Below are 45214 nucleotides of genomic sequence, written 5' to 3' on the forward strand. Positions count from 1 at the left end.
GAATAGCGTTAAGAAGGTGCCCTTCCTTACAGGGAAGGCACTACCCGGTATGTCGTGCGCGCCCGGTAGCCTGGTCGGGTGCCAGTAACCTCCCCGTCACCCCACGAATCGTCCGGGTCGCCGCGCCGGGTCGCGCTGCTGACGCTGGGCTGTGCCCGCAACGAGGTCGACTCGGAGGAGCTGGCCGCGCGCCTGGCGGCCGACGGCTGGCAGGTCAGCACCGACGGCGAGGGCGCCGACGTGGTCCTCGTGAACACCTGCGGGTTCGTCGAGAAGGCCAAGCAGGACTCCATCGAGACGCTGCTGGCCGCCGCCGACACCGGTGCGAAGGTGGTCGCGGCGGGCTGCATGGCCGAGCGGTACGGCAAGGAGCTGGCCGAGAGCCTGCCCGAGGCCGCCGCCGTGCTCGGCTTCGACGACTACCCGTCGATCTCCGCCGCGCTCAACGGCGTGATGCGGGGCGACAAGCACGACGCGCACACCCCGCGTGACCGGCGTGAGCTGCTGCCGATGGCCCCGGCCAAGCGGCGCGACACGGGCGTGATCGTGCCGGGGCACGCGGCGTTCACCAACGACGAGCACACCCCGGCGCACCTGCGGCCCGTGCTGCGGCACCGGCTCGACAGCAGCCCGGTGGCCTCGCTGAAACTGGCCAGCGGCTGCGACCGGCGCTGCTCGTTCTGCGCGATCCCGGCGTTCCGCGGCTCGTTCGTCAGCCGTACGCCGGACGAGCTGCTCGCCGAGGCGGAGTGGCTGGCCGGCACGGGCGTACGCGAGCTGGTCCTGGTCAGCGAGAACTCGACGTCGTACGGCAAGGACCTGGGCGACCCGCGGGCGCTGGAGAAGCTGCTGCCGCAGCTCGCCGCGATCCGGGGCCTGGTCCGGGTGCGGGTGAGCTACCTGCAGCCCGCCGAGACCCGGCCGGGCCTGGTCGAGGCGATCGCCACCACGCCGGGCGTCGCGCCGTACTTCGACCTGTCGTTCCAGCACTCGGCCGAGCCGGTGCTGCGCCGGATGCGCCGTTTCGGCTCCACCGAGCGCTTCCTGGAGCTGCTGGACAGCGCCCGGAAGCTGGCCCCGGAGGCGGGCGCGCGCAGCAACTTCATCGTCGGCTTCCCGGGCGAGACCCGCGCCGACTACGAGGAGCTGGTGCGCTTCGTCAGCGAGGCGCGGCTGGACGCGATCGGCGTGTTCGACTACTCCGACGAGGACGGCACCGAGGCCGCGACCATGGACGGCAAGATCGGCGCGGCGACGGTCCGGCGCCGCTACGACCGGATGCTGTCGCTGGTCGAGGAGCTGTGCGCGCAGCGCGCCGAGGAGCGCCTGGGCAGCCTGGTGGAAGTGCTCGTGGACACCGTCGATGAAAACGGGGTCGAGGGGCGCGCGGCGCACCAGGCGCCGGAGGTGGACGGCTCGACGACGCTGGTGAGCGGGGACGGCGGGGTGGACCTGACCGCGCTGCACCCGGGCGACCTGGTCCGCGCGAGGGTGACCGGCACCGAGGGGGTCGACCTGGTCGCGGTGCCGGTGGAAATGATCGACGCGGCTCCGGCCGGTCGGCCCGCACTGGCCGTGGTGGCTGGTTAGCGTGTCCGCCGTGCAGGAACGTTCACGCCGAGTGCCACCGCTGCTCAACGCCGCCAACGTCCTGACGGTGGTGCGCATCGTGCTGGTGCCCGTCTTCGTGGCACTGGTGATCGTTTCTGGGATGACCGACGAGCGCTGGCGGATCGCGGCCGCGATCACGTTCGGCGTGGCGTCGTTCACCGACTACGTCGACGGCTGGATCGCCCGCCGCTTCGAGCTGGTGACCTCGTTCGGCAAGGTGGCCGACCCGATCGCGGACAAGGCCCTGACCGGCTCCGCGCTGGTGCTGCTGAGCTGGTACGACGCGCTCCCGTGGTGGGTCACCGTGGTGATCCTGGTGCGCGAGTGGGGCATCACGCTGCTGCGCTTCTGGGTCATCCGGTACGGCGTCATCGCGGCCAGCCGCGGCGGCAAGCTGAAGACCGTGCTCCAGATCGCCGCCATCGCGTGGTACCTGTGGCCGTTCGGGCAGCCGTGGGCGGCCGTCGGGCCGTGGCTGATGGGTGCGGCGCTGCTGGTCACCGTGGTCACCGGGATCGACTACGTGATCGCCGCGATCCGCCTGCGCCGCGGCGCGACCGAGCCCGCCTCGTGATCGAGGAGTACCTGCGCCGCCTCGGCCTGCCCAGGCGCGCGCCTTCGGCGGAGTACCTGCACGAGCTGCACCGGGCGCACGTGGCCCGGATCCCGTACACGAACCTGGAGATCCTGCTGGGCCGGCCGGGCACGGTCGCGCCGGAGCACGCGCTGCGCCAGATCACGACCGGCCGGGGCGGCTACTGCTTCCAGCTCAACGGCGCGTTCAGCGAGCTGCTGCGGGAGCTGGGCTTCACGGTCACCCTGCACCGCGGGTACGTGGTGAGCGACCCGGCGGTCGCCGACGCCGACCTGAACCACCTGGCCCTGCTGGTGCACGGCCTGCCCGACCCGGCCCACCCGGACGGCACGTGGCTGGCCGACGCGGGGCTCGGCGACGCGCTGCACGACCCGCTGCCGCTGCGCGCCGGTGAGCACCCGCAGGGGCCGTTCTCGTACGCCCTTGGCGAGACGCTGCGGGCGGAGCCGGGCTGGCGGCTGCGGCACGACCCGTCCGGCTCCTTCGCGGCCTGCGACATCGCTGCCGCACCGGCCACGCTGGGCGACTTCGCGGGCGCGCACGAGCACCTGTCCACCTCGCCGCGCTCGCCGTTCACCGGGCTGTTCTCGGCCCAGCGCCGTACGGCCGCCGGGGTGCAGATCCTGCGCAGCTGCGTGCTGACCACCCATGACGCGGCCGGCCGCCGCGAGGAGCACCTCGTGACCCGCGCCGCGTGGCGAGAGGCACTGGCCGACGTGTTCGGCCTGGCCGACGACGAGCTGGACCGGCTCTGGCCGTCCGTCGCGGCCGCCTATGACGAGTGGGCCGCGCAGCGCGCCACCAAGGGTGCCGAAAGCGGCGACGCCGCCTCCAGCGCTCCCGGCGGCGGTGTGCCGGAGGCTCCCAGGGGTGGTGTGCCCGGAGCCCTCGGCGGCGCTGAGGAGGAGCCCCAGGCCGTGGCTGGGCGCCGCCCTGGGCCGGGGGCGGCTGCCGTGCCCGCGCCGCGTGCGGGGGACGTCTCCGTGGCGGAGGCGGCGTGACCGGGCTCGCTGCGCTGGTGGAACAGCTGGCCGCGCGCGGTGAGACGGTCGCCGCGGCCGAGTCGCTGACCGGCGGCCTGCTCACCGCGACCCTGGTGACCGTGCCGGGGGTGAGCAGGGTGCTGCGCGGCGGGCTGGTGGTGTATGCCACAGACCTCAAGCACAGCCTCGCCGGGGTGGACGCGGACCTGCTCGCCGCGCGCGGGCCGGTCGACCCGGACGTGGCGCTGGCGCTGGCCAGGGGCGCGCGCGAGCGCTGCGGTGCCGACTGGGGCCTGGCCACGACCGGAGTGGCCGGTCCCGGTCCGCAGGACGGCGTGCCCGCCGGGACCGTGTACGTGGCGCTGGCCGGGCCGGGTGGCCTCGGCCGGGTACGCGCCCTCGACATCGATGGTGACCGTTCTCACGTTCGGCTCGCGGCTGTGGAAAGCGCCCTTGACCTGCTGCGCGAGGCTGTCGCCGTACCGTGATCTGATTATTGGCCGGGCGAGGTTTGGGGTCACTGCCGTAGTGTGTATTCCTATGGCGCCGGCCGCCGAGCAAGTTCCGCACCGCCCCGGCGGGGCGGGGTGTCGAAATGGCATTAAGAGAGTACGGTTCTTCTCAGCCGTCGGTGACAACCGGCGGCTGACGGCATATCAGCCGACAGTAGTTACGGGGCACAGTACAGGGGGTGCGACATGGTGCTTCTGCGTCGAGTGATCGGTGATGCCCTCCGTGCCCGCCGCCAGGGCCAGCACCGCACCCTGCGCGAGGTCTCCACGGCCGCGAACGTCAGTCTCGGATACCTGTCCGAGATCGAGCGAGGGCAGAAGGAGGCGTCCAGCGAGCTGCTGACCTCGATCTGCGACGCGCTCGGCGCTCGGCTGTCCGAGGTGCTGCGCGAGGTCAGTGACACGATGGCGGTCGCCGAGCAGGTCGAGGGTGTGCTGACGCCCCCGGCGCCGCGCGGCGTCGACCAGGCGGCCGAGGCGATGGTGCCGCTGCCGCACCGCCCGCGCACCGAGGTGGCCACCGACGGCCAGGTCTCGGTCACGGTCCGGCGCGAGAACCCGCTGCGCACCACGCTGCGGACGACCCGCAACATCCGCCCCGGCAACACGGGCAACACCCGCGGCCGCGAGGTCGTCAGCGTCTGACCCGAAAGGAAGGGCACCTTCTTAACGGTTTCCGTAGAGGAAGGGCACCTTCTTAACGCAGGGGGCGACGGTTTGCCTTTCGGCGTGTTCGCGTGTCTCGGGACGAACGCCCGATGGAGCGCGATCAAGCAGCGGGCCTGATGCCCGTCATCCTGGCGAACAGCCGCCCGCTGTGGCGTGATCAAGCGCGGGGCTTGATGCCGAGCGTGCTCTGCGCCGGCAGGATGCCCGAACGGACCACGCCCAGCATCGCGGGCATGACCAGCTGCGCCAGCCGCCCGGTGGCAGCCTGGCCGAGCGCCTGCCACGGTCCTGTGGCCAGCTCGTCGGTGCGCGCCTCGACGGCGTCGCGGCCCTCGCGCCCGAGCGGCGTCGCCAGCCCGTCCGGGCCGATCCAGCCGCGTTCGGCGAGCCGCTCGCGGGCGGCCGACCACTCCTCGGCGGTCCAGCCACGCGAGGCGAACACCTCCACCGGCGCCGCGCCGACCGCCGCGAACGACACCAGCGCCTCGACCGGGTCCAGCCCGGCGGCCAGCAGTGCCGCCACGTGGCCGTCGCCACGGTGCTCGCGCAGCACCGTTGCGGCGTGCCAGAGCGCCAGGTGGGGCTCGTCCGGACAGGGCAGGTCGGCGTTGGCGGCGGCCAGCGGCCGTCCCGCGGTGACCGCGGCCTCGGCGGCGCGGCGGGCCAGCGCGGCGGCTTCGGCCAGCTCCGGGCTGCCGATCAGGTCGCCCAGCCGGGCGCGCAGGGTGGCATCCACGGCGCGCTGCCGGGCGGCCAGGACGTCGCCGGGCGTGGCGGTGTCCCAGATCGACGGCACGTGTTGGCCGATCATGGCGGGGCTGAAGCTGAAGTACGTTGCGGCGACCAGCTCGGGTCCGGCTGCGCCGAGCGGCGCCGAGCGCCAGGCGAAGTAGCTCGGCCAGCGGGTGTTCACGTCGAAGCCGAGCGCGGCGGCTTCCGCGTGGGCCTCGGGGGCGTAGTACAGGCTCGCGTGGACCGGCTCCAGCAGGTGCCAGATCTGGCGGACCAGGGCGGGGTTCATCTCGGCTCCCATCACTATCTTGTCAGTGCCAAGATAGGTGGGCGCGGCGAAACTTGTCAATGACAAGATTTGGCGTACCGTGGAGGGGTGACCGATACCGCGCGCGCTTACCACCACGGCGACCTGCGCCGGGCCATCCTCGACGCCGCGCTGGAGGTGCTCGCCGAGGACGGGCCGGGCGCGCTCAGCCTGCGGGAACTGGCCAGGCGGGCGGGCGTCTCGCACGCCGCTCCCGCGCACCACTTCCGGGACAAGGCCGGGCTGCTCACCGCCGTCGCCGTGGACGGTTACCGCCTGCTCGCCGAGGCGCTGGCCGAAGCGCCCGACATGCGCGAGCGCGGCGTGGCGTATGTGCGCTTCGCGCTGGCGTACCCCGCCCACTTCGGGGTGATGTTCCGGCCAGACCTGTACCACGCCGACGCGCCGGAGCTGATCGCGGCGCGCGAGGAGAGTGGTCGCCTGCTGCACGGCGGCCTGGCGGCGATGCCCGCGACCCGGACCGGCGACGACCCGGTCGCCGCCGCGACGGCCGCCTGGTCCCTGGCCCACGGCTTCGCCACCCTCTGGCAGTCCGGGGGCCTGCGCAACCTCGCCGGCGACACCGACCCCCTGACCGCCTTCCGCGCCGCCGCCACCCTCCTCTTCCCCGCCCGCCCCTGACCTCCCCACCCGACCTCGCCCCGCGCCCACGGCCCGCCCGCGCCCACAGCCCGCCCCGCGCCCACAGCCCGCCCCGCGTACTCGCCCGGACCCACTCGGCCTGGCTCGCTCTTCTCCCGCCCTCTGCTCCTGCGCTCGGGCGTCTCTCGAACTCGGGCCGCTCGCGCGCTCCCGCTGCTCCTGCGCTTCGGCCGCTCTCGCGTTCCGGCCGTTCCTGCGCGCGGGTGGCTCGCGCGCTCGCGCCGCCTTTCGTCCACGCGACGGCCCCAAGATCGTCCGTCTTGCCAGGCACATGGGCGTATCTTGACCGCCCATTCGCCCATGTGCCTGGCAACTTCGACGATCTTGGCGCGCGACGGTGGCCCGGCGGCGGCCGCGCGCGTCGATCTTGCGCGAGGTGTTGCCCTTTTGCCCGGAAAGGGCGTGTCGCACCCACAGTTCGCGCAAGATCGGCGCGGCAGAGGTGGTGGCGGCTGAGGGTGGCGCGGGAGAGGGTGGCGCGGGAGGGGGGCGCGGGAGAGGGGGTGGGAAGGGTGGGGTTAGGAGATGCGGATTATGTCGCCGGGGGTTACGGCGAGCATTACGGCGGCGCGGCCGCCGTTGACGGCGATGGCTACGCGGTCGGCGGAGTCGGCGTAGACGACCAGGCCGCCGGAGGGTGCGTCGGCGAAGGTGGAGCCGCGTACGGCGCGGCAGCCGCCGACGGTGAGGCGGTCGGGGAGCTGCTCCAGGGCGGCCCCGGCGGCGGCGAGCTGTACGTTGCCGAAGCGGTCGACGGTGAGCACCTCGGCCTCCAGCCAGCCGTCGCCGAGGGCCACCACCGGGTCGGGGAGCTGGACGAGCTCGTCGAGGGCGAGCGCGGGGCCGGCGTCGGCGGGGTCGGCGCCGCGGGCCAGCCGGGCGGCGACCGGGGCGAACACGTCGCGGCCGTGGAAGGTGCGGGACACGTCGGGGGCGAACCAGTCGGCGCTGGCCAGCTCGTACGCCGCGGTGATGCCGCCGAGCGCCTGGGCGGCCCATACCAGCAGGCCGTTGTCGGGGCCGACGAGGAGGCCGCGCGGGGTCCGCAGCAGCACGGGACGGCGGACCGTGCCGACGCCGGGGTCGACGACGGCCAGGTGTACGGCGTCGGGCAGGTACGGCACGGTCTGGGCGAGCACGGCCGCGCCGCGGGTGATGTCGCCGGGCGCGATCAGGTGGGTGACGTCGATGATCCGGGTTTCGGGTGCGCCGCGGGCGATCATCCCGTGGCAGGCCGCGACGAACCCGTCCGACAGTCCGTAGTCGGTCGTGAACGAGATGTAGTCGTATCCGGGCATGCCTACGAAGGTAGACCGATCCGGGCCGTTGTCCACTATGGCCGGCGCGGCGCGCTCGCCTCCTCGGCCGAGGTGTCCTCGACCGCCGGCTCGCGCGGGGCGGGCACCGCCGCGGGCTGCGTACCCGCCGCCTTCTCCGCCTCGGCGGCGCGCCGGGCGGCGGCCGCCGCCGTGCCGCGGCGGTGCAGGTTGCGGAACAGCAGCAGCACCGGGATCGTGCAGATCAGCGGGCCGATGATGGCCAGCGGCCGGGTCAGCCACCAGCCCAGGTCCACGTCGGCGGGCTTGTCCATGTCGTAGCGCAGCCACAGCCAGGTCAGGAACAGGAAGATGGCCATACCGGTGGTGTGCACCAGGTAGAGCGGCAGCGAGAACTCGTTGATCAGCTCGTTGGCCCGCTTCCAGCGGGGGCGCTCCAGCAGCACCTGCATGCGCGGGCGGAGCAGCTCGGCGAATCCGATCTGGAACGCCAGCAGCGCCACGATGACGAAGGTGGGCGGGGCCATGTTGGAGAAGCGCTCGCCGGGTACGCCGACCATGGAGCCCGGATACAGGCCGGAGCCGACGAGGCCGACCAGCCCGAACAGGCCGGTCCAGAGCAGGGCCCAGTCGTTGCGCCGGGGTGAGTCGACCACGTTCTGGTAGAAGAAGCCGGCCTGGTGGGCCAAGCCCCACACCAGCACCATGTTCAGCCAGCCGATGTCCTCCAGGTCGCTGCCGAAGCGCAGCACGTCGACCATCATCGACGCGCCCGCCAGCCAGACCAGGGCCAGCACCCCGGCCTTGCGGTGCAGCCACAGGCTGACCGGCAGCAGCGCGATCAGCATCAGGTACACCCCGAGGAACCACAGCGGGCTGACCACCAGCTTCACCGCGCGGCCCACGCCGGTGAGGTTGAAGTAGGCCCCGATGAGGGAGCCGAGGCCGATCCACAGCAGCAGGACGATCCCGGCCGGGATGAGCAGCTGGCCCATGCGCCGCCCGATGAACGCGCCCATGGTCACCCCGCGTGAGCGGGCCTTCTCCCAGGTGCGCAGGTGCACGAAGCCGCCGATGAAGAAGAACAGCGGCATGACCTGCAGCAGCCAGGTGGCCAGCCACAGCCCCCGGGTGAAGCCGAGCGGGCTGGTGGCGTGCGGGCCGTCGTCGCGCCAGTCGAGGATGGTGAACGCCCAGTGCCACAGCACCACCACGATCAGGCTCAGCGCCCGGAGGAAATCCACATAGGAGTCACGGCGCGTGGGGGCGGCGGCGACGGTCATGACCCGCAGCATGCCACCGCTCAGACGCGGCTCGCCAGCCCGTATCCGGCATCCGGCTCCCTGGTCTTTCCCTGACCTTCATCTCCGGGCACCGTGGCGCGGCTGAGGCCGTCCCGGCGGGATGATCGCGATCTCATGTCCGAACCTGCGGTCGGGCCGCACATCTGGACACGAACCCGCGATCATCGCGGGGCGGTCAGCCGCGGATGCGCAGGCCTCGGGGGGTGATGCGGAAGCCGGCCGCTTCCAGGGCCGCGCCCAGGGCGCTGCCGGTGACGGCCTCGCCGTCGGCGCGCTCCACGGTCAGCGCGCCGAGCGCCCCGCTGGACACGGCCCCGGTCAGGGCCGCGGCCGCGGCGGCGAGCGCGGTCTCGTCGTCGGTGAAGGAGAGGAGGGTACGCCCACCGCGCTCGACGTACAGCGTCAGCGCTCCGCCGACGAGCACCACCAGCGCGCCCGCCTTGCGGCCGGGCCGGTGACCCTCGGTGGTGTGCGGCCACGGCAGCGCCGCGCCGTAGGGGTTGGCCGGGTCGGTGGCCGCCAGCACCAGCGCTTTGGCGGCCCCGTCGCGCTCGGAGTAGGAGCGCAGCCGGTCCACCGCCCCGGGCAGTGCGAACTGGGCCGCGCCCAGCCCCTCGACGAAGTAGCCGCGCCGGGCCGCGCCGCGCTCCTCCAGCGCGGACAGCACCGGGTACACGGCGGCGAACCCGCCGGGCTGGTTCTCGGCGGCGACCGCGCCGCGGGTGACCACGCCGTGCCGTTCCAGCAGGGCGTCGGCGAGCGCGGCGGCGCGGGCGGTGGGGTCGGTGTCCCGCGCGCCTAGCACGTGCCAGCGGCCCGCCGAGCTGGGCAGATGCGCCATGCCGCCGAGCGCGGAGGAGAGGGAGCGCCCGCCGGTCAGGCCCGGCCGCCGGTAGCGGGCGCGGCCCGGGGTCGGTTTGGCCCGGTGGGCGCCCCCGCCGCCGGACAGCAGCGCCCGCACCGGGGCGAGGGTGTCGTTGCTGACCAGCCCGGCCCAGACCAGGTCCCACACGGCGGCCAGCAGGTCGGCGTGCTCGGCCTCGGCCCGCTCGGCGAGCTGCCGGAAGAACAGCGCCCCGCCGCCCAGCCCGTCGAGCACGGCCTCGTGCACCGGGGTCAGGGCCAGCTCGGACGGGGGCGGGAGCAGCAGGGGAGCCACGTCGGCGAAAGCGAGCACCACCCAGCCGTCGCTGCCGCCGATCGCGCCCGCGCCGGCCCACACCACCTCACCGGTGGCGCACAGCTCGTCCAGGTAGGACGGCGTGTAGTCGCCCACGCGCGCGGGCAGCACCAGGCGCTCCAGCGCCGAGGCGGGCACCGGCACGCCCTGGATCTGGTCGACGACGGCGGCGACCGCGTCGACGCCCTCGCTGCGCCGCCCCACGTGCTGCCAGGCCGGGAGGAAGCGTCCCAGCACGTCCGGCGGGACCGGCTCGATCTCCTTACGCAGCGCGGCCAGGCTGCGGCGGCGCAGCGTACGCAGCACCTCCGCGTCACACCACTCGACGAAACCGCCGTCGGAGTGCGCGGTGAACTCGCCCGAGACGAGGCGCCCGGAGGCGGCCAGCCGGTGCAGCGTGTGCTCGACCACGGCCACGCCCAGCCCGAACCGGCGGGCGCAGTCGTCGGCCCGGAACGGGCCGTTGGTGCGTGCGTACCGCCCGATCAGGTCGAGCAGCGGGTCGGCGACCGGCGCGGCGTACGCGGCGGGCAGGCCGGGCGGCAGGGCCACACCGAGCGCGTCCCGATAGCGGCCCGCGTCCTCGGCGACGATCCAGCGCTCCTCGCCCGCCACCCGGATGGACAGCACCCGCCCCGCGCGGGCCAGCTCCACGACCCAGTCCGGCTCGGCGCCCCGCTCGGTCATCTCGTCGTGGGTCAGGTCACCGAGTCGGCGCAGCATCTCCACGGTGTCCTCGGCGTCGCGGACCCGCCGGTCGGCCCAGCGCAGCCGCAGCGCCGTCTCCGCGATCACCGCCGGATCGAGCAGCTCGCGCAGCTCCACCCGGCCCAGCAGCTCGGCCAGCAGCGTCGGGTCCAGCGCCAGCGCGGCGGCCCGGCGCTCGGCCAGCGGGACGTCCTCGCCGTACAGGAACGCGCCGACGTAGCCGAACAGCAGCGAGCGGGCGAACGGCGACGGCTGCGGGGTCGACACCTCCACCATGCGGATCTTCCGGGCGGCGATGTCGCGCATCATCGAGGCCAGCGACGGCAGGTCGAACACGTCGCGCAGGCACTCCCGCGCCGCCTCCAGCGTCACCGGGAAGTCGGGGTAGTCGCGGGCCACGTCGAGCAGCTGGGCGGCGCGCTGGCGCTGCTGCCACAGCGGCTGCCGCCGGCCCGGATCGCGGCGGGGCAGCAGCAGCGAGCGCGCCGCGCACTCCCGGAACCGCGACGCGAACAGCGCCGACGTGCCGACCGTCTCGGCCACCAGCGACTCGATCTCGTCGGCGTCGAAGGCGAACACGTCCGCCGCGGGCGGCTCGTCGGCGGTCTCCGGCAGCCGCACCACGATGCCGTCGTCGGCGGCGTGCACCTGCGCGTCGACGCCGTACCGCTCGCGCAGCCGCTGCCCGATGGCCAGGCCCCAGGGCGCGTTGACGGGCGCGCCGAGCACGTTGTGCAGCACGATGCGCCAGTCGCCCAGCTCGTCGCGGAAGCGCTCGACCAGCACCGTCCGGTCGTCGGGCAGGTGCCGGGTGGCGGCCCGCTGCTCCTCCAGGTATGCCGTCAGGTTGCTCTTCGCGGCCTCGTCGAGACTGTCCAGGCTGGACGGGTTGCGCAGGAACGCTCCCAGCGCCTTGCCCAGCGCCACCGGGCGTCCCGCCTGGTCGCCCTTCCAGAACGGCAGCCGGGCGGGCTGGCCGGGGGCGGGGGAGACCAGCACCCGGTCCGGCGTGATGTCCTCGATGCGCCACGAGCTGGTGCCCAGCGCGAACACGTCGCCGACACGGGACTCGTACACCATCTCCTCGTCCAGCTCGCCGACCCGGGACGCCTTCTCCGAACCGGCGAGGAAGACGCCGAACAGGCCCCGGTCGGGGATGGTGCCGCCGGAGGTGACCGCCAGGCGCTGGTTGCCGGGGCGGCCGGTGAGCAGGTCGGCCGCGCGGTCCCAGACGATGCGCGGGCGCAGCTCGGCGAACGCGGTCGACGGGTAGCGCCCGGCCAGCATGTCCAGCACCGCGTGCAGCGCCGACTCGGGCAGCGCGGCGAACGGCGCGGCCCGGCGCACCAGCGCGGCCAGGTCGGCGACGGTCCACTCGTCCATCGCGGTCATCGCCACGATGTGCTGCGCCAGCACGTCCAGCGGGCTGTGCGGGAAGTCGAGCGGCTCCAGCCGCCCGGCCGTCATGCGCAGCGACACCACCGCGCAGGACAGCAGGTCGCCGCGGTGCACCGGGAACACCACGCCGCGCGAGACCGCGCCCACCTGGTGCCCGGCCCGGCCGACGCGCTGCAGCCCGGCCGCCACGCTCGGCGGCGCGCCGACCTGCACCACCAGGTCCACGGCGCCCATGTCGATGCCGAGCTCGAGGCTGGAGGTGGCGACGACGGCGGGCAGCCGCCCCGACTTCAGCTCCTCCTCGATCTGCTTGCGCTCCTCCTTGGACACCGAACCGTGGTGTGCCCTGGCGAGCTGCGGCGGTGCGCCGTACCCGGTGCCGGACTGAGCCATGATCTGGGCGGGGGGCGGCACGGGCTGCACCGTCCGCTCGGCGGCCAGCTCGTTGAGGCGCGCGCAGAGGCGCTCGGCGCCGCGGCGGGAGTTGGCGAAGACGATCGTCGAGCGGTGCGCTTTGATCAGCTCGTAGACCCGCTCCTCGACGGCGGGCCAGATCGAGGCGCGGCGCGGGCCCTCGTCCTCGGCGTGGCCCTCGTCCAGCGCGGTCATGTCCTCGACCGGGACCTCGACGCTGACCTCGATGGTCTTGGCGGTCTTCGGCTGCACGACGGTGACCGGGGCCGCCCCGCCCAGGAAGCGGGCCGCGGTCTCCACCGGCTCGATCGTGGCGGACAGGCCGATGCGCTGCGCGGGCCGCTCCAGCAGCGCCTCCAGCCGCTCCAGGGACAGCGCCAGGTGCGCGCCGCGCTTGGTCGCGCTCACCGCGTGCACCTCGTCGACGATCACCGTCTCCACGCCCCGCAGCGACTCCCGTGCCTGCGAGGTGAGCAGCAGGAACAGCGACTCCGGGGTGGTGATCAGGATGTCCGGCGGGCGGCGCTGGAACGAGCGCCGCTCCTCGGCGGGGGTGTCGCCGGTGCGCATCCCGACCGAGATGTCCGGCTCCGGCAGGCCCAGCCGGGCCGCGGCGTGCCGGATGCCGGTCAGCGGGGTGCGCAGGTTGCGCTCGACGTCCACGGCCAGCGCCTTCAGCGGGCTGACGTAGAGGACGCGGCAGCGGCGGGTCGGGTCCTCCGGCAGCGGCTCGTGGGCCAGCCGGTCCAGCGCCCACAGGAACGCCGCCAGCGTCTTGCCCGAGCCCGTCGGGGCCACGACCAGTGCGTTCGCGCCCGCGCTCACGGCCTGCCAGGCGCCTGCCTGGGCGGCGGTGGGCGCGGCGAAGGCGGCGTCGAACCACGCCCGGGTGGCGGGCCCGAACTGTGCGGCGGCGAGCGCGGGAGCATTCATCACCGACCATCCTGCCCGCCCCCACCGACATTCGCCCGGTGGGAACAGCAGGCCCCGCCGAGAGCGTTTTACCTGGCACCGACGGGTGACTCCGCCGGCTGTGGCGTTTGCCACGCAGGCGCGGGGGTAGGCCCAGAGGATGAGACGGATCGGATGTGAGGGTTGCCCGGATGCGCCCGAATCACGTACCGTCTTGCTCACGATGAGTAACACATCGAACACGGTGTGCGGAGGGTGAAATGACCGAACGACAGACCGCACCGGCAGTCGACAGGAAGAACAGCCGCCACGAGTCCGACGTGCTGCTGCGCCAGCTCGACGGGCACCTCGCCCGCCTGCAGGCAGACCAGCCCGGCCACTCCGGCCACGAGTTCGCGCTCGCCGAGCGCATCGCTCACCACCTGCGCGCGCTGATCCGCGAGACGGTGCGCGCCAGCGCCGTCGACCGGGCGCGGGTCCGGGCGGCCGTGCACTACTTCGTGGTCCGCAACCGCGACGCCCGGCACCCGCACAGCCACGCGCGCCCGGCGCACGTGGACATCTGGGTGGTCAACGACATCATCCGCGACCTGGGGCGCCACGACCTGCTCATCCCTGAGCCGTCCATCGCCTGACCCTGCCTGCCTCCAGCGTTTTCGGCCGGCTTCGACGCCGACCGTTTTTGCTGCCCGGGGGTGGGGGCGGGGCTGGGTTTGCGGCTCCCGAGCTTTATTGACGTTGGCCTATCACGTCGACTTCGGTCTCGGCCGGATCGATGTGGTGGGCCGACGTCTATGTGTGGCGGTCTGGTGGGGGTGCCTTTAGAACCGGCGCCGAGGATGGAGATCGGTGCCTCGTGTCGTTAGGTGCGGTCATGCCACAGGTTTCGACACGAACCGGCGATCATCTGCCGCGCGGCTGGGGTGCGGGTGTCGCTGCGGCGTTGGCCTGGTCGTGAAGATCGGTGTTTCGTGTCGGGAAGTGGGGCTGGGCCTCAGGTTTGGACACGAACCCGCGATCTTGCGCCGCGCGGCGGGCTTGGCGGCCTTGCTGCGGCGTTGGCCCGGTCGTGAAGATCAGTGTTTCGTGTCGGGAAGTGGGGCTGGGCCCCAGGTTTGGACACGAGATCGCGATCTTCGCGGGATGAGGGCCGCTGCGGGGGCGCGTCGGGGTGGATAAGTCGGGTGCGGTCGAGGACTCGCGGGTGCTCAGGGTTCCGGTTATAGGGACGACGTGGCGAGTTTGACGCCGAAGCCGACGAACAGGGCGCCGATGGCGCTGGTGCCGGCGGCGGCCAGGCGGCGCCTGCTGCGGAAGGTGGCGGCGAGCCGGTTGCCGCTGAAGATGAGCAGGCTGAGGTAGAGCGCGCTGCAGAGCTGCACGATGATCGCCAGTAGTACGAACGACGCGGCGGGGTAGGCGTACCCGGGGTCGACGAACTGGATGAAGAACGAGACGAAGAACAGGATCGCCTTCGGGTTCATCAGGCTGATGGTGAAGGCGCGGCGGAACGCGTTCTCGGCCTTGGGCTCCGGCTGGGCGGCGGCCGCGTCGGGGCGGCCCGCGGCCAGGTCGCGCCAGCCGCGTACGGCGCTGACGACCATGCGGACGCCGACGTAGCCGAGGTATGCGGCGCCGGCGTACTTGACGACCATGAACAGGGCGGGCACGGCGCGCAGCAGCGAGGCCATGCCGGCCGCGGAGACGAGCATCAGCACGCCGTCGCCGCAGAACACGCCGAGCGCGCCGCGGTAGCCCTGGCGTACGCCGCGGCGGGCCGCGACGGCGAGCACGTACATCGAGTTCGGTCCGGGCAGCAGCACGATGGCGATGGTGCCGAGCACGAAGGTCCACAGGTCGGTGACGCCGAGCATGTGGCCATCCTCTCTCGTAAGGAGCGAAATGCGTGTCGGCCGTTAGGTCGAGATGCCCGTGTGCTGCGTCACCTGGGAGGCGTTAAGAAGGGCACCTTCTACTACGCATAGCGTTAAGAAGGTGCCCTTCCTTTATTGAAGGCGGGCGCGGGCGGTGGGCCAGTCGGCGGCGAGCATGCTGAAGGTGACGGTGTCGCGCCAGGTGCCGTCGGGGCGCAGGCGGTGGTGGCGGTGTACGCCCTCGCGGGTCGCGCCGAGGCGGGCGATGGCGGCCTGCGAGCGCTCGTTGCGGTGGTCGGTGTGCCATTCGACGCGCTCGCAGCCGAGGACGTCGAAGGCGCGTTCGAGCAGGAGCAGCTTGGACTCGGTGTTGACGCCGGTGCGCCAGGCCTTGCGGGCCAGGAAGGTGTGGCCGATGCCGAGCTGGCGGTGCTTCGGGTCGATCGCGTAGTACGACGTGGTGCCGAGGATCTCGCCGGTGGCGGTGGCGCGCTGCACCCAGGGGACGCGCTCGCCGCGGTGCTGCATGTCCAGCGCGATCTCGACGAACGGGGCCAGCTCGGCGGGGGTGTGGGGGGTGCTGCGGCTTAGCCAGCGCCACACCTCGTCGTCGCCGCCGGCAGCGGCGAACAGGCCGTCCACGTGGGACAGGTCCAGCGGTTCCAGGGTCACCCGCTCGCCGCGCAGGACCACCGGCTCGAACCACGGGCCGCGCTCCAAGCCCAGGTAGTCGGGGACGGGCACGGTGACGCCGGGGGCTGGCTCGGCGCGGCCGGGCTCCACGCGCAGGGGGAGCACGCCCGCCCAGTACGGCAGGTCGAGGTCCTCCTCGTCGTCGCCGGCGGTGCCGGTGCGGGCGCGCACCGAGACCTCGTCCAGCGGCAGTGCCAGCAGGGCGGTCTGGGCCAGCTCCTTCGCCGACGGGGGCCGGGTGCGTGCGGCGTGGCCGGGGCCGATCTTCTCGGCGAGCGCGGTGAACACGCGCAGCTTCTCGGCCTCGTCGGTGACCAGCTCGGCGGTGCCGTGGGCGATCACAGAGCGGTAGTTGGCGCTGTGGTGGAACTGCGAGCGGGCCAGCACCAGCCCGTCCAGGTGGGTCACGCAGGCGGCGACGCGCAGCCCGCCGCGGGCGCCCAGGCCCATCCGGCCGCCGCTGGAGCCGTGCAGGTAGAGCGTGTCGCCGACGCGCACGTGCAGGGTGGGCAGGACTCGGGGCTCATCGTCGAGCACGAAGGAGAGGGTGCAGTGCCACGCCTCGTCGAGGATCGCGTGCGCGGCGGCGCGGTCGTAGGACATGCGCTCGCGCATCCGCAGGGCGGTGGTGCGCGGGGTCCGGGGGTACGCGGACGGCTCGGTGCCGGCCATGTCCGCCTCCTTGACTCGTAGTTCTGTACTAGTACATACTTGGCTTTGTGACAGTACGATATCCGATCACCGGTGGCTCGGCAACGGCGATAGCCGCGTCCGTGGAGGAGGGGGTGCGCGGCGGCGGCCTGGCCCCCGGCGACGCGCTGCCCAGCGTGCGGTCGCTGGCCACCGAGCTGTCGGTCAGCCCGGCCACCGTCGCGGCGGCCTACCAGCGGCTGCGCGACCGGGGCATCGTGGTCACCGCCGGCCGCAACGGCACCCGGGTCCGCCCGGTCACGCCGATCGCCACGGGCCGCGCGCGCCGGGCCGTGCCGCTGCCCGCCGGGGTGCGCGACCTGTCCGACGGCGAGCCCGATCCCGCGCTGCTGCCCGGTCTCGCGCCGGTGCTGCACGCCGTCGCCGCCGAGCTGGCCGCGGGCGAGGCCGCCCCGCTGCGGTACGCCGACGGCGGGCCGCTGCCCGAACTGCTCACGCACGCCCGCACCCGGCTCCCGGAGCTGCCCGGCGATGCGGCGTACAGCCTGGTCAGCGGGGCATTGGACGGGCTGGACCGGCTGCTGGAGGCGCGGCTGCGGCCCGGCGACCGGGTCGCCGTCGAGGACCCCGGCTGGGCCGCGCTGCTCGACCTGGTCGCCGCGCGCGGGCTGGTGCCGGTGTCCATGCCGGTCGACGACGAAGGGCCCACCGAACAGGGGGTGCGCGCCGCGCTGGCCGCCGGGGCGCGCGCCGCCATCGTCACGGTGCGCGCGCAGAACCCGACCGGCGCCTCGGTGAGCGCCGCCCGGGCCGCCGCGCTGCGGCCGCTGCTGCGCGACGTGTTCGTGATCCAGGACGACCACGCCGGGGAGCTGGCCGCGGTGCCGCTGCATCCGGTCGCGGCCGGGCCGGCCTGGGCGTTCCTGCGCAGCGCCAGCAAACCCTACGGGCCCGACCTGCGCTGCGCGGTGCTCGCCGGGGACGCCGAGACCGTCTCCCGGGTCGAGGGGCGGCTGCGGCTCGGCGCGGGCTGGGTCTCCGGGCTGCTGCAGCGCACCCTGCTCGGGCTGTGGACCTCACCCGCGGTGGCCGCGGAGATCGCCGCCGCCGGCCGGGCGTACGACGAACGCCGCGGCGCCCTGCTCGCAGCCCTGCACGCGCGGGGGGTGGCGGCGACCGGGCGCACCGGCATCAACGTGTGGGTGCCGGTGCCGGACGAGACCGGCGCGGTCGCGTCGCTGCGCGACGCCGGGTACGCCGTCACTCCCGGCCACGTCTTCCGCACCGCGACCGGCCCCGCCGTCCGCGTCACCATCGCCACCCTGCTCCCGCACGAGGCGGAGCCCCTCGCGGACGCCGTCGCGGCCGCCGCCCACCCGCACTCCGCCGCCCGCCCCGCCTTGCGATAGACGGGGTGGGCCGGGCGGTCAGCCGAAGAGGTCCTCGAGGAAGGACTCCTGGCGCTTGTGGTGGCCGTGCCCGTGCTTCTGGTGCTTGTCGTAGCGGGGGTACTCGCCCGAGTCGTGGTCGCGGTAGCCGTGCTGCTGCTGGGGGTAGTGCTGCTGCTGCGGGGGCGGCGGGGCGGCGTGCTGCTGGTGGGCGCCGTGCCAGGCGTTCTCGGCCTGGGTGAGGCGCTCCAGCTCGCCGCGGTCGAGGAAGATGCCGCGGCACTCGGTGCACTGGTCGACGGTCACGCCGTTGCGCTCGTACTGCCGCATCTGGCCATGGCATTTCGGGCATGTCATCTGCATACGGCCGAGCCTAGCGAGCGCTGTCCAGAGTCGATCATGGGTAATCCGGCGGCCGGGACCCGGGCCGGGCCGTACCGTGGCGGCATGACGACGTTGCACGGCGAGCGGGTGGCGCTGCGTCCCGCCGAGCCCGCGGACGTGGACCGGCTCGCCGAGATCCGCGCCGCTCCGGAGGTGCGCGTGCGCTGGCAGGGCGACGACCTCGCCGCGGAGATCGCCGCCGACCTCGACGACCCCGATCTGGAGCTGCTGGTGGTCGAGCACGACGGGCAGGTGGTCGGCGCGATCCAGTGGACCGAGGAGAGCGACGCCATGTACCGGCACGCGGGCATGGACCTCTACCTCGACCCGGCCGTGCACGGGCGGGGCCTGGGCTCCGACGCGGTACGCACGCTGGCCCGGCACCTGATCGGCGAGCTGGGGCACCACCGGCTGGTCATCGACCCGGCGGCGGACAACACCGCCGCGATCGCCTGCTACGCCAAGGTGGGCTTCCAGCCCGTGGGCGTCATGCGCCGCTACGAGCTGGGCCCGGACGGCACCTGGCACGACGGCCTGCTCATGGACCTGCTCCCGGAGGACCTGCGCTGACGCGTACCGGCGGAAATGAAGATCGCCGTCTCGAGCCCGCACCTGCGGACCCGAGACGGCGATCGACGTCTGACGGCTAGCGGCGCAGCCAGGGGAACGACGAGTCGAGCAGACCGCGCTCCTTGAGGTCGGTGTAGAGCGGGACCTCGTCGGGGAAGTAGCCCCACGCGTGGTCGCCGCCGTCGACCGGGTCGTCGATCCGGCCCTCGAGCGCGCCGACCAGCTGGCGCTGGACCGGGTTCAGCCGCGCCACGTGCTCCGGCGCCGGGCGCTCGTCGCGGGTGGCGATCCAGCGGAACGTGTAGCCGAAGAAGACCGCCTTGCGGGTGATCTCCGAGTAGTTGTTCGAGCGCGCGTGCCAGATGCGGCGGTCGAAGAAGACCGCGTCACCGGGGTGCACGCAGACCTCGATGGCGCCGGCCGGGTCGGGCCACTCGATGTCGCGGCTCGGCGGGCCGTCGATCCGGTTCATCTTGTGGCTGCCGGGCACGACCTTGAAGTTGCCGCGGCCGGGCTCGGACACGTCGGACAGCCAGAAGGCCAGCTTGACCGACAGGCGGGGGCGCGGGTCGGTCTCCAGCTCGCCGTTCTGGCGGCCGCCGTCCTGGTGCCACTCGAAGCGGTAGGGCTTCGTCTGCTTGATCGGCGGGTGCACGTCGAGGTGCGAGTGGTACACGTGCACGTTCCAGCCGATCATCGACCAGACGAGCGGGAACACCGCGGGGTGGTCGACGAGGCCGTTCAGCTCGGGGCAGCTGGCGACCGCGCTGAGCTTGTGCAGCGAGGCGTCCGCCCCCAGCTTGCCGACGGCCTCGTGCTCGGCGTACACACGGTCGACGGCGGCCGCATAGTGGGCGACCTCGTCGGGCGACAGCACGTTGCGGACGATCAGGTAGCCGTCGCGCTCGAACTGCTCACGCTGCTCGGCGGTCATCGCCTGAGGCGTGACGGGGGTGATGGTCACGGGATGGTCCTCCCCGATCGGCTGGACGGCGCGGCGACGCGTCGCCCAGTGGCTCTTTCCGAAGGGGGCAGCGGCGCTGCCTCCTTCACAGGACGTTCCAGCGGGGCCGGGAGTTGCCAAACGTGCCGCGGTCTGACCGGACGGTTGAGGCCTGGTCGGGGGTCCCGGCGGACGTGGCCCGTACTGGGGGTTTTTGTTCGGGGACGACGATACCCGAGTCCTTCTCATCCGGCCGGGCCGGTGCGAGCGACGTCGATCAGGCAAGGTAGGTGTTGCGTCCCCGCCCCTTACCCCCCCGGGAGCCCCCTCATGGCGCCGAACGTCGCCGCGTACGCCGCGGTGCAGGCCAGAACCATCCGGCTGCTCATGATCGTCGAAGTCGTCAGCGGCCTCGGCGTGGCCATGGGCATCTCGGTGGGCGCCCTGCTCACCCGCGAGATGGCGGGCACCGCGCTGTCCGGCGTCGCGCAGAGCGCCGCAGTGGTGGGCGGCGGCGTCCTCGCGCTGCCTGCCACCGCCCTGATGAGCCGGTACGGCAGGCGCCCCGGCCTGGCCCTGTGCTACCTCACCGGCGCGGTGGGCGGGCTCGGCGTGCTCGGGGCGGCGCTGCTGGACTCGATCCCGCTGCTGTTCGTGGGCTTCTTCCTGTTCGGCGCGGGCAGCACGGCCAAGCTGCAGTCCCGCTACGCCGCCACCGACCTCGGCGAGCCGCAGCGCCGCGGCCGCCAGCTCTCGCTGGTCGTCTGGGCCACCACGCTCGGCGCGGTGGTCGGGCCGAACCTGGCCGCCCCGCTCGGCGGCGCGCTCGCCGGGACCGGCATCCCCGTGCTGGCCGGGCCGTTCGCCTTCGCCGCCGCGTCCTTCGCGGTCAGCGCGCTCCTGCTGACCCTGTTCCTGCGCCCGGACCCGCTGCTGCTGGCCCAGGCGGCGGCGTTGGCACCCGCTGCCCGCGCCGCCGCGCCAGGGACGGCCGCGGTGCCCGAGCAGGCGGCCGGGCCGGAGGTGGCGGCAGGGCCCCGGACCGGGGCCGCCGGGCCTGCGGCGGCACGGGCGCCCGGCGGGTCGCGACCAGGGGAGGTGACGGTTGTCACCGCCGTGGCCGCCCCGGCGCCGGCGGAGGCGCGGACCGGTGCGGACGGCGCCCGGCACGGGCAGACGCTGGGCGCGGCGGCGCGGGCGGTGCTGGCGTCGCCGCCGGCCCGGCTCGGCATGACCGCGGTGGCGCTCGGGCACCTGGTGATGGTCGCGGTCATGGCGATGACGCCGGTGCACATCGGCGAGAGCCACAACGCGCCGGACACCCTGCGCATCGTCGGCTTCGTGCTCAGCCTGCACGTGGCCGGCATGTACGGCCTGTCCCCGGTGGTGGGCTGGCTGGCCGACCGGGCCGGGCGGGTGCCGGTGATCCTGGGCGGGGTGGCGCTGCTCGTCGCCGCCTGCGCGGTGGCGGGCACCGCCGGGCACGACACCGCCCGGCTCACCGTGGCGCTGGTCATGCTCGGGCTGGGCTGGTCGGGCACCATGGTCGGCGGCTCGACGCTGTTCACCGAGTCGGTGCCGATGGCCGTCAAGGCCCGCGCGCAGGGCCTGTCCGACCTGGTCACCGGCCTGGCCGGGGCGGGCGCGGGGGTGCTGTCCGGGGTGGTGGTGGAGCTGTCCGGGTACGCCGTGCTGACGCTGCTCGCCGGGCTGAGCACGATCCCGCTGATCGCGCTGGCGCTGCGGCCGAACACGCTGTCCGCCGTGACCGACCTGAAGGTGGCAGACTAGCCCGATGCGACGGACCGACTTCTGGGAACGGCTGCGCGAGGTGTTCGGGCCCGCGTACGCGTCCAGCGTCGCCGCCGACCAGGTGCTGCCGCAGCTGGGCGGGCGGACGATCGACAGCGCCCTGGCCGACGGCGAGGAGGTGCACCTGATCTGGCGCGCCGTGTGCGACCACTACTCCGAACGGGTGCCCGCACGCCTGCGGTAAGCCTGCGGACACGCCTACGGCGTGGCAGGATGGCGCTCGTACACATGTTCGGCTATCGTCCTGACCAGTGCTCCGGATAACGCGTCCTTGTCCACAGCCTGGCGTGCCCGCATCGCCTTTGTCGGACCCAGCGCCTAGCGTGTCCGCGTGACGAAGAAGGCTGCGAAGTCGGCGACTGACAGTGCCCTAAAAGAGGTGGCGACGAAGATGGCGACCAACCCCGATAAGACCAAGGCCCTAGATCTGGCGCTCGCCCAGATCGACAAGCAGTTCGGCAAGGGCTCGGTGATGCGCCTCGGCGAGCGCCCGGTGCAGCAGATGGCGATCATCCCGACCGGCTCCATCGCGCTCGACGTGGCGCTGGGCATCGGCGGCCTGCCGCGCGGCCGCATCGTCGAGATCTACGGCCCCGAGTCCAGCGGTAAGACCTCGCTGGCCCTGCACGCGATCGCGAACGTGCAGCGCAACGGCGGCATCGCCGCGATCGTCGACGCCGAGCACGCCCTCGATCCGGAGTACGCGCGGGCTCTCGGCGTGGACACCGACGCCCTGCTGGTCTCCCAGCCGGACACCGGTGAGCAGGCGCTGGAGATCGCCGACATGCTGGTGCGCTCCGGCGCGCTGGACCTCATCGTGATCGACTCGGTGGCGGCGCTGGTGCCCCGTGCCGAGATCGAGGGTGAGATGGGCGACAGCCACGTCGGTCTGCAGGCCCGCCTCATGAGCCAGGCGCTGCGCAAGATGACCGGTGGCCTGAGCAGCTCCAACACCACCGCGATCTTCATCAACCAGCTGCGCGAGAAGATCGGTGTGATGTTCGGCAGCCCCGAGACCACCACCGGTGGCAAGGCGCTGAAGTTCTACGCCTCGGTGCGCCTGGACATCCGCCGCATCGAGAGCCTCAAGGACGGCACCGAGGTCGTCGGCAACCGGACCCGCGTCAAGGTGGTCAAGAACAAGGTCGCCTCGCCGTTCAAGCAGGCCGAGTTCGACATCATGTACGGCAAGGGCATCTCGCGCGAGGGTTCGCTGATCGACGTCGGCGTCGAGCAGAACATCATCCGCAAGGCCGGCGCCTGGTACACGTACGAGGGCGACCAGCTCGGCCAGGGCAAGGAGAAGGCGCGCGAGTTCCTCAAGGAGAACCCGGACGTCGCCGCCGAGATCGAGAAGAAGATCCTGGAGAAGCTCGGCGTGGGCCAGTCGACGGCCGGCGACGCGGCCGGCGGCCCGGCGCTGCCCCCGGTGGACTTCTGATCGGCCTGCCCGAGAGCTGACCGATGGCGGGACGAAGGCGCGGTGCGCGCACCGGCCGGGGATGGGACGCGAAGCCGCCCGCCCCGGCCCGGTCCGCGCGCCCCGGCCACGACCCGGATGCCCACCTCGGCCAGCCGGGGGACGAGATCGACCGGCACGGCCGCGACGGCGGGCGGGACACCGAGCCGCGCTCGCGGCGGGCCGAGCGGGAGCAGGCCGCGAAGGATCCTTACGAGCTGGCGCGGGAGATCTGCCTGCGCCAGCTCGCCGTGCGCCCGCGGACCCGGGCGGAGCTGGCGGCGGCGCTGGCCAAGCGGGACGTGGCCGCCGACGTCGCCGAGACGGTGCTGGACCGGTATGACGAGGTCGGCATCATCGACGACGCGGCCTTCGCGCGGGCCTGGGTGTCCAGCCGCCATCACGGCCGGGGGCTGGCCTCGCGGGCGCTGAGCCAGGAGCTGCGCCGCAAGGGCGTCGACCAGGAGGTCGTCACCGAGGCGCTGGCCGAGCTGGATGACGAGACCCAGGAGCAGACCGCGTACGAGCTGGCCGTGCGCAAGCTGCGGACCACGCGCGGGGAGCCGGACGCGGTGTTCCGGCGGGTGGTGGGGGCGCTGGCACGCAAGGGCTATCCGGGCGGCGTGGCGGTGCGTGCGGTCAAGGCCGCGCTGGCGGCCCGCAGCGCCGAGGACGCGGAGCTGGCCGAGCTGATCGACCCGGACACGTTCGACCTCCCGGACCAGTGAAGTTCGACACCCGCGCCGGAGGGGCGCGGGTGGGCTTCCGGTGGGTTGCCGCGGTCCCGGTGGAGTGGTCGCCGCGATGATCGCGATCTCGTGTCGACTTGTGCGGTCTGGCCAGGTATTTCGACACGAACTCGCGATCTTCCCCTGTGCGGCCTCGGCTGGGGGTGGGGCGTCTCGTGCAAGATCGCCGTCTCGTGTCGGAATGCAGCGTCAGAGCGCAGATTTCGACACGAGACCGCGATCTTGGCCTGGCCCAGCCCGGCCCGGGAGTCGGGTTGGCGACACGCCGGGGGCGGGGGAGTGTCTTCGGGTGTGTCACGGTTCGGCAACGGTGGTACGCCGGACAACCGGACACAATGGGCGATGCGTCCTTCTTGGTGTCCGATCATGAGTTCTTGACCGGACCGCCATCGGGCACCTAGCCTCGCAGGAGAGGTATCACCGACCAGTACGTGTTAAACCACACAACATAGAACGTGTAACAGTACGACAACAGTTTTGCCTGGTGAGGACACGCGCAGCCGCCGTACCCCTGCGGCTGCTTACATGTAGTCGCAGCTCAGAGCCGTTGTAGCGGTTCGAGGGTGATGGTGCGCAGGCGCACCCGGCCGATTCCGGCAGGGTGGGCCGATCCGTGCCGTGCGCGTCGTGTGCGGGTCCACGCACCTGGTCGGTCTGCCTCCGCGCCGGCACCACCGTGTCGGCGGATCGGAAGCGTCAGGAGGCAGGCCATGAGCGAGTACGACGGGCGAACGGCATGACCCCGATGGAAGGGGCGCTGCTCGCGGCGATCATCGTCCTCGCCCTCCTGGTCGCGGGGACGCTGGCGCTGGGCGTACGGCTGATGCGCCGCCTGAGCGCCCCCACCGCACCGACCGGCCTGCCGCTGAGCGTGATCGTCGACGACCCGGAGGCGGTGGCCGAGCGCGAGCGCCAGCGCCAGACCCTCACCGAGCTGCAGAACTCCGTCGCCGACGCGCAGGCCGCGCTGGAGAACGAGCGCCGTTCCGTGGCCTCCGCCCGCGCCGAGGCGACCGCCGTACGGGCCGAGAACGCCGCGGCCAAGGCCGAGGTCACCACCGCCCGCGCCGAGGCGCAGCGGGTGCTGGACGGGGCGCACGCCGAGGCCGACACCGTGCTGCAGCGGGCGCACCGCCAGGCCGAGGAGGACGCCGAGCAGGTCCGGGCCACCGCCCGGCGCACCGGCGAGCGCGAGATCGCGATGCTCACCTCCACCGCCAAGGAGCAGGCCGCCGAGGCCGAGCGTCGGCTGCAGCGGCTGGACGAGCGGGAGCGGCTGCACACGGCCGAGGCCGAGCGGCTGGCCGAGCGCGAGCGCCAGCACGTCGAGGAGGCCGAGCGGCTGGCCGAGCGGGACCGGCGCATCGCCGCGGCCCAGGCCGAGCTGGCCAGGTGGGAGCAGGCGCTGCAGGCCAAGGAGCAGGAGCTGGCCCAGGCCCAGGAGCAGCGCCGCAAGGAGCTGGAGCGGGTCGCCGGGCTGACCGCGGACGCGGCCAAGCACGAGCTGGTGGAGAGCATCGAGGTGCAGGCCAAGCGCGAGGCCGCGCTGCTGGTCCGCGACATCGAGAACGACGCCCGCGCCACCGGCGAGCAGCGGGCCCGGCACATCGTGGTCGACGCGATCCAGCGGGTGGCCAGCGAGCAGACCGCCGAGAGCGTGGTCAGCGTGCTGCACCTGCCCAGCGACGAGATGAAGGGCCGGATCATCGGCCGCGAGGGCCGCAACATCCGGGCCTTCGAGACTGTCACCGGGGTCAACCTGATCATCGACGACACCCCCGAGGCGGTGCTGCTGAGCTGCTTCGATCCGGTGCGCCGGGAGGTCGGCCGGCTCACCCTGGAGAAGCTGGTGCTCGACGGGCGGATCCACCCGCACCGTATCGAGGAGGTCTACGACGTCGCCCGGTTCGAGGTGGAGCGGATGTGCCAGCGCGCTGCGGAGGACGCGCTGGTCGAGGTCGGCATCACCGACATCCACCCGGAGCTGGTGACCCTGCTGGGCCGGCTGCGCTACCGGACGTCGTACGGGCAGAACGTGCTCAAGCACCTCGTCGAGACCGCGCACATCGCCGGGATCATGGCGTCGGAGCTGAAGCTGGACCCGGATCTGATCAAGCGCTCGGCGTTCCTGCACGACATCGGCAAGGCGCTCACCCACGAGGTGGAGGGTTCGCACGCGCTCATCGGCGCCGACGTGGCCCGCCGGTTCGGCGAGAGCGACGAGGTGGTGCACGCGATCGAGGCGCACCACAACGAGGTGCAGCCGCAGACCATCGAGGCGGTGCTCACCCAGGCGTCGGACGCGTGCTCGGGTGGGCGGCCAGGGGCGCGGCGGGAGTCGCTGGAGGCGTACGTCAAGCGGCTGGAGCGCATCGAGGAGATCGCCGGGGCCAAGAGCGGCGTGGACAAGGTGTTCGCGATGCAGGCGGGCCGGGAGATCCGGGTCATGGTGCGCCCGGAGGAGGTCGACGAGATCGGCGCCGCGGTGCTGGCCCGGGACGTGGCCAAGCAGATCGAGGAGGAGCTGACCTACCCCGGCCAGATCCGCATCACGGTCGTCCGCGAGTCCCGCACCACGGAGATCGCCCGCTGAGCGCCGCTGGCAGGGGAAGATCGCTGTCTCGTGTCGAAACCTAAGGTCGACCTCAGGTTTCGACACGAAATAGTGATCTTCAGGCCGGGCACCGCGGCCAGGGAGCCACGTAAAGAACAAGATCGCCGTCTCGTGTCGGAACCTGAGCTTAGACCTCAGGTTCCGACACGAGACGGCGATCTTGCACTCTGTCCCCGGACCGGGCCAGCCGGGCCACCGAGCGCGGCCACCGAGCGCGGCCACCGAGCGCGGCCACCGAGCGCGGGTCGGCGGGCCAGTGGGCCAGCCGGGCGGATCAGGCGCCGGCGCCGCCGCCCACGCCCGAGGCGGCCGCGTTCGCAGCGGCGATCTTGGCCGGCGCGGTGGTCACGCCGCGCCGGTCGGCCCGGCGCTTGAGCAGGTGCGCGATCGCGGTCAGGGTCGCGTTGATCACGATGTAGATCAGCGCGAGCACCATGAACGTCGGCACCACGTTCGCGAAGACCGCGTAGCTCTTGCTGCCCTCCAGCATCAGCTCCGGGTAGGCGACGATGTAGCCGAGGGCGGTGTCCTTGAGCACGACCACGAGCTGGCTGACGATCACCGGCAGCATGGTCCGCGCCGCCTGCGGCACCAGGATCATCCGCATGACCTGCGACTTCACCAGGCCCAGGCTGTAGGCGGCCTCCGACTGGCCCTTCGGCACGGCCTGGATGCCCGCCCGGAACGCCTCGGCCAGCACCGAGCCGTTGTAGAAGGTCAGGCCGATGACGACCGACCAGAACGGCTCGACATAGGTGCCGAAGACCCAGAAGCCGCCGAACGACAGGAAGAAGATCATCAGCAGCACCGGCACGGCGCGGAAGAACTCCACGATCACCCCGGCGGGCACCCTGATCCAGACGTGGTCGGAGAGCCGGGCGGCGCTGAACACCAGGCCGAACGCGAGCGCGAACACCATGGCCGTGGCGGCCGCCTGCAGTGTGCCCAGCAGGCCGACGAGCGCGTAGTCCCAGAAGTTGCCCTGCTCGCCGTTCGGGAGGGTGACGTCCTGGAAGAACGGCTGCCACTTCGCCCAGGTCCACTGCTCGGTGCTGTCGAACGCCCGGTAGATGCCGTACAGGCCGGCCAGCAGCAGCACCGCGAAGACGGCGCTGAGCACCCGGTTGCGCATACGGGCGCGGGGTCCGGGGTGGTCGTAGAGGACGCTGGCGCTCATCGGGCCTCCAACCAGGCGGCGCGGGACGGGTTCGGGATGCGGCTCATCGGCGCACCATCAGGCGGTTGGCCAGCGCGGTGAAGCCGTAGCCGACCGGCACGAGCAGGGCCACGAAGGTCAGCGCGAACACCAGGAAGATCGCGATCGTCTGGTCGCCGCGTGCCTCGATCAGGCCCTTCATCGCGTTCGAGGCCTCGGCGACGCCGATGACCCCGGCGATGGTGGCGTTCTTGGTGAGCGCGATCAGGATGCTGCCCAGCGGGGCGACCACCGAGCGCATGGCCTGCGGCAGGATGATCAGCCGCAGGTTCTGGGTGAAGGTGAGCCCGAGCGCGCGGGCCGCCTCGGCCTGGCCCAGCGGCACGGTGTTGATGCCGGAGCGGATCGCCTCGCAGACGAACGCCGCCGTGTACGCCGACAGGCCGACGACGGCCAGCCAGTAGTTGTTGACGTGGATGTCCTCGGAGAACTCGACGCCGACGGCGCTGTAGAGCCCGAAGTAGCAGAACAGGATGACCAGCGTCAGCGGGGTGTTGCGGAACAGGTGCACCCAGCCCGCACCGAAGGCCCGCAGCACCGGCACCGGGGCCACCCGGCACGCCGCCAGCAGCAGCCCCAGCACCAGCGCGAGCAGCGAGGAGGCGCCGGTCAGCTTCAGGATCATCAGGAAGCCGTCGATGTAGAGCTGCAGGTTCGCCGGATCGGAGAAGACGTCCATCCTCGCCCTTCAGAAAACTCGGTCGTCACGACAAGCGGGTGGGACGGGCGGCGAAACGCCCGTCCCACCCGCCGATGATCACGCGGGGCAGTTGGTCAGCTTGCTGACGTCCAGGGTCGGCGCCGGGGTGCCGCTCTTGCCGAGCGTCGCGTCCCAGGCCGCCTTGTACGAGCCGTCGGCGACCGACGCCTTCAGGATGTCGTTGATCTTCGTGCAGCCGGCCTTGTCCTCCAGCTTCAGGCCGATGCCGTACGGCTCCGACGAGAACGGCTTGCCGACGACCTTGAACTTGCCCGCGTACTGCGCCTGCGAGGCGTAGCCGGCGAGGATGATGTCGTCGGTGGTCACCGCGTCGACGGTGCCGTTGGCCAGCGCCTCGACGCACTTGGAGTACGCGTCGAACTCCTGCAGCTGCGCCTGCGGGTACTTCTCCTTGATCCGCTTGGCCGGGGTCGAGCCCGCCACCGAGCAGACCTTCTTGCCGGCCAGGTCGTCCGGGCCGGTGATCGCGGACGCGGTCGGCACCAGCAGGTCCTGGCCCGCGGTGTAGTACGGGCCGGCGAAGTTGACCTTCTTCTTCCGGTCGTCGTTGATGGTGTAGGTGGCCACCACGATGTCCACCTGGCCGGACTGGATGAACGGCTCACGGTTGGCCGACACCGTCGTCACGTAGGTGTTCTTCGCCGGGTCGCCGCCGAGGCCCTTCGCGATGATCTTCGCGATCTCGATGTCGAAGCCCTCGTAGGTGCTGCCGGTCTGCAGGCCGAGGCCGGGCTGGTCCGCCTTCACGCCGAACTTCAGCGTGCCGGCGGTCGCCTTGCCGACCAGCGGGCTCTCGCCCGACGGGGTGCCCGGGGTCTCGCTCTCGCTGCCGCACGCGGCGACGCCGAGCGCGAGCACGGCCACGGCCGCGACGGCGGCCAGACGCTTCATACGCATGGAAATAGTCCCTCCCTCATCAGCCCGGCCCCACGGTCAGCGGCGCCGGAGTTCACAGCCGCCGTCGGTCACGACGACGGAGTCTCAGTGCTGCAGGACCTTCGACAGGAAGTCCCGCGCCCGCTCGCTCCTGGGGTTGCCGAAGAACTCGGCGGGCGGCGCCTGCTCGACGAGCTGGCCGTCGGCCATGAAGGCGACCCGGTCGGCCGCGGCGCGGGCGAAGCCCATCTCGTGGGTCACCACGATCATGGTCATGCCCTCCTTGGCCAGCGAGGTCATCACGTCCAGCACCTCGCCGACCATCTCCGGGTCGAGCGCGCTGGTCGGCTCGTCGAAGAGCATCGCCTTGGGCTGCATCGCCAGGGCGCGGGCGATCGCGGCCCGCTGCTGCTGGCCGCCGGACAGCTGCACCGGCAGCTTGTCGGCCTGGCTCGCGATGCCCACCCGGTCGAGCAGGGACAGGGCGCGCTCGCGGGTCACCGCCTTGCTCTCCTTGCGCACCTTGACCGGCCCGAGCATGACGTTCTCGAGGATGCTCATGTGCGCGAACAGGTTGAACGACTGGAAGACCATGCCCACCTCGCTGCGCAGCCGCGCCAGCGCGCGGCCCTCCGCGGGCAGCTCCTTGCCGTCGAAGCGGATGGAGCCCGAGTTGATCGTCTCCAGCCGGTTGATCGCGCGGCACAGCGTCGACTTGCCGGAGCCGGACGGGCCGATCACCACGACCACCTCGCCCCGGTCGACGGTGAGACTCACCTCGCGCAGCACGTGCAGGTCTCCGAACCACTTGTTCACCGCGTCCAGCACAATGAGCGGTTCGTGGGACATGCCACCGTCCTTTCGGCGTCCGTACATCGTCGTCTCAGTGACCTTAGAACGGCCGACACGACAGGCAGGCTGCTGGATGGTCACGAGCGGGTAACTCTCCCGGATTCCCTACCCGCGCGCGGCACCGGATACCCTGGTCGGTTGAGATGACTACCCAGCCTGAAACCCAGCTCACACCCGCCCGCACCTACGAGGTGCGCACGTACGGGTGCCAGATGAACGTGCACGACTCCGAGCGCATCTCGGGCCTGCTCGACGGCGCGGGCTACGTCCGGCTGGACCCCGCCGCCGACCCCGGCCGCACCCCCGACGTGGTGGTCTTCAACACCTGTGCGGTACGCGAGAACGCCGACAACCGCCTCTACGGCAACCTCGGCCACCTGCGCCCGGTGAAGGACAAGCACCCGGGGATGCAGATCGCCGTCGGCGGCTGCCTGGCCCAGAAGGACCAGGGCGAGATCGTCAAGAAGGCGCCCTGGGTCGACGTGGTGTTCGGCACCCACAACATCGGCTCGCTGCCGGTGCTGCTGGAGCGCGCCCGGCACAACGAGCAGGCGCAGGTCGAGCTGCTGGAGTCGCTGGAGGTGTTCCCCTCCACGCTGCCGACCCGGCGCGAGTCGACCTACTCCGGCTGGGTGTCGATCTCGGTGGGCTGCAACAACACCTGCACCTTCTGCATCGTGCCCAGCCTGCGCGGCAAGGAGAAGGACCGCCGCCCCGGCGACGTGCTCGCCGAGGTCGAGGCGCTGGTCGCCGAGGGCGTGCTGGAGGTGACCCTGCTCGGCCAGAACGTCAACACGTACGGCGTCGAGTTCGGCGACCGGCTCGCGTTCGGCAAGCTGCTGCGCGCCACCGGGCAGCTGCGCGAGAAGGGCCTGGAGCGGGTGCGCTTCACCAGCCCGCACCCGGCCGCGTTCACCGACGACGTGATCGAGGCGATGGCCGAGACCGAGAACGTGTGCCACCAGCTGCACATGCCGCTGCAGTCGGGCTCCGACGCGGTGCTGCGGGCGATGAAGCGCTCGTACCGGTCCGACCGCTACCTGTCGATCATCGAGAACGTGCGGGCGGCCATGCCGGACGCGGCGATCACCACGGACATCATCGTCGGCTTCCCCGGCGAGACCGACGCGGACTTCGAGGAGACGCTGCGGGTGGTCCGCGAGTCGCGGTTCGCCAGCGCGTTCACCTTCCAGTACTCGATCCGCCCCGGCACGCCCGCCGCCACGATGGAGAACCAGGTGCCCAAGGCGGTGGTGCAGGAGCGGTACGACCGGCTCATCGCCACCCTGGAGGAGATCACCTGGGCGGAGAACAAGAAGCTGGTCGGCCGCGAGGTCGAGGTGCTCGTCGCGGTCGGCGAGGGCCGCAAGGACCAGGCCACCGGCCGTATGTCCGGCCGGGCCCGCGACGGCCGCCTGGTGCACTTCGCGGTCTCCCCGGAGCAGGCCGCGGCGGTCCGCCCCGGCGACATCGTGCACACGGTCGTCAGCTACGCCGCCCCGCACCACCTGAACTGCGACGGCGCCCTGGTCTCCCACCGCCGCACCCGCGCGGGCGACGCCTACGAGGCCGGCCGCGCCGTCCGCACCCCCGGCGTCCTCCTCGGCCTCCCCACCATCGGCAAGCCCCCCACCCAGCCCGCCCCCACCGGCGGCGGCGCCTGCGCCACCTGCTGACCCGCCCCTAGATCATCCGACTTGCCTGGCACATGGGCGTATCTTGACGCCGCATTCGCCCACTTGCCAGGCAAGTCGAGCGATCATGGGCCGGTGGACACGCGGGGTTGAGCTGCGTAGACATTTCGTAAACGGGCATTAGGGTTGAATCCCGGTATTGTTGGCGAAATCAAGTAATCTGTCTTGGTTTCTCCTTCATCTCCCCGGGAGACTGGCATGCGAACTGGTGTTTGGCTGGTCGGAGGGCGGGGGTCGGTCGCCGTCACCAGCATGGCCGGAGCCGTCGCGCTGCGCGCGGGGCTCGCCGAGCCCACCGGATGTGTCACGGAACTGCCGCAGCTGCACAGCCCCGCCCTGCCGGGCCTAGCCGATCTCGTCTTCGGCGGGCACGACGTGATCGCGACGCCGCTGTCCAAGCGGGCCGAGGCGCTCGCCGACGCCGGGGTGCTGCCCGGCCGCCTGGTCACCGCGGTGCAGCCGGACCTGGCCGCGCTCGACGCCGAGGTGCGCCCCGCGCCCCGGGGCGCGACACAGGCCGAGACGGCCGCGCTGATCGCCGCCGACCTCGACGACTTCCGCCGGCGGCACGAGCTGGGCCGCGTCGTCATGATGAACGTGGCCTCCACCGAGGCCGCCGCCGCGCCGCACGAGGCGCACGCCGCGCTCGACCTGCTGCACAAGGCCCTGCGCGGCGACGCGGCCGTGCTGCCGCCCAGCTCGCTGTACGCGTACGCGGCGTTCACGGCGGGCTGCTCGTACGTCGACTTCACCCCGTCCACCGGGGCGCGGCTGCCCGCGCTGGCGCAGCTGGCCTACGAGCGCGGGGTGCCGTACGCCGGGCACGACGGCAAGACGGGGGAGACCCTGGTCAAGTCGGTGCTCGCGCCGATGTTCGCGATGCGCAACCTGCACGTGCGCAGCTGGTCCGGGGCGAACCTGCTCGGCGGCGGGGACGGCGCCAACCTGGCCCAGCCCGCGCCGAACGCGGCCAAGGCCGCCAGCAAGCAGCGGGTGCTGGCCGAGACGCTGGGCTACCAGCCGCAGGGTGACACGCGCATCGAGTACGTCGCCGATCTCGGTGAGTTCAAGACCGCGTGGGACCTGGTCACGTTCACCGGGTTCCTGGGCACGCCGATGCGGCTCGACTTCACCTGGCACGGCTGCGACTCGGCGCTGGCCGCGCCGCTGGTGCTGGACCTGGTCCGGCTCACCGCCGCCGCGCACCGGGCCGGGCGCACCGGCCCGCTGCCGGAGCTGGCGTTCTTCTTCAAGGACCCGCTGGGCGACGTGCCGCACGGCCTCGCCGCGCAGTGGGACGCCCTGGTCGGCCTCGTGGAGGGCCTCGCGTGAGCGCCGTGCCCGAGGCGGGACGCCCGCCGTCCGCCCGCGCCCTGCGCGTGGCCGAGGGCCAGCGCGTCCCCGCCCGCCCCGGCAACCGCCACCAGGCTGCCGCCCGCCACGCCGCCGCACAGGCACCGCGCGCGGTCTCGCGCGCGGGCGCCCGGCCCTCGCCCACAACCACCGCGCACCCGACGTCACTGGACCGTGCGGCCGCGCTGCCCCCCACCTGCCGCGACCAGAGCACACCCGCGAACACCGCGTCAGCAGACCGGTTGCCCGTCCCACCCCGCAGTTTCGGGGAAAGTGCACTCTCGAGCCCGGCGACAGCCGCAGTTTCCCCGAAACTGCAACCCGGAGCGGGGACGGAGCGCCGGGCGGCGGGGTGGAAAGGCACGCTGCGGGCGGTGGCGGAGTTGGTGCGGGCGCCGGCGGCGCTGTCGGTGCCGGGGGACGTGATCGCGGGGGCCGCCGCGGCGGGCACGCTCGATCGGCGTACCCCCGGATTGGCCGCGGCTTCGGTGTGTCTGTATTGGGCGGGGATGGCCGCCAACGACTGGGCGGACCGGGAGCTGGACGCGGTGGAGCGGCCGGAGCGGCCGATCCCGAGCGGGCGGATCTCGCCCGGGGCCGCGCTGGGTCTCGCGGCGGGGCTGACCGCCGCGGGGGTGGGGCTGGCCGCGTGGGCGGGTGGGCGCCGCGGCCTGGCGACGGCCGCGCCGCTAGCCGCCATGGTGTGGGCGTACGACGTCAAAGCGAAGAACACCGCCGCCGGTCCCGCCGCGATGGCCGCCTGCCGAGGGCTGGACGTGCTGCTCGGCGCGTCGTCCGGGCCGGTCGCGAAGGCGGTGCCCGCGGCGCTGACCGTCGCCGCGCACACCTACACGGTCACGGAGCTGTCGCGCCGGGAGGTGTCGGGCGCGGACGCCCGGCTGCCGCTGGCGACGCTGACCGGCACCGTCGCCGTCGCCGCGACCGCGGCCGGCCTGAGCACCCGCCGGGGCCTGCGCGCGTGGCTGCCCGCGGCCCTGGCGGGGTGGTACGTCTCGCACTACGGCCGGGCGCAGGCCCGCGCCGCCGCCGAGCCGAGCGCCGCGCGCGTGCGCGAAGCCGTCGGCTCGGGCATCACCGGCCTGCCCACGCTGCAGGGCACGCTGGCCGCCCGGCACGGGTCCGGCCTGGCCGGGCTCGCCCTCGCCGCCGCCGCGCCGCTGGCCCGGCGCCTGGTCCGGAGGATCTCCGCCACATGAACCTGCGTTTCGGGTACGGCACCAACGGCTTCGCCAACCATCGTCTCGGCGACGCGCTGGCCGTGCTCGCCGAACAGGGCTACGACGGCGTCGCGCTGACGCTGGACCACCACCACCTGGACCCGTACGCCCCCGGCCTGGCCCGCCGCGTGTCCGGCCTGGCCACCCGGCTGATCGAGCTGGGGCTGTCCGTGGTCGTCGAGACGGGCGCCCGCTACCTGCTCGACCCGCGCCGCAAGCACGCGCCCACGCTGCTGCACGACGACCGCGAGGTGCGGCTGGACTTCCTGCTGCGCGCCGTGTCGATCGCATCCGACCTCGGCGCGGAGGCGGTGTCCTGCTGGTCGGGAGTGCGGCCGCCGTCGGTCGACCCGCAGCTGGCCTGGGACCGGCTGGTGGACGGCTGCGCCCGGCTCACCGAGGCCGCGTCGAAGGCGGGCGTGCCGGTCGGCTTCGAGCCCGAGCCGGGCATGTTCGTGCAGGACCTGGCGGGCTGGCGCACGCTGCACCGGGCGCTGGGCATGCCGCGCGCCTTCGGGCTGACCCTGGACATCGGGCACTGCCGCTGCCTGGAGCCGGAGCCCATCCCGGAGTGCATCGCGACCGCCGCGCCCTACCTGGTGAACGTGCAGATCGAGGACATGCGGCGCGGGGTGCACGAGCACCTGGAGTTCGGCGAGGGCGAGATCGACTTCCCGCCGGTGCTGCGGGCGCTGTCCGCGGCCGGATACCGCGGGCTGATCGGGGTGGAGCTGCCACGGCACTCGCACGCCGCGCCTGAGGTCGCCCGGCGTTCGCTGGCGTTCCTGCGCAAGGCCGCCGGGCAGCCCATCACGGCAGCGGCCAAGACGGCCGCCCCGCCCGGACAGCGCCGCCCGAGCGGCACCGTGCCCGGACCCGACGTGCTGCGCGCCGCGCTGGCCTGCGTGGACGACGGCGGGTGGCTGGACGAGGCGCTGCGCCGGGTGGCCGCCGACCCGTCCGTGATCAGCCGGCTGTTCCCCGCCGCCGCGCGCCGCTGCGGGCGCGGCCCGGTCGGGGTGCCCGGCTGGACCGCCGACGAGGCGGCGCGCGCGGTGCTGCTGGCCACGCTGCCCGCCGAGCACACCGCCGGGCAGGCGCGCGCCCTCTACCGGCACGGCGACGCCGCCGAGAAGCGCGCCGTGCTGCGCGCCCTGCCGCTGCTGCCGCTCGGCCCGAGCGCCGTCGAGCTGCTGCACGACGCGATCCGCACCAACGACACCCGGCTGGTCGCCGCGGCGCTGGGGCCGTACGCGGTGCACCTGGACGCCGCCGCCTGGCGGCAGGCCGTGCTCAAGTGCGTGTTCATGGGCATCCCGCTGTCCGTCGTGGACGGGCTGGAACACCGGGCCGACGCCGAACTCGCCGCGATGCTCGCCGGGGTCGCCGACGAGCGCGACGCCGCCGGGCGCCAGCTGCCCGCCGACGCCGCGGCGCTGCTGGACCGCCTCACCGCCGAGAAGGGGATCTGATGCGCATCTTCGACCCGCACGTGCACATGACCTCGCGCACCACCGACGACTACGAGGCGATGGCCGCCGCCGGGGTGCGCGCCGTGGTGGAGCCGTCGTTCTGGCTGGGCCAGCCGCGCACCAGCCCCGGCTCGTTCGCCGACTACTTCGACGCGCTGATCGGGTGGGAGCCGTTCCGGGCCGGGCAGTTCGGCATCCGGCACTTCGCCACCATCGCGCTGAACCCGAAGGAGGCCAACGACCCGCGCTGCCGCGAGGTCCTGGAGCTGGTCCCGCGCTACCTGGACAAGGACGCCGTGGTCGCGGTGGGGGAGATCGGGTACGACTCGATGACCCCGCAGGAGGACGAGGCGTTCGCCGCGCAGCTCGGGCTGGCCGTCGAGTTCGACCTGCCCGCGCTCGTGCACACGCCGCACCGGGACAAGCAGCGCGGCACCCAGCGCAGCCTGGCCGTGGTGCGCGAGTCCGGCATCGAGCCGGGCCGGGTGGTCATCGACCACCTGAACGAGGTGACCGTGGAGCTGGTCCGCGACAGCGGCTGCTGGCTGGGCTTCTCCATCTACCCGGACACCAAGATGTCGCCGCCGCGCATGGTGGAGCTGCTGCGCCGGTACGGCACCGAGCGCATGCTGGTGAACTCCGCCGCCGACTGGGGCCGCTCCGATCCGCTGCTCACGCTGCGCACCGGTGAGGCGATGCTGGCCGCCGGGTTCGGCGAGGACGACGTGGACCGGGTGCTGTGGCGCAACCCGGTCGAGTTCTACGGCGCGTCCGGCAAGCTCGACCTGTCCGACGACGAGGCGCCGGCCGGCGAGTTCGCCGGGAACTCGATCAAGCGCGGGGGCGCCTGATGCGGCTGGCACACCCCGACGGGCAGACGGTGCACCTGAGCTACTGCACCAACGTGCATCCCGCCGAGGACCTCGACGGCATCGTCGCGCAGCTCGACGCGTACGGCAGCGCGATCCGGCACCGGCTGGACGCCGACGTGCTGGGGCTGGGCCTGTGGCTTGCCGCCCCGGCCGCCTCGGCGCTGGCCGCCGAGCCGCACCTGCGCCGCCGCCTGCGCCGCGAGCTGGACCTGCGCGGCCTGGAGGTGGTCACGCTCAACGGCTTCCCGTACCAGTCCTTCCAGGCCGAGGTGGTCAAGCACGCGGTCTACCACCCGGACTGGACCACGCCGGAGCGGCTGCGCTACACCCTCGACCTCGCCCAGGTGCTCGCCGACCTGTTGCCCGACGACGCGGTGCGCGGCTCCATCTCGACGCTGCCGCTGGCCTGGCGCGAGCCGTGGGGCCCGGACCGGGCGGGGGCCGCCCAGCGGGTGCTGGACGAGCTGGCCGACGGCCTGGCCGGGATCGCGGGCACCACCGGCCGTACCGTGCAGGTCGGCTTCGAGCCGGAGCCCGGCTGCGTGGTCGAGACGACCGAGCAGGCCGCCCGGCTGTGGGCCGGCATGGACGGCGACTGGCTCGGCGTCTGCCTCGACCTGGCCCACCTGGCCTGCGCCTGGGAGGAGCCCGCCGAGGCCCTCACCAGGCTCGCGAAGGCGGGGCTGCCGGTGGTGAAGGTGCAGGTGTCGGCCGCGCTGACCGCCGACGACCCGGTCGCCGCCGAGGCGGCGCTGCGCGGCTACGACGAGCCGCGCTTCCTGCACCAGACCCGGGGTTCGCGCGGCGAGGCCGCCGACGACCTGGGCGAAGCGCTGGACCGGCTGCTGCCCCGGCCGCGGCGCACCCCGCAGCCCTGGCGCGTGCACTACCACGTGCCGCTGCACGCCGAACCGGCTCCGCCGCTGGGCAGCACCCTGCCCGAGCTGCGGATGGCGCTGAAGGAGCTGTTCGGCGGCCCGGTCGCCGGGTGCGACCACGTGGACGTGGAGACGTACACCTGGCAGGTGCTGCCCCCGGCGCAGCGGCCCACCACGCCGGAGCAGCTCGCCGCCGGGATCGCCGCCGAGCTGGCGTTCGCCCGGGACGAGTTGTGCGCGCTGGGGCTGGCGCCGTGCCCGCCCGCCGCGCCGCTGGGCACCATGGAGCTGCAGGAGGTCCGCCCGTGGACGCCGTGACCCCGCTGGTCGTGCTGGACGTGGTCGGGCTGACCCCGCGCCTGCTGGAGCACATGCCCCGGCTGCGCGCGCTGGCCGGGTCCGGCTTCGCCGCGCCGCTGGGCACGGTGCTGCCCGCGGTGACCTGCTCGGCGCAGGCGACGTTGCTCACCGGGGTGTCCCCGGCCGAGCACGGCATCGTCGGCAACGGCTGGTACTTCCGCGACCTGGGCGAGGTGCTGCTCTGGCGGCAGCACCACGCGCTGGTCGGCGGGGAGAAGGTCTGGCAGGCGGCCCGCCGGGCCCGGCCCGGCTACACCGTGGCGAACATCTGCTGGTGGTACGCCATGGGCGCGGACGTGGACTGGACCGTCACGCCCCGGCCGGTGTACCGGGCGGACGGGCGCAAGGAGCCCGACTGCTACACCGACCCGCCGCAGCTGCACCGGGCCCTGTCCACCGAGCTGGGCACGTTCCCGCTGTTCCAGTTCTGGGGGCCGGGTGCGGGGATCGCGTCCAGCCGCTGGATCACGGGCGCCGCGCGTTACGTGATGCGGGTGCACCAACCCGACCTGACCCTGGTCTACCTGCCGCACCTCGACTACGACCTGCAGCGTTTCGGCCCGTACGGCCCCGAGGCGGCGGCCGCCGCACGTGAGCTGGACGGCGTCATCGGGCCGCTGCTCGACGATGCGACGGCGCGCGGGGCGACCGTGGTGGCCCTGTCGGAGTACGGCATCACGCCGGTGCGCCGCCCCGTGGACGTCAACCGGGCGCTGCGCGCCGAGGGCCTGCTCCGGGTGCACACCCAGGCCGGCATGGAGTACCTCGACCCGTGGACGTCCCGCGCGTTCGCGGTCGCCGACCACCAGCTCGCGCACGTGTACGTGAAGGACCCGGCCGACCTGCGCACCGTCGCCAAGGTCTGCGCGAACCTGCCCGGCGTGGCCGAGGTGCTCGACGAGGCGGGCAAGGCCCGGCACGGCCTGGACCACCCGCGCTCCGGTGAACTGGTGCTGGTCGCCGAGCCGGAGTCGTGGTTCACGTACTACTACTGGCTCGACGACGCCAGGGCCCCCGACTTCGCGCGCCTCGTGGAGATCCACCGCAAACCCGGCTACGACCCGGCGGAGCTCTTCTTCGACCCCGCCGCCCCGCTGGCCGCCAAACGCCGCGCCGCCACCGCCCTGCTCCGCAAGAAGCTCGGCATGCGCTACCTGATGAGCGTCGTCGGCCTCGACGCCGGCGCCCTGGCCGTCCGCGGCTCCCACGGCCGCCTGCCCGACCACCCCGCCGACGGCCCCCTGCTCATCTGCTCCGACCCCACCGCCGCCCGCGGCTCCTTCGCCGCCACCGACGTCAAACCCCTCCTCCTCCACCTAGCCGGGATTTGAAAGGAAGGGCACCTTCTTAACGCTATGCGTAGAGGAAGGGCACCTTCTTAACCTGCGGCTCGCTTGACCTGCGGCGGGCCGAGGACCTCGCCGGTCCGGCGCGACGTACGCGGCCGGACCGGCGAGCCTGGCACCCGCTCCGGCGGCTGCCGGTGGGATCGATGCAGGGGTGCCAGGTGCCCACATGACCGGCCGCGCCGGGCGGGAAACCCTCCGGCGTGTCCGATGCGGACGGTTGCTTTGCTCTGCACACATATACGCGACAGCAGCCGGGTGCGTATATGTGTGCAGAGCAAAGCCGGTCAGGAGCAGACAGCTCCGTTGAGGCGTACGTTGCTCGGCGCGGGCGAGGACGGACCGGTCGCGGTGTAACCGATGGTCACGCTGCCGCTCGCGGCCAGCGAGGGAGACCAGCTCGGCGCGGCCGCGGTGATCGTGGTCCCGCTCTGGGTCACCGTGGCGTTCCAGCCGCTGCTCAGCGTGACGCCGCTGGGCACCGTCCAGGTCGCGTTCCACGGGTTCAGCGCGCTCGTCCCGGTGTTGGTCACCTTGATCTCGGCCTGGTAGCCGCCCGGCCACGAGTTGATGATCGTGATCACCCGCGTGCAGCCGCCACCCGGGTTCGGCGAGGCCGACGGCGAGATCGACGGGGACGGCGACGCCGACCGCGAGGGCGACACCGACGGTGACGGCGAGGCCGAGCGCGACGGGGAGGGCGACAGCGTCAGCGAGACCGTCGGCACCGGTGACGGGTTGCCCGACGGCGGGTTGAGGTACGGCTGGAGGATGTTGTACTTCGTCTGGTTGATCGAGTACCAGTCGTCCAGCGCGACGCCGCCGGTGTCACCGGAGTTCGGGTTCCACGACCAGTACGTGAACGACAGCCCGTTCTCGCCGATGTAGCCCATCAGCTTGGTCAGCCACTGCGTGTCCAGCGGGTTGGCCAGCGTGCTGCCGAACTCGCCGACCAGGATCGGGGCCACGTTCTGCTTGGCGAGCTTGCCCCAGAAGTGGTCCCACACCGCGGGCAGGTTGTTCGGGAAGTTCGGGTCGTTGAACCAGCTCTGCCGGTCGTACACCGAGATGCCGTACTCGTGCGGCGAGTACACCAGCCGGTTGGCGACGTTGAGGCGTACCGGCTTGTCGATCGCGGCGGACAGGTTGCCGCCCCACCAGTCGCAGGACATCGGGTCGTCCGGGATGTTGTCCCACACGTTCGCCACGCCGCCGGACAGGCAGCTCACGCCCTCGACGAAGATCAGCCAGTTCGGGTTCGCCTGCAGGACCGCGTTGCCGATCCGCTCGGCGGCCAGCCGCCAGTCCCGGGCCTGCACGTCGCAGCCCCAGCAGGCGCCGGTCGCGTTCGGGTCGGTGCCCTCGGCGTGCGGCTCGTTGAACAGGTCCGCCCCGATCACGGTCGGGTTGCCGGCATACCGCTGGGCCAGCATCTGCCAATCCGCGATCATGCTGGCCTCGGAGACCGTCGCGGTGTACCAGAGCGGCGTCTGCCCGGCCGCGGTCGGCCGGTGCCGGTCCAGGATGACCCGCATGCCCTTGGTGCCCGCGTAGTCGATGACCTTGTCCAGGATCTGCAGCGGGGACAGGCCGATCAGATCCGGGTTGGTGTAGTCGTTGATCCCGGTGGCGGTCGCGCCGGGCTTCAGGGCATCGCCGGAGTACGGGACGCGAAGGGTGTTGAAGCCGAGCGAGGCCATCCGGTCGAGCTGCCCGCGCCAGGTGGCCGGGGCGCTGGCCCACAGGCCGTGGAACGTGCGGTTGTCGGTCTCCATGCCGAACCAGTTGATGCCGGTCAGCCGCACCACCCGGCCCTGGCTGTCGACGATGTTGCGGCCGCTGGTGCGCAGGTAGCCGGTGCCGGTGTCGGCGCTGGCCGGGACGGCGGTGAACGTGATCGCCACGAGGGCGGTGGCCGCGGCGGCGAGGGCCGCGGAGACGGCCGCGACCAGCGCGGTCGTGCGGGTCTTCCAACGCATTTCGATGCTCCATCCACAACGGACGAGATGATCGGGAAATGCGTGCCTGCCCTGGCTCCGGGGTACATCGTGCACCCCTGACCGGGTACACAGCAAGGGGGCGGCCGCGCGTGCGACCGCCCCCTTGCTTCAGCTGGTGAAACTCAGCTCGACTTCTCCGCCAGGGCGAGGCAGATCAGCTGGACTTCTCGGCCAAGGCCAAGAAGTTGCGCTTGCCGGCCAGGGCCTGCTCGGCCTCCTTGATGCGCTTGGCGTCGCCGGCGGCCTGCGCCCGCTCCAGCCGCGCCTCCGCCTCGGCCACCTGCTCGCGCATCTGCTTGAGCAGCGGGTTCGCCGACGGCTCGGTGCGGCGCCAGGCGGCGTCCATCGCGTCGCGGACCTTGTCCTCGACGGCGCGCAGGCGGCGGTCCAGGCCCGCGACGTTCTCGCGCGGCACCCGGCCGGTGTCGTGCCACTGGCCCTGGATCTCGCGCAGCACGTTCTGGGCGGCCTTCGGGTCGGCGTCCACGTCGATCGCCTCGGCCTGGGCGAGCAGCTCCTGGCGGCGTACCAGCGCGGCCTTCTGCTCGTTGTCACGGGCCGAGAAGACCTCGCTGCGGCGGGTGAAGAACGCGTCCTGCGCGGCGCGGAACCGGTCCCACAGCTTCTGCTCCGCCTCCTTGGAGGCGCGCGGCGCGGTCTTCCACGCCGCCATCAGCTCCTTGAGCCGGGCCGCGGTGGCCGCCCAGTCGGTCGACTCGGCCAGCGACTCGGCCTCGGCGACCAGGTCGTCCTTCACCGACTGGGCCTGCTTGCGGGCGGCGTCCAGGGTGGCGAAGTGACCGCCGCGGCGGCGGGTGAAGCTGTCCCGGGCGACCGAGAAGCGCTTCCACAGCTCACCGTCGGTCTTCTTGTCGACCCCGCGGATGGTCTTCCACTCGTCGAGGATCTCCTTGAACCGGTCGCCGGTCGCCTTCCAGCTGGTGGACTCGGCGGCGAGCTTCTCCGCCTCCTCGACCAGGCCGGTCTTGCGGGCGACGGCCTCGGCACGCGCGGCGTCACGGGCGGCCTTCGCGGCGCCCGCCTTCTCCTCGGACAGGGCCGTCAGCCGGTCGAGCCGGGCGGCCAGCCCGTCGATGTCGCCGACCACGTGCGCCTCGTCCAGGCCGGCACGCAGCCGCTTCACCGTGGCCAGGGACTGCGAGGCGTCGGCGGCCCCGGAGTTGAGCCGGGTCTCGATCAGGTCCACCTCGGTGACGAGATCCTCGTACCGGCGGACGAAGTGCGCCAGCCCCTCTTCCGGGGTGCCGGCCTGCCATGATCCGACGGCGCGCTCGCCCGCGGCCGACTTCACCCAGACCGTGCCGTCCGCGTCCACCCGGCCATACGATGCCCAGTCGCTCATGATGTGCCCATCCTCGTTCTTCCCGACCGAACCCGCAGTCACCTGCGAGGTCGCCGCCAAAGCGCAGTTACCCGTGTGTCTGTCACCGGGGAGAGTACGTCGTCTCTCCTTCAGCATTGTCACAGGTCCGACTGGGCGCGCGGCACGCGCCCAGGACAAGGTGACCTTACGGGGTCGCGGCGCGAGACGCACCTGGTCCACCCCGCTGTTCAGGGCACGATCCGATTACGGTTGTGTCGTGCGGGTGAACGAGACGGCCGGGCGAGCGGCCGCGACGGTGATCGCGGTGGTCGGCCCGACCGCCGCAGGCAAGTCGGCGCTGTCGATCGCGCTGGCTCACGCCCTCGGCGGCGAGGTGGTCAACTGCGACTCGATGCAACTCTATCGGGGCATGGACATAGGCACCGCCAAGCTGACCGCCCTCGAACGGGAGGGGGTGCCGCACCACCTCCTCGACATCTGGCCGGTCACCGAGCCCGCCAGCGTCGCGGAGTACCAGCGGCTGGCCCGGGAGGCGATCGACGGCATCCAGGCGCGCGGGCGGGTGGCGCTGCTCGTCGGAGGGTCGGGGCTGTACCAGCGGGCCGTGCTGGAGGACTTCTCGTTCCCGGGGACCGACGCGGCCGTGCGGGCGCGGCTGGAGGCGGAGCTGGTCCGGGTCGGGCCCGCGGTGCTGCACGCGCGGCTGCGCTCGATCGATCCCGACGCGGCGGAGAAGATCCTGGACAGCAACGGGCGGCGCATCGTACGGGCGCTCGAGGTGATCGAGATCACCGGGGGGCGGTTCACGGCGTCGCTGCCCGATCCGGTGCCGGTGTACCCGGTGCTCCAGCTCGCCGTCGACCGGGGCGACCTGGACGAGCGGGTCACCCGGCGGGTGGCGAAGATGTGGGGCGACGGGCTCGTCGACGAGGTCCGGGGACTCGTGCCGGAGGGGCTCGCGGGCGGGCTCACCGCGTCGCGGGCGCTCGGGTATCAGCAGGTGCTGGCGTACCTTGAGGGCAGGTGCACCGAGCAGCAGGCGTACGACGACACGGTCACCGGGACGCGCCGGTTCGTGCGGCGCCAGCGCTCATGGCTGCGCCGGGACCCCTCGGTACGCTGGCTCGACGGCGCCGCCCCGGATCTCGTGGAGCAGGCGCTGCGGATGGTGAGGGAGACGCCGTGAAGTTCACCAAGGGGCACGGCACCGGGAACGACTTCGTGATCATCGAGGATCTCGAGGGGACCGTGGAGCTGACGCCGTCCCTGGTCGCGGCGCTGTGTGACCGGCGGTTCGGGATCGGTGGGGACGGGGTGCTGCGGGTGCAGCCGTCCGCCGAGCCGGGTGCGGCGTGGTTCATGGACTACTGGAACTCCGACGGGTCGCTGTCCGAGATGTGCGGCAACGGGGTGCGCGTGTTCGCGCGGTATCTGCACACCACGGGGCTGGCGGGGGACGTCATCCCGCTGTCGACGCGGGGTGGGCTGCGGACGGCGTACGTCGAGGGGGACCTGATCCGGGTCGACATGGCGGCGCCGCGGCTGCTGGGTGACTCGACGGCGACGATCCACGGGGTGACCTACCCCGGGCTCGCGATCTCCATGGGTAACCCGCATCTGGTGTGTGACGTGCCTGCCGAGGTGGCGGCGGCGGTCGACCTGAGCCGTGCTCCGGATACCGACGGCTCGCTGTTCCCCGCGGGGGTGAACGTGGAGTTCTCGGTGCGGGTGGCGGAGGACCACCGGCGGATGCGGGTGTACGAGCGCGGGTCTGGCGAGACGATGTCGTGCGGCACGGGGGCGACCGCGGTGGGCGTGGCCGCGCTGGTCACCTCGGGGCGGGACGCCGGGACGGTCACGGTGGACGTGCCCGGAGGGCGGCTTCAGGTCACGCTTGACGAGCAGACGTCCTGGCTGGCCGGGCCGGCTGTGCTGACCTTCACGGGGGAGATCGACCCGGGTTCGCTGGTACGTCGGCCGGGCTGATCGGCCGTTGACCGGAGTCCGGAGGTTCGGTGTCTGCTCCGGTAGGTGGCGTCTCCGAAACCCGCGCCGAGGTGGCGGGGTGGTGGTGATCGTGGGTTCGTGTCAGTAGGCGGGCCTGGGCTCGGGGTCGTGGCACGGGTTGGCGATCATCTTGACCCTCGCGTGGCGGGCGGCCGGGTGGGCTCGGCTTGGAGCTTGATCGCGGTCTCGTGTCCAAAGGTGGGGTCTGGCCATAGGTTTCGACACGAACCGGCGATCATCCGGGTGGGCTGGCGGCTCTTGGAGCTGGGTGACCGGGTGATGATCGCGAGTTCGTGTCGGAACCTGAGGTCTGGCCTCACATTCCGACACGAACTCGCGATCATGGCCGGGGACGGCCCGGGAGGCGGGCCGGGGGCGGCCCGTCGGGGCCAAGATCGTTGGACTTGCCTGGCAGGTGGGGGAATCTTGGGTGGGGATTCGCCCGTCTGCCTGGCAGGTTGGGTGATCTTGGGGTGGGTGGGTCAGGACTCCGGGGTGGGGGTGGGGTCGGAGTCGAGGACGGGGGCCGCGGCGGACTGTTGGGCTACGGCGCGGACGGCGGCGGCTACGGCGGGGGCCACG

37 protein-coding genes are annotated in these 45214 nt (G+C 72.9%); 23 read left to right on the plus strand and 14 right to left on the minus strand.

Translation table 11 applies throughout. The features are described from left to right. The first annotated feature begins 78 nt into the window (after positions 1-78). The 5 genes from rimO to Cba03nite_RS04545 all read left to right on the plus strand — a co-directional run bounded on the left by rimO (position 79) and on the right by Cba03nite_RS04545 (position 4346). The gene (rimO, locus tag Cba03nite_RS04525; protein WP_203742164.1) at positions 79-1590 is read left to right on the plus strand and encodes a 30S ribosomal protein S12 methylthiotransferase RimO; all 1512 of its coding nucleotides are present in this window, start codon (positions 79-81) and stop codon (positions 1588-1590) included. Positions 1591-1600: 10 nt separating this feature from the next. Further along, positions 1601-2185, plus strand: coding sequence for a CDP-diacylglycerol--glycerol-3-phosphate 3-phosphatidyltransferase (gene pgsA / locus Cba03nite_RS04530; RefSeq protein WP_239125463.1), 585 nt, complete (start codon positions 1601-1603; stop codon positions 2183-2185). Continuing rightward, positions 2182-3207: an arylamine N-acetyltransferase family protein gene (locus Cba03nite_RS04535; RefSeq protein ID WP_203742166.1), complete on the plus strand. Its 1026-nt coding sequence runs from the start codon at positions 2182-2184 to the stop codon at positions 3205-3207. The genes pgsA and Cba03nite_RS04535 overlap by 4 nt, the downstream gene beginning before the upstream one ends. Continuing rightward, positions 3204-3677, plus strand: a complete 474-nt coding sequence (locus Cba03nite_RS04540; protein ID WP_239125464.1) for a CinA family protein — start codon at positions 3204-3206, stop codon at positions 3675-3677. The genes Cba03nite_RS04535 and Cba03nite_RS04540 overlap by 4 nt, the downstream gene beginning before the upstream one ends. A gap of 210 nt (positions 3678-3887) precedes the next feature. Beyond that, entirely contained in the window at positions 3888-4346 is a 459-nt protein-coding gene (locus tag Cba03nite_RS04545; RefSeq protein ID WP_203742168.1) for a helix-turn-helix domain-containing protein, read from the plus strand. 181 nt (positions 4347-4527) lie between these two features. Here the strand turns inward: Cba03nite_RS04545 and Cba03nite_RS04550 are convergent, their stop codons facing one another. Next, complete coding sequence (locus Cba03nite_RS04550) at positions 4528-5391, minus strand: SCO6745 family protein (protein WP_239125465.1); 864 nt, start codon at positions 5389-5391, stop codon at positions 4528-4530. A gap of 87 nt (positions 5392-5478) precedes the next feature. Here Cba03nite_RS04550 and Cba03nite_RS04555 point away from each other — a divergent pair, with 87 nt between their 5' ends. Beyond that, entirely contained in the window at positions 5479-6051 is a 573-nt protein-coding gene (locus tag Cba03nite_RS04555; RefSeq protein WP_203742172.1) for a TetR/AcrR family transcriptional regulator, read from the plus strand. Between the two features lie 539 nt (positions 6052-6590). On the opposite strand, the gene Cba03nite_RS04560 is transcribed toward Cba03nite_RS04555, so the two are convergent. The 3 genes from Cba03nite_RS04560 to Cba03nite_RS04570 form a co-directional block, all read right to left on the minus strand. Next, the gene (locus tag Cba03nite_RS04560; protein ID WP_203742174.1) at positions 6591-7370 is read right to left on the minus strand and encodes an SAM hydrolase/SAM-dependent halogenase family protein; all 780 of its coding nucleotides are present in this window, start codon (positions 7368-7370) and stop codon (positions 6591-6593) included. A gap of 35 nt (positions 7371-7405) precedes the next feature. Then, the gene (locus Cba03nite_RS04565) at positions 7406-8632 is read right to left on the minus strand and encodes an acyltransferase family protein (protein ID WP_239125466.1); all 1227 of its coding nucleotides are present in this window, start codon (positions 8630-8632) and stop codon (positions 7406-7408) included. Positions 8633-8828: 196 nt separating this feature from the next. Then, entirely contained in the window at positions 8829-13286 is a 4458-nt protein-coding gene (locus tag Cba03nite_RS04570) for an ATP-dependent helicase (RefSeq protein WP_203742178.1), read from the minus strand. Between the two features lie 239 nt (positions 13287-13525). Here Cba03nite_RS04570 and Cba03nite_RS04575 point away from each other — a divergent pair, with 239 nt between their 5' ends. Next, positions 13526-13900, plus strand: a complete 375-nt coding sequence (locus Cba03nite_RS04575; protein ID WP_203742180.1) for a hypothetical protein — start codon at positions 13526-13528, stop codon at positions 13898-13900. Positions 13901-14485: 585 nt separating this feature from the next. Here Cba03nite_RS04575 and leuE read toward each other — a convergent pair. Both leuE and Cba03nite_RS04585 read right to left on the minus strand, forming a co-directional pair. Further along, positions 14486-15139 (minus strand): leucine efflux protein LeuE, encoded by a 654-nt coding sequence (leuE, locus tag Cba03nite_RS04580; RefSeq protein ID WP_203742182.1) that lies wholly within the window; start codon positions 15137-15139, stop codon positions 14486-14488. A gap of 132 nt (positions 15140-15271) precedes the next feature. After that, positions 15272-16504: a bifunctional pyridoxamine 5'-phosphate oxidase family protein/GNAT family N-acetyltransferase gene (locus tag Cba03nite_RS04585; RefSeq protein ID WP_203742184.1), complete on the minus strand. Its 1233-nt coding sequence runs from the start codon at positions 16502-16504 to the stop codon at positions 15272-15274. A gap of 47 nt (positions 16505-16551) precedes the next feature. Between Cba03nite_RS04585 and Cba03nite_RS04590 the strand changes: the two genes are divergently transcribed. Continuing rightward, positions 16552-17892, plus strand: coding sequence for an aminotransferase class I/II-fold pyridoxal phosphate-dependent enzyme (locus tag Cba03nite_RS04590; RefSeq protein WP_203742194.1), 1341 nt, complete (start codon positions 16552-16554; stop codon positions 17890-17892). Positions 17893-17910: 18 nt separating this feature from the next. Here the strand turns inward: Cba03nite_RS04590 and Cba03nite_RS04595 are convergent, their stop codons facing one another. Continuing rightward, positions 17911-18234: a TFIIB-type zinc ribbon-containing protein gene (locus tag Cba03nite_RS04595; RefSeq protein WP_239125467.1), complete on the minus strand. Its 324-nt coding sequence runs from the start codon at positions 18232-18234 to the stop codon at positions 17911-17913. Between the two features lie 84 nt (positions 18235-18318). Between Cba03nite_RS04595 and Cba03nite_RS04600 the strand changes: the two genes are divergently transcribed. Next, a complete protein-coding gene (locus Cba03nite_RS04600) occupies positions 18319-18825 on the plus strand; it encodes a GNAT family N-acetyltransferase (RefSeq protein ID WP_203742196.1) in 507 nt (168 codons plus the stop codon). 76 nt (positions 18826-18901) lie between these two features. Here the strand turns inward: Cba03nite_RS04600 and Cba03nite_RS04605 are convergent, their stop codons facing one another. Then, positions 18902-19789: a phytanoyl-CoA dioxygenase family protein gene (locus tag Cba03nite_RS04605; RefSeq protein ID WP_239125468.1), complete on the minus strand. Its 888-nt coding sequence runs from the start codon at positions 19787-19789 to the stop codon at positions 18902-18904. Between the two features lie 309 nt (positions 19790-20098). Between Cba03nite_RS04605 and Cba03nite_RS04610 the strand changes: the two genes are divergently transcribed. The 5 genes from Cba03nite_RS04610 to rny all read left to right on the plus strand — a co-directional run bounded on the left by Cba03nite_RS04610 (position 20099) and on the right by rny (position 26381). Further along, entirely contained in the window at positions 20099-21559 is a 1461-nt protein-coding gene (locus tag Cba03nite_RS04610; RefSeq protein WP_203742198.1) for an MFS transporter, read from the plus strand. A 4-nt stretch (positions 21560-21563) separates the two neighbouring features. After that, complete coding sequence (locus Cba03nite_RS04615; RefSeq protein ID WP_203742200.1) at positions 21564-21764, plus strand: DUF3046 domain-containing protein; 201 nt, start codon at positions 21564-21566, stop codon at positions 21762-21764. A 207-nt stretch (positions 21765-21971) separates the two neighbouring features. Continuing rightward, positions 21972-23021, plus strand: coding sequence for a recombinase RecA (recA, locus tag Cba03nite_RS04620; RefSeq protein ID WP_203742242.1), 1050 nt, complete (start codon positions 21972-21974; stop codon positions 23019-23021). Positions 23022-23044: 23 nt separating this feature from the next. Continuing rightward, positions 23045-23767 carry a regulatory protein RecX gene (locus tag Cba03nite_RS04625; protein WP_203742202.1) on the plus strand — a complete coding sequence of 241 codons (723 nt, stop codon included), beginning with the start codon at positions 23045-23047 and terminating at the stop codon, positions 23765-23767. A 757-nt stretch (positions 23768-24524) separates the two neighbouring features. Next, a complete protein-coding gene (rny, locus tag Cba03nite_RS04630) occupies positions 24525-26381 on the plus strand; it encodes a ribonuclease Y (RefSeq protein ID WP_203742204.1) in 1857 nt (618 codons plus the stop codon). Between the two features lie 295 nt (positions 26382-26676). On the opposite strand, the gene Cba03nite_RS04635 is transcribed toward rny, so the two are convergent. The 4 genes from Cba03nite_RS04635 to Cba03nite_RS04650 form a co-directional block, all read right to left on the minus strand. Beyond that, positions 26677-27579, minus strand: coding sequence for an amino acid ABC transporter permease (locus Cba03nite_RS04635; protein ID WP_203742206.1), 903 nt, complete (start codon positions 27577-27579; stop codon positions 26677-26679). 43 nt (positions 27580-27622) lie between these two features. Continuing rightward, entirely contained in the window at positions 27623-28297 is a 675-nt protein-coding gene (locus tag Cba03nite_RS04640; protein ID WP_203742208.1) for an amino acid ABC transporter permease, read from the minus strand. 78 nt (positions 28298-28375) lie between these two features. Beyond that, on the minus strand, positions 28376-29236 hold the full coding sequence (locus tag Cba03nite_RS04645; RefSeq protein ID WP_203742210.1) for a glutamate ABC transporter substrate-binding protein: 861 nt from the start codon (positions 29234-29236) through the stop codon (positions 28376-28378). Between the two features lie 84 nt (positions 29237-29320). Beyond that, a complete protein-coding gene (locus Cba03nite_RS04650; RefSeq protein WP_203742212.1) occupies positions 29321-30064 on the minus strand; it encodes an amino acid ABC transporter ATP-binding protein in 744 nt (247 codons plus the stop codon). 146 nt (positions 30065-30210) lie between these two features. Here Cba03nite_RS04650 and miaB point away from each other — a divergent pair, with 146 nt between their 5' ends. From miaB to Cba03nite_RS04690, 7 genes are all read left to right on the plus strand, one after another. After that, positions 30211-31743 carry a tRNA (N6-isopentenyl adenosine(37)-C2)-methylthiotransferase MiaB gene (miaB, locus tag Cba03nite_RS04655; protein WP_203742214.1) on the plus strand — a complete coding sequence of 511 codons (1533 nt, stop codon included), beginning with the start codon at positions 30211-30213 and terminating at the stop codon, positions 31741-31743. Positions 31744-31959: 216 nt separating this feature from the next. Then, positions 31960-33093 (plus strand): inositol-3-phosphate synthase, encoded by a 1134-nt coding sequence (locus Cba03nite_RS04660; protein ID WP_203742216.1) that lies wholly within the window; start codon positions 31960-31962, stop codon positions 33091-33093. Between the two features lie 386 nt (positions 33094-33479). Further along, on the plus strand, positions 33480-34331 hold the full coding sequence (locus Cba03nite_RS04665; RefSeq protein WP_203742244.1) for an SCO3242 family prenyltransferase: 852 nt from the start codon (positions 33480-33482) through the stop codon (positions 34329-34331). Then, positions 34328-35824: an EboA domain-containing protein gene (locus Cba03nite_RS40480; protein WP_308442743.1), complete on the plus strand. Its 1497-nt coding sequence runs from the start codon at positions 34328-34330 to the stop codon at positions 35822-35824. The genes Cba03nite_RS04665 and Cba03nite_RS40480 overlap by 4 nt, the downstream gene beginning before the upstream one ends. Further along, complete coding sequence (locus tag Cba03nite_RS04680; protein WP_203742218.1) at positions 35824-36675, plus strand: TatD family hydrolase; 852 nt, start codon at positions 35824-35826, stop codon at positions 36673-36675. Before Cba03nite_RS40480 ends, Cba03nite_RS04680 begins: the two co-directional genes overlap by 1 nt. Further along, positions 36675-37892 (plus strand): metabolite traffic protein EboE, encoded by a 1218-nt coding sequence (gene eboE / locus Cba03nite_RS04685; RefSeq protein ID WP_203742226.1) that lies wholly within the window; start codon positions 36675-36677, stop codon positions 37890-37892. The genes Cba03nite_RS04680 and eboE overlap by 1 nt, the downstream gene beginning before the upstream one ends. Further along, positions 37880-39265: an alkaline phosphatase family protein gene (locus tag Cba03nite_RS04690; RefSeq protein WP_275411537.1), complete on the plus strand. Its 1386-nt coding sequence runs from the start codon at positions 37880-37882 to the stop codon at positions 39263-39265. The genes eboE and Cba03nite_RS04690 overlap by 13 nt, the downstream gene beginning before the upstream one ends. Before the next feature lie 302 nt (positions 39266-39567). Here Cba03nite_RS04690 and Cba03nite_RS40715 read toward each other — a convergent pair whose 3' ends face one another. Next, positions 39568-41259, minus strand: coding sequence for a cellulase family glycosylhydrolase (locus tag Cba03nite_RS40715; RefSeq protein WP_203742228.1), 1692 nt, complete (start codon positions 41257-41259; stop codon positions 39568-39570). Positions 41260-41434: 175 nt separating this feature from the next. Then, on the minus strand, positions 41435-42643 hold the full coding sequence (locus Cba03nite_RS04700) for a DUF349 domain-containing protein (protein ID WP_203742230.1): 1209 nt from the start codon (positions 42641-42643) through the stop codon (positions 41435-41437). 238 nt (positions 42644-42881) lie between these two features. Between Cba03nite_RS04700 and miaA the strand changes: the two genes are divergently transcribed. Continuing rightward, positions 42882-43811: a tRNA (adenosine(37)-N6)-dimethylallyltransferase MiaA gene (miaA, locus tag Cba03nite_RS04705; protein WP_239125470.1), complete on the plus strand. Its 930-nt coding sequence runs from the start codon at positions 42882-42884 to the stop codon at positions 43809-43811. Continuing rightward, the gene (dapF, locus tag Cba03nite_RS04710) at positions 43808-44611 is read left to right on the plus strand and encodes a diaminopimelate epimerase (protein ID WP_203742232.1); all 804 of its coding nucleotides are present in this window, start codon (positions 43808-43810) and stop codon (positions 44609-44611) included. The genes miaA and dapF overlap by 4 nt, the downstream gene beginning before the upstream one ends. The last annotated feature ends 603 nt before the right edge of the window (positions 44612-45214 follow it).

The sequence above is a fragment of the Catellatospora bangladeshensis genome (genome assembly GCF_016862575.1).
GTDB classification, from domain to species: Bacteria; Actinomycetota; Actinomycetes; order Mycobacteriales; family Micromonosporaceae; genus Catellatospora; species Catellatospora bangladeshensis.

What these genes read in the sequence shown, in the direction of transcription:
- Cba03nite_RS04545 (WP_203742168.1), top strand. Translation starts at nt 3,888, where the DNA reads ATGGTGCTTCTGCGTCGAGTGATCGGTGATGCCCTCCGTGCCCGCCGC.
- Cba03nite_RS04550 (WP_239125465.1), bottom strand. Translation starts at nt 5,391, where the DNA reads ATGAACCCCGCCCTGGTCCGCCAGATCTGGCACCTGCTGGAGCCGGTC.
- Cba03nite_RS04560 (WP_203742174.1), bottom strand. Translation starts at nt 7,370, where the DNA reads ATGCCCGGATACGACTACATCTCGTTCACGACCGACTACGGACTGTCG.
- Cba03nite_RS04565 (WP_239125466.1), bottom strand. Translation starts at nt 8,632, where the DNA reads ATGACCGTCGCCGCCGCCCCCACGCGCCGTGACTCCTATGTGGATTTC.
- Cba03nite_RS04570 (WP_203742178.1), bottom strand. Translation starts at nt 13,286, where the DNA reads ATGAATGCTCCCGCGCTCGCCGCCGCACAGTTCGGGCCCGCCACCCGG.
- Cba03nite_RS04575 (WP_203742180.1), top strand. Translation starts at nt 13,526, where the DNA reads ATGACCGAACGACAGACCGCACCGGCAGTCGACAGGAAGAACAGCCGC.
- leuE (WP_203742182.1), bottom strand. Translation starts at nt 15,139, where the DNA reads ATGCTCGGCGTCACCGACCTGTGGACCTTCGTGCTCGGCACCATCGCC.
- Cba03nite_RS04585 (WP_203742184.1), bottom strand. Translation starts at nt 16,504, where the DNA reads ATGGCCGGCACCGAGCCGTCCGCGTACCCCCGGACCCCGCGCACCACC.
- Cba03nite_RS04595 (WP_239125467.1), bottom strand. Translation starts at nt 18,234, where the DNA reads ATGCAGATGACATGCCCGAAATGCCATGGCCAGATGCGGCAGTACGAG.
- Cba03nite_RS04600 (WP_203742196.1), top strand. Translation starts at nt 18,319, where the DNA reads ATGACGACGTTGCACGGCGAGCGGGTGGCGCTGCGTCCCGCCGAGCCC.
- Cba03nite_RS04610 (WP_203742198.1), top strand. Translation starts at nt 20,099, where the DNA reads ATGGCGCCGAACGTCGCCGCGTACGCCGCGGTGCAGGCCAGAACCATC.
- Cba03nite_RS04615 (WP_203742200.1), top strand. Translation starts at nt 21,564, where the DNA reads ATGCGACGGACCGACTTCTGGGAACGGCTGCGCGAGGTGTTCGGGCCC.
- recA (WP_203742242.1), top strand. Translation starts at nt 21,972, where the DNA reads ATGGCGACCAACCCCGATAAGACCAAGGCCCTAGATCTGGCGCTCGCC.
- Cba03nite_RS04625 (WP_203742202.1), top strand. Translation starts at nt 23,045, where the DNA reads ATGGCGGGACGAAGGCGCGGTGCGCGCACCGGCCGGGGATGGGACGCG.
- rny (WP_203742204.1), top strand. Translation starts at nt 24,525, where the DNA reads ATGACCCCGATGGAAGGGGCGCTGCTCGCGGCGATCATCGTCCTCGCC.
- Cba03nite_RS04635 (WP_203742206.1), bottom strand. Translation starts at nt 27,579, where the DNA reads ATGAGCGCCAGCGTCCTCTACGACCACCCCGGACCCCGCGCCCGTATG.
- Cba03nite_RS04640 (WP_203742208.1), bottom strand. Translation starts at nt 28,297, where the DNA reads ATGGACGTCTTCTCCGATCCGGCGAACCTGCAGCTCTACATCGACGGC.
- Cba03nite_RS04645 (WP_203742210.1), bottom strand. Translation starts at nt 29,236, where the DNA reads ATGCGTATGAAGCGTCTGGCCGCCGTCGCGGCCGTGGCCGTGCTCGCG.
- Cba03nite_RS04650 (WP_203742212.1), bottom strand. Translation starts at nt 30,064, where the DNA reads ATGTCCCACGAACCGCTCATTGTGCTGGACGCGGTGAACAAGTGGTTC.
- miaB (WP_203742214.1), top strand. Translation starts at nt 30,211, where the DNA reads ATGACTACCCAGCCTGAAACCCAGCTCACACCCGCCCGCACCTACGAG.
- Cba03nite_RS04660 (WP_203742216.1), top strand. Translation starts at nt 31,960, where the DNA reads ATGCGAACTGGTGTTTGGCTGGTCGGAGGGCGGGGGTCGGTCGCCGTC.
- Cba03nite_RS40480 (WP_308442743.1), top strand. Translation starts at nt 34,328, where the DNA reads ATGAACCTGCGTTTCGGGTACGGCACCAACGGCTTCGCCAACCATCGT.
- Cba03nite_RS04680 (WP_203742218.1), top strand. Translation starts at nt 35,824, where the DNA reads ATGCGCATCTTCGACCCGCACGTGCACATGACCTCGCGCACCACCGAC.
- eboE (WP_203742226.1), top strand. Translation starts at nt 36,675, where the DNA reads ATGCGGCTGGCACACCCCGACGGGCAGACGGTGCACCTGAGCTACTGC.
- Cba03nite_RS40715 (WP_203742228.1), bottom strand. Translation starts at nt 41,259, where the DNA reads ATGCGTTGGAAGACCCGCACGACCGCGCTGGTCGCGGCCGTCTCCGCG.
- Cba03nite_RS04700 (WP_203742230.1), bottom strand. Translation starts at nt 42,643, where the DNA reads ATGAGCGACTGGGCATCGTATGGCCGGGTGGACGCGGACGGCACGGTC.